This window comes from Stenotrophomonas sp. STEN083, from assembly GCF_056759195.1.
Genome location: NZ_JBRRCU010000010.1, coordinates 1 through 57,671, shown reverse-complemented (window position 1 = coordinate 57,671; position 57,671 = coordinate 1). Strand labels below are relative to the sequence as shown.

General features: G+C 63.6%; 47 protein-coding genes, 1 pseudogene and 1 riboswitch (1 of these 49 running past the window's edge). Of the genes and pseudogenes, 29 read left to right on the top strand and 19 right to left on the bottom strand.

Annotated elements, in window-relative coordinates; translation table 11 throughout:
- From gdhA to ilvC, 9 genes are all read right to left on the bottom strand, one after another.
- On the bottom strand, positions 1-1,114 hold the 5' portion of the coding sequence (gene gdhA, locus ACVOK8_RS05305; RefSeq protein WP_481565916.1) for an NADP-specific glutamate dehydrogenase. Its footprint begins 236 nt before the window's first position; 1,114 of the gene's 1,350 nt are visible here — the first part of the coding sequence; it begins with the start codon at positions 1,112-1,114; the stop codon falls past the left edge of the window.
- A gap of 115 nt (positions 1,115-1,229) precedes the next feature.
- Positions 1,230-2,291: a 3-isopropylmalate dehydrogenase gene (leuB, locus tag ACVOK8_RS05300; RefSeq protein ID WP_481565915.1), complete on the bottom strand. Its 1,062-nt coding sequence runs from the start codon at positions 2,289-2,291 to the stop codon at positions 1,230-1,232.
- A 176-nt stretch (positions 2,292-2,467) separates the two neighbouring features.
- Entirely contained in the window at positions 2,468-3,046 is a 579-nt protein-coding gene (gene leuD / locus ACVOK8_RS05295) for a 3-isopropylmalate dehydratase small subunit (protein ID WP_481565914.1), read from the bottom strand.
- Entirely contained in the window at positions 3,046-4,464 is a 1,419-nt protein-coding gene (leuC, locus tag ACVOK8_RS05290; protein WP_481565913.1) for a 3-isopropylmalate dehydratase large subunit, read from the bottom strand. Before leuC ends, leuD begins: the two co-directional genes overlap by 1 nt.
- 35 nt (positions 4,465-4,499) lie before the next feature.
- The gene (locus ACVOK8_RS05285) at positions 4,500-6,053 is read right to left on the bottom strand and encodes a 2-isopropylmalate synthase (protein WP_481565912.1); all 1,554 of its coding nucleotides are present in this window, start codon (positions 6,051-6,053) and stop codon (positions 4,500-4,502) included.
- Positions 6,050-7,150: a threonine dehydratase gene (locus ACVOK8_RS05280; RefSeq protein ID WP_481565911.1), complete on the bottom strand. Its 1,101-nt coding sequence runs from the start codon at positions 7,148-7,150 to the stop codon at positions 6,050-6,052. Before ACVOK8_RS05280 ends, ACVOK8_RS05285 begins: the two co-directional genes overlap by 4 nt.
- 111 nt (positions 7,151-7,261) lie before the next feature.
- Positions 7,262-7,513, bottom strand: coding sequence for an ACT domain-containing protein (locus ACVOK8_RS05275; protein WP_057632948.1), 252 nt, complete (start codon positions 7,511-7,513; stop codon positions 7,262-7,264).
- A complete protein-coding gene (ilvG, locus tag ACVOK8_RS05270) occupies positions 7,497-9,224 on the bottom strand; it encodes an acetolactate synthase 2 catalytic subunit (RefSeq protein WP_481536129.1) in 1,728 nt (575 codons plus the stop codon). Before ilvG ends, ACVOK8_RS05275 begins: the two co-directional genes overlap by 17 nt.
- Positions 9,225-9,356: 132 nt before the next feature.
- On the bottom strand, positions 9,357-10,331 hold the full coding sequence (ilvC, locus tag ACVOK8_RS05265) for a ketol-acid reductoisomerase (RefSeq protein ID WP_481565910.1): 975 nt from the start codon (positions 10,329-10,331) through the stop codon (positions 9,357-9,359).
- A 640-nt stretch (positions 10,332-10,971) separates the two neighbouring features.
- Here ilvC and ACVOK8_RS05260 point away from each other — a divergent pair.
- On the top strand, positions 10,972-11,787 hold the full coding sequence (locus ACVOK8_RS05260) for an AfsR/SARP family transcriptional regulator (RefSeq protein ID WP_481565909.1): 816 nt from the start codon (positions 10,972-10,974) through the stop codon (positions 11,785-11,787).
- Positions 11,788-12,058: 271 nt separating this feature from the next.
- Positions 12,059-13,762: a gamma-glutamyltransferase gene (gene ggt, locus ACVOK8_RS05255; protein ID WP_481565908.1), complete on the top strand. Its 1,704-nt coding sequence runs from the start codon at positions 12,059-12,061 to the stop codon at positions 13,760-13,762.
- 273 nt (positions 13,763-14,035) lie between these two features.
- Here ggt and ACVOK8_RS05250 read toward each other — a convergent pair whose 3' ends face one another.
- On the bottom strand, positions 14,036-15,613 hold the full coding sequence (locus ACVOK8_RS05250) for a BCCT family transporter (RefSeq protein WP_481565907.1): 1,578 nt from the start codon (positions 15,611-15,613) through the stop codon (positions 14,036-14,038).
- A 345-nt stretch (positions 15,614-15,958) separates the two neighbouring features.
- Here ACVOK8_RS05250 and ACVOK8_RS05245 point away from each other — a divergent pair.
- From ACVOK8_RS05245 to ACVOK8_RS05205, 9 genes and pseudogenes are all read left to right on the top strand, one after another.
- A pseudogene (locus ACVOK8_RS05245) lies at positions 15,959-16,312 on the top strand (gamma-glutamyltransferase); the annotation flags it as partial.
- Between the two features lie 222 nt (positions 16,313-16,534).
- Positions 16,535-17,677: a YncE family protein gene (locus tag ACVOK8_RS05240; RefSeq protein ID WP_481565906.1), complete on the top strand. Its 1,143-nt coding sequence runs from the start codon at positions 16,535-16,537 to the stop codon at positions 17,675-17,677.
- Entirely contained in the window at positions 17,665-20,043 is a 2,379-nt protein-coding gene (locus tag ACVOK8_RS05235) for an NHL repeat-containing protein (protein ID WP_481565905.1), read from the top strand. The genes ACVOK8_RS05240 and ACVOK8_RS05235 overlap by 13 nt, the downstream gene beginning before the upstream one ends.
- 42 nt (positions 20,044-20,085) lie before the next feature.
- Positions 20,086-20,187, top strand: a riboswitch (TPP riboswitch).
- 115 nt (positions 20,188-20,302) lie between these two features.
- Complete coding sequence (thiC, locus tag ACVOK8_RS05230; protein WP_481565904.1) at positions 20,303-22,177, top strand: phosphomethylpyrimidine synthase ThiC; 1,875 nt, start codon at positions 20,303-20,305, stop codon at positions 22,175-22,177.
- Positions 22,178-22,316: 139 nt separating this feature from the next.
- Complete coding sequence (locus ACVOK8_RS05225) at positions 22,317-22,874, top strand: DUF4136 domain-containing protein (protein ID WP_481565903.1); 558 nt, start codon at positions 22,317-22,319, stop codon at positions 22,872-22,874.
- Between the two features lie 56 nt (positions 22,875-22,930).
- Entirely contained in the window at positions 22,931-23,614 is a 684-nt protein-coding gene (locus tag ACVOK8_RS05220) for an ion channel (RefSeq protein WP_481565902.1), read from the top strand.
- A 241-nt stretch (positions 23,615-23,855) separates the two neighbouring features.
- Positions 23,856-26,129: a winged helix-turn-helix domain-containing protein gene (locus tag ACVOK8_RS05215; protein ID WP_481565901.1), complete on the top strand. Its 2,274-nt coding sequence runs from the start codon at positions 23,856-23,858 to the stop codon at positions 26,127-26,129.
- 133 nt (positions 26,130-26,262) lie between these two features.
- On the top strand, positions 26,263-27,165 hold the full coding sequence (locus ACVOK8_RS05210) for a helix-turn-helix transcriptional regulator (RefSeq protein ID WP_481565900.1): 903 nt from the start codon (positions 26,263-26,265) through the stop codon (positions 27,163-27,165).
- Positions 27,166-27,226: 61 nt separating this feature from the next.
- Positions 27,227-30,175, top strand: a complete 2,949-nt coding sequence (locus ACVOK8_RS05205; protein ID WP_481565899.1) for a TonB-dependent receptor plug domain-containing protein — start codon at positions 27,227-27,229, stop codon at positions 30,173-30,175.
- Positions 30,176-30,404: 229 nt separating this feature from the next.
- On the opposite strand, the gene ACVOK8_RS05200 is transcribed toward ACVOK8_RS05205, so the two are convergent.
- Both ACVOK8_RS05200 and ppa read right to left on the bottom strand, forming a co-directional pair.
- Entirely contained in the window at positions 30,405-31,520 is a 1,116-nt protein-coding gene (locus ACVOK8_RS05200; protein WP_481565898.1) for an HDOD domain-containing protein, read from the bottom strand.
- Positions 31,521-31,681: 161 nt separating this feature from the next.
- A complete protein-coding gene (gene ppa / locus ACVOK8_RS05195) occupies positions 31,682-32,227 on the bottom strand; it encodes an inorganic diphosphatase (protein WP_481511682.1) in 546 nt (181 codons plus the stop codon).
- Positions 32,228-32,443: 216 nt separating this feature from the next.
- Between ppa and ACVOK8_RS05190 the strand changes: the two genes are divergently transcribed.
- From ACVOK8_RS05190 to ACVOK8_RS05140, 11 genes are all read left to right on the top strand, one after another.
- A complete protein-coding gene (locus ACVOK8_RS05190) occupies positions 32,444-32,944 on the top strand; it encodes an RNA polymerase sigma factor (RefSeq protein WP_481553341.1) in 501 nt (166 codons plus the stop codon).
- Positions 32,945-33,032: 88 nt separating this feature from the next.
- On the top strand, positions 33,033-34,004 hold the full coding sequence (locus ACVOK8_RS05185) for a FecR family protein (RefSeq protein WP_481565897.1): 972 nt from the start codon (positions 33,033-33,035) through the stop codon (positions 34,002-34,004).
- A 126-nt stretch (positions 34,005-34,130) separates the two neighbouring features.
- Entirely contained in the window at positions 34,131-37,046 is a 2,916-nt protein-coding gene (locus ACVOK8_RS05180) for a TonB-dependent receptor (protein ID WP_481565896.1), read from the top strand.
- 179 nt (positions 37,047-37,225) lie between these two features.
- A complete protein-coding gene (locus tag ACVOK8_RS05175) occupies positions 37,226-37,816 on the top strand; it encodes a biliverdin-producing heme oxygenase (RefSeq protein ID WP_481565895.1) in 591 nt (196 codons plus the stop codon).
- A 43-nt stretch (positions 37,817-37,859) separates the two neighbouring features.
- Positions 37,860-38,246 (top strand): YbaN family protein, encoded by a 387-nt coding sequence (locus tag ACVOK8_RS05170; protein ID WP_481565933.1) that lies wholly within the window; start codon positions 37,860-37,862, stop codon positions 38,244-38,246.
- Positions 38,243-38,383 carry a hypothetical protein gene (locus tag ACVOK8_RS05165; protein ID WP_481565894.1) on the top strand — a complete coding sequence of 47 codons (141 nt, stop codon included), beginning with the start codon at positions 38,243-38,245 and terminating at the stop codon, positions 38,381-38,383. Before ACVOK8_RS05170 ends, ACVOK8_RS05165 begins: the two co-directional genes overlap by 4 nt.
- Positions 38,373-39,089 carry a tonB-system energizer ExbB gene (gene exbB / locus ACVOK8_RS05160; protein WP_481565893.1) on the top strand — a complete coding sequence of 239 codons (717 nt, stop codon included), beginning with the start codon at positions 38,373-38,375 and terminating at the stop codon, positions 39,087-39,089. The genes ACVOK8_RS05165 and exbB overlap by 11 nt, the downstream gene beginning before the upstream one ends.
- A gap of 9 nt (positions 39,090-39,098) precedes the next feature.
- A complete protein-coding gene (gene exbD / locus ACVOK8_RS05155; protein WP_481565892.1) occupies positions 39,099-39,524 on the top strand; it encodes a TonB system transport protein ExbD in 426 nt (141 codons plus the stop codon).
- Complete coding sequence (locus ACVOK8_RS05150) at positions 39,521-40,261, top strand: energy transducer TonB (RefSeq protein WP_481565891.1); 741 nt, start codon at positions 39,521-39,523, stop codon at positions 40,259-40,261. The genes exbD and ACVOK8_RS05150 overlap by 4 nt, the downstream gene beginning before the upstream one ends.
- 230 nt (positions 40,262-40,491) lie before the next feature.
- Positions 40,492-41,712: a helix-turn-helix domain-containing protein gene (locus tag ACVOK8_RS05145; protein ID WP_481565890.1), complete on the top strand. Its 1,221-nt coding sequence runs from the start codon at positions 40,492-40,494 to the stop codon at positions 41,710-41,712.
- 47 nt (positions 41,713-41,759) lie between these two features.
- On the top strand, positions 41,760-42,428 hold the full coding sequence (locus ACVOK8_RS05140; protein WP_481565889.1) for a glutaminyl-peptide cyclotransferase: 669 nt from the start codon (positions 41,760-41,762) through the stop codon (positions 42,426-42,428).
- A gap of 185 nt (positions 42,429-42,613) precedes the next feature.
- Here the strand turns inward: ACVOK8_RS05140 and ACVOK8_RS05135 are convergent, their stop codons facing one another.
- A complete protein-coding gene (locus tag ACVOK8_RS05135) occupies positions 42,614-44,641 on the bottom strand; it encodes a sodium-translocating pyrophosphatase (protein ID WP_481565888.1) in 2,028 nt (675 codons plus the stop codon).
- 242 nt (positions 44,642-44,883) lie between these two features.
- Between ACVOK8_RS05135 and ACVOK8_RS05130 the strand changes: the two genes are divergently transcribed.
- On the top strand, positions 44,884-45,390 hold the full coding sequence (locus ACVOK8_RS05130; protein ID WP_481565887.1) for a hypothetical protein: 507 nt from the start codon (positions 44,884-44,886) through the stop codon (positions 45,388-45,390).
- Between the two features lie 37 nt (positions 45,391-45,427).
- Here ACVOK8_RS05130 and ACVOK8_RS05125 read toward each other — a convergent pair whose 3' ends face one another.
- From ACVOK8_RS05125 to ACVOK8_RS05110, 4 genes are all read right to left on the bottom strand, one after another.
- Complete coding sequence (locus tag ACVOK8_RS05125) at positions 45,428-46,021, bottom strand: DUF2846 domain-containing protein (RefSeq protein ID WP_481565886.1); 594 nt, start codon at positions 46,019-46,021, stop codon at positions 45,428-45,430.
- 4 nt (positions 46,022-46,025) lie between these two features.
- The gene (locus ACVOK8_RS05120; protein WP_481565885.1) at positions 46,026-46,751 is read right to left on the bottom strand and encodes a hypothetical protein; all 726 of its coding nucleotides are present in this window, start codon (positions 46,749-46,751) and stop codon (positions 46,026-46,028) included.
- Positions 46,752-47,201: 450 nt separating this feature from the next.
- Positions 47,202-47,855 (bottom strand): YiiX family permuted papain-like enzyme, encoded by a 654-nt coding sequence (locus ACVOK8_RS05115; protein WP_481565884.1) that lies wholly within the window; start codon positions 47,853-47,855, stop codon positions 47,202-47,204.
- Entirely contained in the window at positions 47,855-49,111 is a 1,257-nt protein-coding gene (locus ACVOK8_RS05110) for a 6-phosphofructokinase (RefSeq protein WP_481565883.1), read from the bottom strand. Before ACVOK8_RS05110 ends, ACVOK8_RS05115 begins: the two co-directional genes overlap by 1 nt.
- Positions 49,112-49,253: 142 nt before the next feature.
- Here ACVOK8_RS05110 and ACVOK8_RS05105 point away from each other — a divergent pair, with 142 nt between their 5' ends.
- The 3 genes from ACVOK8_RS05105 to ACVOK8_RS05095 all read left to right on the top strand — a co-directional run bounded on the left by ACVOK8_RS05105 (position 49,254) and on the right by ACVOK8_RS05095 (position 52,352).
- Positions 49,254-49,817 (top strand): adenylate kinase, encoded by a 564-nt coding sequence (locus tag ACVOK8_RS05105; protein ID WP_481530185.1) that lies wholly within the window; start codon positions 49,254-49,256, stop codon positions 49,815-49,817.
- Between the two features lie 327 nt (positions 49,818-50,144).
- A complete protein-coding gene (gene mpl / locus ACVOK8_RS05100) occupies positions 50,145-51,614 on the top strand; it encodes a UDP-N-acetylmuramate:L-alanyl-gamma-D-glutamyl-meso-diaminopimelate ligase (protein ID WP_481565882.1) in 1,470 nt (489 codons plus the stop codon).
- A 132-nt stretch (positions 51,615-51,746) separates the two neighbouring features.
- Entirely contained in the window at positions 51,747-52,352 is a 606-nt protein-coding gene (locus ACVOK8_RS05095) for an LON peptidase substrate-binding domain-containing protein (RefSeq protein WP_481565881.1), read from the top strand.
- 82 nt (positions 52,353-52,434) lie between these two features.
- Here the strand turns inward: ACVOK8_RS05095 and ACVOK8_RS05090 are convergent, their stop codons facing one another.
- A complete protein-coding gene (locus tag ACVOK8_RS05090) occupies positions 52,435-54,438 on the bottom strand; it encodes a bifunctional DedA family/phosphatase PAP2 family protein (RefSeq protein WP_481565880.1) in 2,004 nt (667 codons plus the stop codon).
- Between the two features lie 126 nt (positions 54,439-54,564).
- Here ACVOK8_RS05090 and ACVOK8_RS05085 point away from each other — a divergent pair, with 126 nt between their 5' ends.
- Positions 54,565-55,227, top strand: coding sequence for a protein kinase family protein (locus ACVOK8_RS05085; protein ID WP_481565879.1), 663 nt, complete (start codon positions 54,565-54,567; stop codon positions 55,225-55,227).
- A complete protein-coding gene (locus ACVOK8_RS05080; RefSeq protein WP_481565878.1) occupies positions 55,224-55,766 on the top strand; it encodes a DUF2867 domain-containing protein in 543 nt (180 codons plus the stop codon). The genes ACVOK8_RS05085 and ACVOK8_RS05080 overlap by 4 nt, the downstream gene beginning before the upstream one ends.
- Positions 55,767-55,828: 62 nt before the next feature.
- On the opposite strand, the gene ACVOK8_RS05075 is transcribed toward ACVOK8_RS05080, so the two are convergent.
- Positions 55,829-56,503 (bottom strand): hypothetical protein, encoded by a 675-nt coding sequence (locus ACVOK8_RS05075; protein WP_481565877.1) that lies wholly within the window; start codon positions 56,501-56,503, stop codon positions 55,829-55,831.
- A gap of 142 nt (positions 56,504-56,645) precedes the next feature.
- Here ACVOK8_RS05075 and ACVOK8_RS05070 point away from each other — a divergent pair, with 142 nt between their 5' ends.
- Complete coding sequence (locus ACVOK8_RS05070; RefSeq protein WP_481565876.1) at positions 56,646-57,461, top strand: SDR family oxidoreductase; 816 nt, start codon at positions 56,646-56,648, stop codon at positions 57,459-57,461.
- Positions 57,462-57,671 lie beyond the last annotated feature (210 nt).

The window sequence follows — 57,671 nt, the reverse complement described above, 5'->3', positions numbered from 1 at the left end:
CCTTGCCTGGCGCGTACAGCGTGCCGGCCTGCAGGAATACATCCACCGCCTCGAGTGTGGACGGCATGTTGGCGCCTTCGGCCACGCACAGCACGCCGTTGTGGACCAGGGTGCGTGCGTCGGTTTCATCCAGCTCGTTCTGGGTAGCGCAGGGCAGGGCGATGTCGGCCGGGATATGCCAGGGACGACGGTCGGCGAGGAATTCAAAGCGTGCATCGTCGCCGAGCTCGGACAGGCGGCCACGGCGTTCGTTCTTCAACGCCATCACATCCTGTATGGCGGTGTCGTCGAAACCATCGCGTGCGTACAGGGTGCCGCAGGAGTCTGAGAAGGTCAGCACTTTGGCGCCGAGTTCGCTTGCCTTGATTGCCGCGTACTGGGCGACGTTGCCGGAGCCAGAGACCAGCACCTTGGCGCCGTGGGTCTGGCGCTTGGCGTGATGCAGCATCTGCTCGACGAAGTAGACCGTGCCGAAGCCGGTGGCCTCCGGCCGCATCAGGCTGCCGCCAAAGGCCAGGCCCTTGCCGGTGAACACGCTGGAGGCGTCATTGCTGAGCTTCTTCATCATGCCGGCCATGAAGCCGACCTCGCGCGCACCCACGCCGATATCGCCGGCCGGCACGTCGGTATCCGGGCCGAGGTGGCGATACAACTCCAACATCAAGGCCTGGCAGAAGCGCATCACTTCGCCATCGCTCTTGCCCTTGGGATCAAAGTCCGAGCCGCCCTTGCCGCCGCCCATCGGCAGCGTGGTCAGTGCGTTCTTGAAGGTCTGTTCGAAGGCCAGGAACTTGAGGATGGACAGGTTCACCGAGGGGTGGAAACGCATGCCACCCTTGAATGGGCCAATCGCCGAGCTGTGCTGCACGCGCCAGGCACGGTTGACGTGGGTTTGGCCCTTGTCATCGGCCCAGGCGACACGGAACTGGATGACCCGCTCCGGCTCGACCAGACGTTCCAGCAACCCGTACTGCGTGTATTTCGGGTTCTGCTGCAGGAAAGGCCACAGGCTGTGCGCCACCTCCTTTACTGCCTGCAGGAACTCGGATTGGTTGGGGTCGCGCTTGGCCACATAGGCCAGGAAGTCGTCGGGAGTGCGGTAGTTCAAAGTCATTCCTTTGTTGATGCGGGACCTGAAGCGACAGGTCCAATGAAGAAACGGCGTGGTATCCACCCAGCGGGAACGGCCCGCAAAAAAAAGACGCGGCCAAGGGCCGCGTCCGGTTACATCAGTTCAACTGCGCAAGTACGGCTAGCCCGGCTTGCTGGGTAGTGAGCGCCTGTCCCTGCGCGGCGAGGTCGGCGGTGAAGTGACCGCCGTCGAGTGCGGTGCTGACCGCTTGCTCAATGGCCGCAGCTTCGGCTTCCAGCCCCAGCGAATGACGCAGCAGCATCGCCGCGCTCAAGATGGTGGCATAGGGGTTGGCGATACCCTTGCCGGCGATATCCGGTGCCGAACCGTGGATCGGCTCGTAGATGCCGACCTTGCCCTGTTCGCCCAGCGAGGCCGACGGCAGCAGGCCCAGTGAGCCAGCCAGCATCGAGGCCTCATCGGTGAGGATGTCGCCGAACATGTTCTCGGTGACGATCACGTCGTAGACGCGCGGCTTGGCGATCAGGTGCATGGCCATGGAGTCGACCAGCTGGTGTTCCAGCTCAACGTCCGGGAATTCCTCGCGGCCGATGCGTGCGGCGATGTCACGCCACAGGCGTGAGGTTTCCAGCACATTGGCCTTGTCCACCGAGGTGAGCTTGCCACGGCGCTGCTGGGCCAGGCGGAAGGCGCTGCGCAGTACGCGTTCGATCTCGACCACGGTGTAGCGGCACAGGTCGCTGGCGCTGTCGGCATCGCGACTCTTGTCGCCGAAGTAGATGCCGCCAGTCAGCTCGCGTACCACCACGAAGTCCACGTCCTTGAGCAACTCGGGCTTGATCGGCGAGGCGTTGAGCGCGGCCGGGTGGGTGCGCACCGGGCGCAGGTTGGCATACAGGCCCAATGCCTTGCGGATGGCCAGCAGGCCTTGCTCCGGGCGCACCTTGGCATTCGGATCGGACCACTTCGGACCACCGACGGCGCCGAGCAGGACCGCATCGGCCTTGCTGCAGGCTTCCAGCGTGGCTGCCGGTAGCGGCTCGCCGTGATTGTCGATGGCGATGCCGCCGATGTCGTGTTCGCTGAAGCTGAAGCTGTGACCGAACCGGGTTGCGATGGCCTTGAGCACGTCGACGGCGACGGCAGTGATTTCAGGGCCGATGCCGTCACCCGGCAGTACGACGATGTTGGCTTGCATGTATGGGTTCCGGTTGCTGTTGTTGAGAACTCCCTCCCTTGCGCCGAAGGCGCAGGGGAGGGCTGGGGAGGGGTAGCTCTTGCTGTTGCTGTTGCCGTTTGAGCCTTGCAAGCCAAAAGCCAACCCCCTCCCGACCTCCCCCTGCCGGCTACGCCGGCAAGGGGAGGGGTGTTTCGTCAGGCTGCTTTCGCCGCCTCATACCGCTCGATCTCATCGACCCGGCCCAGCAACCAGCCCAGCTGATCAACGCCTTCCAGCAGACAGGTCTGCGAGAAACCATCCAGCGGGAAGCTGTACGCCTTGCCGCTGGAGGTGCGCAGCTCACGCGCCGCCACATCCACGGTCAGCTCATCGTCCGGATTCTGCATCAGCGCCTGCACATCGGCTTCGTCCAGCACGATCGGCAACAGACCGTTCTTCAACGAGTTGTTGCGGAAGATGTCGGCGATCTCGCTGCTGACGATTGCCTGCAGGCCCAGATCGGTCAGCGCCCACGGCGCATGTTCGCGCGAGGAGCCACAGCCGAAATTGCGCCCGGCCAACAGAATCGCGCGGCCCTGGTTGTGCGGCTGGTTGAAGGCGAAGTCGGCATTCGGCGAACCATCGGCCTGCCAGCGCCAGTCATTGAAGGCGTTCTTGCCCAGACCGGCACGCTCGGTGGTGGAAAGGAACCGCGCCGGGATGATCTGGTCGGTGTCGATATTGGTCTGGCGCAGCACGACGCTGCGCGAGGTGATCGTGGTCAGTGCGGCCATCACGCCATCTCCTTGGCAAACAGGTCTCGGGTATCGGCAACGCGGCCGTTCACCGCTGCCCATGCCGCGCTCATCGGCGAGGCCAGCAAGGTGCGCGAGCCCGGCCCTTGGCGGCCTTCAAAATTACGATTGCTGGTGCTTACCGCCAACTGGCCCGGTGCAACCAGGTCGCCGTTCATGGCGATGCACATCGAGCAACCCGGCTCACGCCATTCGGCACCGGCGGCACGCACGATCTCGTGGATGCCTTCGGCCTCGGCGTCGCGCTTGACGATCTCCGAGCCCGGCACCACCAGCATGCGCACACCATCGGCAACGCGACGACCGCGCAGTACCTGCGCGACTTCGCGCATGTCGCTCAGGCGGCCATTGGTGCAGGAGCCGACGAACACCACATCCACCGGCGTGCCGATCAAGCTGTGGCCGGCTTCGAACTTCATATAATCCAGGCCCTTCTGCGCGGCGGCGTCATTGGCGGCCGGGATCGGCGCATCGACGGCAATCGCGGTGCCCGGGTGCGTGCCCCAGGTCAGGGTCGGGCGGATGTCGGCGGCATCGATCTGCACTTCGACATCGAAGCGTGCGCCTTCGTCGCTGTTCAACGAGGACCAGTACGCCACGGCCTTGTCGAAGTCGGCGCCCTTGGGGCCGCGCGGGGTGTTGGCGACCCAGTCGAAGGTGACCTGGTCCGGCGCCACCATGCCGGCGCGGGCACCGGCTTCGATCGACATGTTGCACAGGGTCATGCGCTGTTCCATGTCCATCGCGCGGATCGCCGAACCACGGAACTCCAGCACGTGGCCGGTGCCACCATTGACGCCGATCACACCGATGATGTGCAGGACTACGTCCTTGGCACCCACGCCCGGCGCAACGGCGCCATCGACGGTGATGGACATGGTCTTGGCCTTGCGCTGCAGCAGGCATTGCGTGGCCAGCACGTGGCCGACTTCGCTGGTGCCGATGCCGAAGGCCAGCGAGCCGAATGCGCCATGCGTGGACGTGTGGCTGTCACCGCAGACGATGGTCATGCCGGGCTGGGTAAAACCCTGCTCCGGGGCGATGACGTGAACGATGCCGCGGTTGGCCGAGGACAGATCGAACAGCTCGATGCCGTACTCGGCGCAATTCTTGGCGAGGGTTTCAACCTGCGCTTCGGAGGCCTTGCTTGCGTAGGGCAGCTTGCCGTCCGGGCCGGCCGGCAGGGTCGGCGTGGAGTGGTCCATCGTCGCCTTGGTGCGGTCGGTGCGGCGCGGCTTCAGGCCGCGCTCGCGCAGCTCGGTGAAGGCCTGCGGCGAGGTGACTTCATGGATCAGGTGCAGGTCGATGTACAGCACGGCCGGCGCGTTGTCGGATTCGGGAACGACAACGTGGGCGTCCCACAGTTTGTCGTACAGGGTTTTGGGTGCGGAGCTCATTGGTTCGTTCCGTTGCCTATGTTCTGCCGTCGCGCTCAGGCGCTGACGGCTTCCTCGGTGGTGCTGCTTTCACGCTGGCGCAGCAGGCGGTTGGTGACATCCAGCCAGGCAAGCGCGCTGGCTTCGATGATGTCACGGCTGGTGCCGGTGCCTTCGAGGATTTCGCCTTCGTGACGCACGCTCAGGTTGGCCTCGCCGCGCGCATCGGCGCCGATGCCGACGCTGTGCACGTGGTAGCTGTCCAGGGTCAGCTGCACGCCGGTGGCGGCGGACAGTGCCGAGAACAAGGCATCAACGGGGCCGTCACCCTGCGCGGTTTCAGCCACGCGGTTGCCTTCCGGATCAGACAGCTCGACCAGCGCATTGGCGCGGCTGCCGACATCGCTGATGGTCATCGAGGCCAGGCGGTAGCCGTCGCTGCTGGAGGTGCCCTGCATCAGGGTCTGCAGGTCGGCGTCGGTGACCACGCGCTGCTGTTCGCACAGTGCCTTGAACTGCTCGAAGATCAGCTTCAGCTCTTCCTCTTCCAGCCAATAGCCCAGCGCACGCAGGCGTGCTTCGACCGCGGCGCGACCGCTGTGGCGGCCCAGCACCATCTGCGAGGACTCCCAGCCCACGTCTTCCGGGCGCATGATTTCGTAGGTGTTGCGGTTGCGCAGCATGCCGTGCTGATGGATGCCGGACTCATGCGCGAACGCATTGGCCCCGACGATAGCCTTGTTGCGCTGGACCGGCATGCCGACCAGACGTTGCAGCAGCTGGGAGGTGGGCACGATGCGCTGGGTGTCGAAGCCGGTATCGAAGTTGTAGAAGGCGTTGCGCACCTTCAGCACCATCGCGATTTCTTCCAGCGCGCAGTTGCCGGCACGCTCGCCGATGCCATTGATCGAACCTTCCACCTGGCGCGCGCCGCCTTCGATGGCGGCCAGCGAATTGGCAACGGCCAAGCCCAGGTCGTTATGGCAGTGGGTACTGAAGATGACCTTGTCGGCACCGGCGGCATTGCCGATCACGTGCTGGAACATCGCGCGGATTTCTTCCGGCGTGGTGAAGCCAACGGTGTCGGGCAGGTTGATGGTGCGGGCACCGGCGGCGATGGCGACCTGGGTGACTTCGGTCAGGAAGTCCAGCTCGGTACGGGTGGCGTCTTCGGCGGAGAACTCGATGTCATCCAGGTAGCCGCGCGCCATGCTCACATGCTTGTGCACCGATTCCAGCACCTGCTCCTTGCTCATGCGCAGCTTGTGCTCGCGATGCAGGGGGCTGGTCGACAGGAATACGTGCAGGCGCGGGCGCGCTGCGGCTTCCAGGGCCTTGACCGAGGTTTCAATATCGCCGGCCAGGCAGCGCGAAAGCACGGCCAGGACCGGCTGTCGTACCTCGCGGCCGATCAAGGCCATGGCTTCGCGGTCGGACTGCGAACTTGCGGGGAAACCGGTTTCGATCACGTCCACGCCCAGTTCCGCCAGCGCCCTTGCCATCACCAGCTTCTGTGGTGGGGTCATGCTGCAGCCGGGTGATTGCTCACCGTCGCGCAGGGTCGTGTCGAAGATGGTAATTCGCGGGGTGTTGTTGGTTGGAGTATTCACCAGAGGGTCTCCTCGACTGCGGCGGTAACGGAAAATTTGGGGGATTCGGATTTGGAGCTGCGCTGTGTCGATGCAACGACACGGCTTCTAAGTCGTTCGGCGTTACGCCGTCGAGGTTTGCGTGGTGGGCTGGGGCGTACTTCAGACAACAACGTCGACAATACCGTGGCGTCGATGTTGCCGCCGGAAACCACCGCACATTTGCGCTTGCCGGATACGCGGCGGCCAGCGGCCAACGCCAGTGCTCCTGCACCTTCGGCGATGACGTGTTCTTCCAGCGCCAGCCGCACCAGGGTTTCGCGCAGCTCGGCCTCTCGGACTATGACCACATCGTCGAGCAGGCTGGCGCACAGGCGGCGGGTGATGAAGCCCGGGATTTTCACTTTGACGCCATCGGCCAGGGTCGGCACCGGATCAACTTCGCGTACATCGCCCTTGATCGCGCGTGCCATCGAGTCCACACCTTCAACCTGCGCGCCGATGATGCGCACACCCTGCGACTTCAAGGCCAGCGCGACGCCGGAGGCCAGGCCACCGCCGCCGATCGGCACGATCACCACGTCCGGTGCATGCGGTGCCAGTTCGATGCCCAGCGTGCCCTGGCCGGCGATCACGTCGGGGTCGTCGAAGGCGGACAGGAAACGGTAGCCGTTCTGTTCTGCCAGCTCACGCGCGAAGGCGAAGGCCTCGTCGTAGCTGTTGCCGTGCTGACGGACGGTGGCGCCCCAATGCTGGACGCCGGCAATCTTGGTGGCGGGTGCGCCGTGCGGCATCACCGTGATGGCCTGCACACCCAGCCGATGCGAGGCCCAGGCCACGCCCTGGGCGTGGTTGCCTGCGGATGCGCAGATCACCGGGCGTTCGTCGCCGCGTTCCAGTGCAGCCAGCATCGCGTTCAAGGCGCCACGCACCTTGTAGGAGCCGGTGCGCTGCAGGTTTTCGAGCTTGAGCCAAGTGCCAAAACGCTCGGCGTAGTGCAGCGGGGTAGGCGGCAGAAAACGGCGCAGGCGTGCCTGCGCGGCCAATACGTCGGCAACGCTGACGTTCAACGCGTCAGCGGGTGTTGCAATTGCGACGGCGCGGCCACGGTCAGGCATGTACGTGGCCGTCACCGGATACGAGCGAACCAGCTGTCGACTGTTCGCGTCGAAGAAGACGCCTCCGTGGTTTGCGGCGGCGTACTACCGGTACGCCACTTACATCGCTGCTCATACGCTGGCACCTGCTACCGGCACCAGCCGCACGGATTCGCAGTCGTAGACCTTCTGCAGCTGATGGCACAAGGTTTCCGGCGGGCGCGTCCCATGGATATCCATCTGCACGTGCCAGCGGCCGGCATCGTCGGCATTGCGGTTGCCGGCGATGTTGCTGGGGGCGAAGCCGCGTCGTTCGACCATGCCGATCACGCGCACCAGCGCGCCTTCGGCAGGCTTCAGCACCAGGTCAAGCCGGTATTGCATTGGAACTCTCCTGCGCTGCCTTGGCATGGGCTGGGTTGCTGTCCAGCATGGTGCTGTTGGCGTTGTTGGGTGGCACCAGTGGCCACACGTTGGCGCGTGCATCGATGGAAACGTGCAGGAACGCCGGGCCGGGTGTATCCAGCATGGCGGCCAGTGCATCTTCAACCTGCGCACGCTGGGTGATGCGGGTTGCGGGGATGCCGAACACCTGCACCAGCGCGGCGAAGTCCGGGTTGTCGGACAGGTCGATCTCGCTGTAGCGCTCGGCGAAGAACAGCTCCTGCCACTGCCGGACCATGCCCAGCGAGGAGTTGTCCAGCAGCACGATCTTCACCGGCAGGCGGCAGCGGGCGATGGTGGCCAGCTCCTGCACGTTCATCATGAAGCTGCCATCACCGGAGACCAGCACCACGGTGCGATCGGGGCAGGCGAACTGCGCGCCCATCGCTGCGGGCAGGCCGAAGCCCATCGTGCCCAGCGCGCCGGAGGTCAGGTGATTGCGCGGGTGATTGAAGCGGCAATGCTGTGCCACCCACATCTGGTGCTGGCCGACATCGCATGCGATCACGGTATCCGGCGGTGCCACTTCGCTCAGCCGCTTCAACAGCGCCGGGGCATAGATGTCATGGCCGGGCGCGTCATAACGTGCGGCGAACTTTTCACGGTTGGCGGCACAGCGTGCACGCCAGCTGTTGCAGCTGCTGCGGATGCTGGTCAGTGCCTGCAGGCCGGTTTTGACGTTGCCGGGAATGGCGATGTCGACTGCGCGCAGCTTGGAGATCTCGTAGGCATCGGCGTCCAGATGGATGACGCGGGCGAACGGCGCGAACTCGGCCAACTTGCCGGTGGCACGGTCATCGAAGCGGGCACCGACCACGATCAGCAGATCGGACTCCTGCACCGCCATGTTGGCGGCACGGGTGCCGTGCATGCCCAGCATGCCCAGGTACTGCGGATGATTGGCCGGCAGTGCACCCAGGCCGCGCAGGGTCAACACGGTCGGGATGCCCGAGCTTTCGACGAAGTGACGGAACTCGCCAACCGCATCGGCCAGGCCGATGCCGCCGCCGCCGTAGATCACGGGCTTTTCGGCAGCTGCAATCATCTCCACCGCAGCAGCCAGACGTTCGGCTGAAGGTGCCGGCACCGGATCCACCGAGGCCGGCACGTGCTCGGGCAGATGCGAGGCATCACCCAACTGCACGTCCTTGGGCAGGTCGATCAGCACCGGACCGGGCCGCCCTTCGCGGGCGACACGGAAGGCCTCGGCAACCACGTGTGGCAGCTCATCAACGCTGCGCACCAGCCAGCTGTGCTTGACGATCGGCAGGGTCATGCCGAACACATCCAGTTCCTGGAACGCATCGGTACCCAGCAGCGGGGTAGCGACCTGACCGGTCAGGCACACCATCGGTACCGAATCGAGCATGGCGTCGGCAATGCCGGTGACCAGGTTGGACGCACCCGGGCCGGAAGTGGCCACGCATACGCCTACCTTGCCGCTTGCGCGGGCATAGCCATTGGCAGCCAATGCGGCGCCCTGCTCGTGTCGTACCAGGATGTGCTTGAGGCTGGAGTCCACCAATGCGTCGTAGAACGGCATGATGGTGCCGCCCGGGTAGCCGAACAGCGTTTGCACGCCTTCGGCTTCCAGAGCCTGCGTCAGCCAGCGTGCGCCGTTACGGGGCGCAGCGGGGGTGGAAGTGTTCATGCAGCGACCTTTGCCTGTTGCGGGTGGGGGACCGCGGGATGGAACCTGGCTGCGACCGTGGAGCGCATGCCCCGGGCCCCGCGCTTGGCGCGGGACACGGGATGCTGCGCTGGACGATTCGCCGGCACGTTCTTACGCCGTCTGACCTTGCAGCCAAACCATCTTGGCGCGCAGTTCCTTGCCAACCTTTTCGATCGGGTGTTCCTTGTCGGCCTGCTGGAACTTCTTGTAGTTCGGCAGGCCGGCTTCGTACTCGGCTTCCCAGTTCTTGGTGAAGGTGCCGTTCTGGATGTCGGTCAGCACGTCCTTCATGCGTGCCTTCACCGAGGCATCGATGACGCGCGGGCCGCTGACGAAATCGCCGTACTGCGCGGTCTCGGAGATGAACTCCAGCATGCGGGTGATGCCGCCTTCGTAGAACAGGTCGACGATCAGCTTCAGTTCGTGCAGCACTTCGTAGTAAGCGATTTCCGGCTGGTAGCCGGCTTCGACCAGCGTTTCAAAGCCGGCCTGGACCAGCGAGGAGGCACCGCCGCACAGCACGGCCTGCTCACCGAACAGATCGGTTTCGGTCTCTTCCTTGAAGGTGGTCTTGATGATGTTGGCGCGGGCGCCGCCCAGGCCAGCCGCATAGGCCAGTGCCAGCTGCTCGGCCTTGCCGCTCTTGTCTTGGTAGACCGCGTAGATGCACGGCACGCCGCGACCGATTTCATATTCGCGACGCACCAGTGCGCCCGGGCCCTTCGGCGCGACCAGCACCACGTCCAGGTCGGCGCGCGGCTCGATCATGCCGAAGTGCACGTTCAGGCCGTGCGCGAACAGCAGGCAGGCGCCCTGCTTCATGTTCGGCGCCAGCACCTCGTTGTACAGCTTCTTCTGCACCATGTCCGGGGTCAGCACGGCGACCAGGTCGGCGTCCTTGACAGCTTCGGCCGGGCTCTTGACGGTGAAGCCATCGGCCTGGGCCTTGACCTCGGTGGGGCCGCCGGCGCGCAGGCCGACAACCACGTCGAAGCCGGATTCACGCAGGTTCATGGCATGGGCGCGGCCCTGGCTGCCGTAACCGACAACGGCGATTTTGATCTGGGGCAGTTCGTTGGTGCTCATGGTGCTTGGTTTCCTTGCAATGAAGAGAGTCAGGCAGAAATAAAAACGGCCGTTGCGTCAGGACGCAGCGGCCGGGGCGGGCGGGGCAGACACCATGCAGGTCGCAGCGCTGCGGCAGGCGGCGTTGGCGGTGTGTTTGGTCATGGTGTATGGGGTCGGATACATGGTTTCAGATGAAATAGAAGCTGGAAACGAAAAACCCCGCGCCGGGGCCGGTGCGGGGTCTTTGTTCGAATCTGGCATTTTCTGCTACGCGCCAGCTCGTCCCGCCCCTGTAGGTTCGGTAATAAGTACGAGTACAAGCAGCGACGCCGCGGCGCGAGCCGGGGTCGAAGTCGTGTTGGCGGTGGTGTTGTGGCGTTGCAGCATTAGTCGAGATAACCACCGCGGGTAGGTGCGTGTCAACGCTTGCAGGTGTGATTTTCTGGATTCGGTGCTTAAGCCCCGTCGTGGCGGCATGGTTGCGGCTGAAACCTACAGGTTCAATCGATGGCTGAGGCTGGATTGCGCGGATTCAGGCCAATCCGGCAGCCTGGATCGGCGCGGGGGAAATATTGCCCGGTGGTGATTGGATTACGCCGCTTTTGCCGGTTTAGGAAGTAAGAGGCTCTTTATCTGGGCCTGCCGGAGGAAGGAAGCCATGATGCAGTTAACAGGAAAGGACATCACGTGTGCAGGCGCGCACCGCTGTGACGGACCCAGCGGCGAGCCGACGACAGGTCTGGTGCAGCTGATGGGCCAGGGGATTGGGTTGCCGGCACCGCTGATCTATCGGAAGGGTTGGACCCTGCTCGGCTACCTGGCGGTCGAGTCCAATCGCATGCATTCGCGGGCAGCGCTGGCGGCCTTGTTGTGGCCAAACCTGGGTGAGACCAGCGCCCTGACCAATCTGCGCCAGGTGCTGAGCAACCTCAATCGCTTCTGCACCTTGGCTTTGGGGGAGGGCATCCTGCGCATCGAGCGCTCTGCGGTTGGTCTGATGCGCGGCAATGAGCCACTGTTCGATGTTGATCTGTTGCAGCAGACGCCGTGTGAGTCGGTCCAGCTGATGGCCGAGCAGCGGGTGTTCCTGGATGGAATGGAGGATATTGCCGATTCCAACTTCCAGAGCTGGCTGGCGAGCACCCGGCAATTGCTGGACGCGCTACTGCTCGACGCGGCGGCGCGCTGCTGCGATGAAATGCTGGAGGCCGCGCGTTGGGAGCCCGCTGTACAGTTGGCCAATGCCTTGACTCAGCGTGATCCCTGGAATGAGGCACATACCCGGAGGGTGATGCGCGCGCATGCCGGCACCGGCATGCGTGCTGCGGCGCTCACTGTCTACCAGCGATTCGAATCGGTACTGAGGCAGGAGCTAGGCCTGGATCCCGGCCAGGAGACGCGCGGTCTGCTGGAGCAGATCAGAGGCGGGCACGAGGCAGCCGGCTTGGTTGGAATGGCGTCTGCGCGGATGTAGGGCTGGGTTGCCAGTGGTGATCTGCGAGCTTGCTGTTTTACTGTGGGAGTGGCGTGAGCAGCGAAGCTGAGCTTGCTCGAACCTCATCATCTGAAGATATCCCTGCTTCGCGGCTGAGCCCGCTCCCACAAGGACAGCACGGTGCCCGCGGTCCAGTTCGACTGACTTGAACGCTTGGGTGACGGGAGTGCAGTACGAGTCGCATGCGCAAGACGTGCGTCGGTGCGGTGGCTGGTCTATCGTCCAGCCATTCCCTTGTTGGTTGCCCGCCATGCTGCGTACCGCGTTGTTGCTTGCTCTATCCACTGCGCCGGTAACGGCGTTTGCCGCAGACCGTATCACCGGCAATGAATTTGCCACCCGCTCGGAAGTGATCGCGCCGCACGCAATGGCGGCCACGTCGCAGCCGCTGGCCACGCAGATTGCGCTCGACGTGATGAAGGGCGGAGGTTCTGCGATGGACGCGGCTATTGCCGCAAATGCCGCCCTGGGCTTGATGGAGCCTACCGGCAATGGAATTGGCGGCGACCTGTTCGCGATTGTCTGGGACCCGAAGACGCAAAAGCTCCATGGCTACAACGGCTCAGGGCGTTCGCCGCGCTCGCTGACGCTGGCGGAGCTGCAGCGGCGTGGCTTGAAGGAAATTCCCGCGACGGGGCCGCTGCCCGTGTCTGTACCCGGGGCGGTGGACGGCTGGTTCGCCCTGCACCAACGCTTCGGTCGCAGGCCGATGGCGGAGAATCTGGCGCCGGCAATTGCCTATGCGCGCGCAGGGCATCCGGTATCAGAGGTCATCGCCTACTACTGGGATCGCTCGGTGCCCAAGCTGTCGCAGTATCCGGGCTTCAAGGAGCAATTCACCATCAATGGGCACGCGCCGCGCAAGGGGCAGATGTGGCGCAATCCAAACCTTGCAAACACCTTGCAGCAGATTGCCGACGGCGGCCGCGATGCGTTCTACAAAGGCGACATCGCTCGCGGCATTGGCGACTACTTCAAGGCCAATGGCGGCTACCTGAGCTACGAGGACCTGGCTGCGCACCAAGGTGAGTGGGTCGAGCCGGTCAGCAGCAACTACCGCGGCTACGACGTGTGGGAGCTGCCCCCGAACAGCCAAGGTATCGCCGCATTGCAGATTCTCAATGTGCTGGAGGGCTACGATTTCTCGAAGATTCCATTTGGCTCGGCCGAACATATCCATCTGTTTGTTGAAGCCAAGAAGCTGGCGTTCGCCGATCGTGCACGCTTCTACGCGGACCCGGCATTCTCGCCGGCGCCGGTGCAGCGGCTGATTTCCAAAGAGTACGCCGCACAGCGGCGTGCGCTGATTTCGATGGACAAGGCCTTGAAGGAAGTGCAGCCGGGCACGCCCAAGCAGTTGGAGGAGGGCGATACCATCTACATGACCGTGGCCGATGCCGACGGCATGATGGTGTCATTGATCCAATCCAACTATCGCGGCATGGGCAGCGGCATGGCGCCGCCGGGGTTGGGCTTCATCCTGCAGGACCGCGGCGAGATGTTCGTGCTGCAGAAGGATCACCCAAACGGTTATGCACCGGGCAAGCGGCCGTTCCAGACCATCATCCCGGCCTTCATCACCAAGGACGGCAAGCCGTTCGCCAGCTTTGGTGTGATGGGCGGCGCGATGCAGCCGCAAGGGCATGCGCAGATCGTGATGAACCTGGTTGATTTCGGCATGAACCTGCAGGAGGCCGGCGACGCGCCGCGCATCCAGCATGAAGGCTCCACCGAGCCGACCGGGCAGGCCGCGGCGATGAGTGACGGCGGCGAGGTCAATCTTGAAACCGGCTTTCCCTATGAGGCCGTGCGCGAGCTGATGCGCAAAGGCCACCGCGTTGTGTTTGCCGACGGTCCTTATGGCGGCTATCAGGCGATCATGCGTGATCCGGAAAGCGGCGTTTACTACGGCGCTTCTGAGAGCCGCAAGGATGGGCAGGCCGCCGGGTACTGATCTTCGCTTCTTGTGGCAGGGCCAAAGCCAAAGCCAAAGCACCTCTCCCAAACCCTCCGCTGCGCGAAAGGGAGGGCCGTTCTTGGCGATCTACAAGATGGCGACGGAGCCGCTTCTACCCCCTCCCTTTCGCGCAGCGAAGGGGAGGGTTGGGGAGGGGTAGCTCTTCGCTGCCGTCCTTACCACCCAATTGTTCAGCCACATTGCGCAGCTGGATGCCAAGTCAGCCACATACACCGCGGCAATTCACAGCCCCCCTTCCGGAGCTCCCGTCTACTTTTCCCCTGACGAACGCTCAGTGACTGCCCGAGCTTCTTCCTGCGCAGCCTGTTCGCGCTCGATCCACGCCTCCATCATGTGCCGTGCGCGCTGCGCGAGCCGGCGCTGGCGGTTGTGCTCGGCGTCCAGCACGCGGTACAGCGATACCATCACCAACACCATCAGCAATGCGAATGGCAGTGCTGCAATGGTGATCATGCCCTGCAATGCTTCCAGCCCGCCTGCGAGCAGCAGCGCCGCAGCGATCAGGGCAACGGCAATGCCCCATACCAGTTTGCGTGACAGCGGTGGATCGCCGGCCTCGTCGGTGGACATGCTGGCAAGCACCAGTACCGCAGAGTCGGCGGAAGTTACGAAGAAAATGACCAGCAGTACCAAGGCCAGGCCCGACAGCAACAACGAGGCCGGCATGCCGTCGAACAGCGTGAACAGCACCGTTTCATAGCCATTGCCCAGCGCCTGGACCAGATCTGCCTGGCCGAACAACTGTGCCCACAACGCGGTGCCGCCGAAGACCGAGAACCACAGGAAGCCGAGCAGGGTTGGCGCCAGCACCACCCCGACCACGAACTCGCGCACGCTGCGTCCTCGGGATACCCGCGCAATGAAAGAACCCACGAACGGCGCCCAGGCAATCCACCAGGCCCAGTAGAAGATGGTCCAATCTGCGACCCAGGTACTGCCGGAGAACGGCGACATGCGCAGGCTCATCGTCACCAGCTGGTTGAGGTAGGCGCCCAAGGTGGTGGTAAAGGTATCGAAGATGAAGCCGGTGGGGCCAATCACCAGTACTGCAGCCAGCAACAATGCCGCCAGCGCCAGATTGAAGTTGGACAACCACTTGATGCCACGGTCCACACCGCTGGTGGTGGAGATCATGTAAAGCACGAAGGCAACGGCAATGACGGTCATCTGCAACGGCACGCCTGCGGTAACACCGAACACACGTTGCAGGCCGGCAGCGATCTGTATGGTGCCGAATCCCAGCGTGGTGGCGACACCGATTGCAGTGGCGACCACGGCGGCGATGTTCACCATCTTGCCGATCCAACCGCGATGATGGCGGCCGATGACCGGTTGCAGCATGTCGCTGATCAGGCCGCGGCCATTGCGGTTGTATTGAAACCAGGCCATTGCCAGCCCGATCAGCGCATAGATCGCCCAAGGATGCAGGCCCCAATGGAAGAACGAGTAACGCATAGCGGCACGGGCGGCGTCCATGCTTTGCGGCGGCAGGCCTTCGGGAGGGGTGACGAAATGTGATATCGGCTCGGCCGCGCCCCAGAACACCAGGCCGATACCCATGCCGGCGGCGAACAGCATCGACAGCCAACTGGCGCGGGAGAAGTCCGGTTCGGCATCTTCACCGCCGATACGCAGGCTGCCGAAGCGCCCAAACGCCAGGTACAGCAGGAAGATCAGGGTCAGGAATACGATCAGCAGGTACATCCAGCCGGCGCCACGCACAACCTGGGCCAGCGCGGCCTGCACCACGTCGTTGAAGGGGCCGGGCGCGAGGCCGGCAATGAGCACCAGTACTGCGACCAGTGCAATGGAAATACGAAACACCATGAAGGAGCTTCTCCGATCAAAAGAGTGATTGAGGGGAGTGGGCCTGAGCTTGCAGGACAACCGGCTGGCACCATTGCACCAGGCCGGGAAAGGAGGGGCGGCAAGCGCCGCAAGGCAGTCATTCGGAACGAGCCTGCGCGGGATGTTACTTAATGGCGCGTCACGATTGCGTTAGTGGGTCGTGACGGTGCGCATGGCGATGCCACCCAGCAGTAGCTGCAGCCCGTTGACCGGTGTTGGGCTGCTTTCTTGTCGATTGCAGGCCCCATGACGCCCGAAGCCGGGGTGCCAGTGGCCACTGGGCCGCGCTTGAGACATACCCTTCGAACCTGATCCGGCTCATGCCAACCGTTCGCCAGCTTCGGCGTGATGGGCGGCGTGATGCAGTCGCAAGGACATGTGCAGATGGTGATGAACCTGGTCGACTTCGGCATGAACCTGCAGGAAGCCGGCGATGCGCCGCGCATCCAGCATGAAGGTTCCACCGAGCCCACCGCGCAGGCCTCGGCGATGCGTGATGACGGCGAGGTCGATCTGGAAATCGGCTTTGCCTATGAGACGGTACGCAGCTTGATTCGCAAGGGCCAACGCGTGGTGTTTGCTGACGGTCCCTACGGTGGCCGTCAGGCAATCATGCGTGAGCCGGAGAGCGGTGCTTACTACGGTGCATCCGATAGCCGCAAGGATGGGCAGGCGGCGGTATTGACGTTGCCTCGTACGCGTTGGCGTTCGCTCGGCATGGTCAGGTTTGGGTTTGGGATGGCTTTGCGGGGTGTTTCTGGTGAGGGGCCGCCAGGTCGGAGCGGCTTTTCTCGCCGCGCGGGAGGTTGCGGCTAGAATGGCGTAGCCATGGACGGTAGACGATACGCGGGAACGATGCGTATCGGCCGGACTTGCACCATTCCCTTCCGGAGTCGCGCGATGTCCCACATAGTTTCAATGCCACGGATTGTGGTGTTTTCGGTATCTCTGATTGCCAGCCTTGCAGCTGTCGCGAGTGAAGCATCACCTGAACTGGCGACGGGTGCGCGGGTCGCGGTCCGGGCGGGCCCGGCCGATATGGTGTTTTCCGCCGATGGGCAACAGCTTTATGTCACCGAGAACGAAGACAATACTGTCGCCGTAATCGATGTTGGCCGCAGAAGTGTTGTGCGCAGATTTGGTGAAGGCGGCTGGAAAGCGCCGGAGGGGGACGGCTGCTCGCACAACTTCTGTCGTGGCAGCGGTGCGGCGGGTATTGCCGTCGATGCAAAGCGTCAGCAGGCTTATGTCAGCTCCTGGAACATCAATGCACTGACTGCCTTCGATCTGGGTAGCGGACAGGCGCTGTGGAGCACAGCGCTACAGCGCTTCCCGCAGCCGCTGTTGTTGACCCCGGATGGCGCGCAGGCGTGGGTGTTCAACGGCGTTGCCAATTCCCTGTCCGTTGTTGATGCCGCCAACGGGAAGGTGGTTGCTGACACGATCCCGTTGGAAGGTGGTGATGCACGCAACCTGTCGTTCGGTCGGCAGCTGGCGCTGGCGATGGCTGCTGATGGGCGTCACGTCTACGTAAACAGTGTCTTCGGTGATGGTATCGAGGTATTCGATACCACGACGCGCTCGCGCAGTGGGCAGATCCAGAGTGGTGCGTCGCCGTACGATCTGGCCGTCGATGGGAGTACCGGCGATCTCGTGGCGCTGTACGAGGATGGCGTTGTCGACTATGCGGCCGCTACGCTATCGCCGGTGCGTGCTTATCGATTCTGCAGTGCGGTCACTGCGTGGAACATCGCCTTGAGTGGCGATGGGCGCTTGCTGGCGCTGACTTTCCCAAAAAATGCGGTGGCGATGGTAGTGGCACGTGACAGCGGCTTGCTGACACATGTATTTCGAACCGATGCCTGGCCGATGAAGGCCGCGTTCTCGCCAGACTCGCGCTTGCTTGCGGTGCTCAATGCGGGAGAGACGGCGTCCGTGTCACTGCTGGATGTGCATGCGCCGATGGACCTTGAACCGCTGCGTTCGCAATTGAGTGAATTGTTCTGCCAGCCAAACACGGAGGCTATGCAATGGATGCGTTGAGGAGCGGTGCATTGGCTGGTTCGATGCGGTTGGTGCTGGTCGTGCCGTTGATGTTGGCAACAGCAGCGGCCGCCAGTGAGCGTTCGTTCCTGCAATGGGAAATGGGTCAGGCGGGCTCGTATGGAAATTTGGACGGACCAGCGTTGGACGCCCGCTTCATGGGAACGTTGACGCCGTACCGCGACAAGGATGGCACGCTGCTGGTAGCTGATGCCGGGGCCAACGCGCTGCGCAGGATCGGCCAGGACGGGGCTGTCACCACGATCATCGGAAGGCCAGGGAATGGAAGTCAGATAGCGACGGGTAGTGATGCGCAGCCGCTGGTTCGCCCGTCTGAACTGGCGCGCCTGGCAGACGGGCGCCTGCTGGTGGTCGAACAACGCGTCAAGGGCTTGCGCGCGGTAGATGCCATGGGCAGGATCACCGCGCTACAGGTTCGCAAGGGCGAGCCGATGGTGGAGGCACCTCCCTTGGGCGCGGCCGAGTCTGCGGACGTTGTGGTCGCCCCCGCGCCGCCGTCGCTTCCACCATCACTTCATGCTGAAAGCCGCCAGGCCGTCCCCGTGGCGCCAGACCAGCCGTTGTTACCTGATCCCTCGGGCATTGCAGTCGACGCCAAGGGGCGGATCTGGGTCGCCGACAGCGGCAGTTACCGCGAGCGCACCGTGGTGATCGATACGCAGGGCAAGGCGCGTTTGTGGGAGCCTGGGCAGATGATCATGCTGCGCAGGATCGCAGCGGGAGCCGACGGAAAGCTGTGGGGCATCAACGACAAGCGGGTGTTCCGGCTGCATGACGACCGTGCCGAGATGATGGGTAGCTTGGACGCACCGGAATGGATGCCGCCGGCCGACTACCTTGTACAGCAGCCGACCGGCGGCCCGGTAGCTGCGCTGATCGGGCAGGTGCCATTTGCTGGGCGCGGCAGCTTGCCGCCGATGCCGCCGCGGCCCAGGGAAGCGGCCCCGGTGGATTTCAGTGGTTTGACGATTGATCCGCAAGGGCGGCCGCTGCTGGTTGATCGCCACCGGCTGCTGCGTTTTGACCCACGCTCAGGGGAGTTCACGACGCTGCTGGCGTTACCACCGCCAGTGGATGATCGCGGCTATGGCGACAGCCGGATTGACGGGCTGGCTGTCGATGGCAAGGGACGCATCGTGCTGACGATCGACGGTGGCAGCGCGCTGTTTGCGCTGGGGGGCGACGGCCGGCTGGTACTGGTTGCCGGACATGCGCCGCCTTCGGCATGGTGGCAAGGTGACGACATCGACAAACGTAGGTCGGCCAAACTGCCGGCCTCGCTTGACGACAGCATTGTCATGCTGCCCGACGGCGGCGCACTCTATGTCGCCAGACTGGACAACGCCTTGTTCCAGGTCGATCGCGATGGCAACGCAGCGCTGTGGGCGGGAAACGACAAGAAAGGCCGCAGCGATGGCCCGCGGCTTGAAGCGCGCTTCACCTATCCCACTGATCTGGCAAGGGCGCGCGACGGAACGGTATACATCGCCGATAGCGGTAGTGCGCGGATCCGCAAAGTACGGCCTGACGGGGTGGTCGAGACATTGACCGGCAACTATTCGGAATCGTTTCGCGGCGATGGCGACTTTGCCAGAGCCAGCTTCTACGAGCCGAAGTACATCGCGCTGGATGAAGCGCGCAACGTGCTTTACGTGCTGGACGACACGCCCTACGTCGGCAGCGGTGACGTGCGTTTGCGGCGTCTGGATCTGCGTTCAGGCCAGGTCACCACATTGGCCTCCGATGAGCACCGGCCGATGTATGTGATTGCCGAGTCCGGGGAGCTGGAACTGGTCAAGCGCGCAGCCGTGACCGTGATCTACAAGGACATCGCGGTCGGTCCTGATGGGTATGTGTATGCATTGGACGAGAATGCGGTCTGGCGGATCGACCCGGTAAGTGGTTTGCACCGCACGCTGTTCTACGTTGCGGAGCGGCCGTTGGAGAAAGCATATGAGCTCGCTTACGTACAAGCCAAGAACAGCGCTGAGCGGGAGGCGCTATCGGCAGCGAACTGCACCTGGGTATGGTGTCGCCCCGAGCGCATCGAAGTCGATGCGCTCGGCAACGTCTATCTGAGTGATGTGGGTAACAACACGGTCCTGCGGATCGGTCCAGATGGAAAGGCGGGCGTGATCGCTGGTGCGCTGGATCAGTTCGGCAACAAGGCTGGCGCACTGCCAGGCGGTCTGCACAAACCGGGCGGGCTGGCGTTCTCGGCGGAAGGTGATTTGATGATCAACGTCGATGAAAAAGGTGTCATGCGTTTGCGTAATCCCGCGCAGGCACCCTTCAGCATCGCCGTGCCCGGTGTCGGTGATGGACCAGAGACGGCGGCCCATTGACGACCGGTGGCTTGGATTTGCTTGGTTTTGCAGGTCTAATGGCATCCGAAGCGGGGGTACCGCGGCCACTGGGTCGCGGTTGAGACATACCCTTCGAACCTGATCCGGCTCATACCGGCGTAGGGAAGCTTCGTGTGCCGCCAGTCGATGTGCCCGTGATGGGCCAGGGCCGGCTGGCGTACGCCTTCGCTTCGTTCCGTCATGCGAATCCCTCGCGTGGCCTTCGCACCCCGCGTGTGGATAGACAGGACGAATGCCAATGAACGCACAGCCCAGCCTGCAGCAACAGGCCCAGCAACTCTCCGAGTCGGTGACCCGGCCGATTCCCGGTTCGCGCAAGATCTTCGTCGGCGGCTCGCGCCCGGACCTGCAGGTGCCGATGCGTGAGATCGCGTTGACCCGCACGCCAACCTTGTTTGGCGGCGAAGAGAATCATCCGGTCACCGTGTATGACACCTCCGGCCCATATACGGATCCGCAGGCCACTATCGATCTGGCAGCGGGGCTGGCAGCGGTGCGCACAGCCTGGATCGAGGAGCGCGGCGATACCGAGCAGTTGGCCGGGCTCAGTTCCGAGTTCGGCCGTGGCCGTCAGCACGATGCCAGACTCGATGCCGTACGTTTCCCCGCCCGCACGCTGCCGCGACGTGCCATCGGCACCGCCAATGTCACCCAGATGCACTACGCGCGCCGTGGCATCGTTACCCCTGAGATGGAATACGTCGCCATCCGCGAGAACCAGCGGCTGGACGCGGTGCGTGATGCCGGTCTGCTCGCGCAGCATCCGGGGCAGAGCTTCGGCGCCAACATCCAGCAGATCATCACGCCAGAATTTGTACGCGATGAAATCGCGCGCGGCCGTGCGGTGCTGCCGAACAACATCAACCATCCCGAGTGCGAGCCGATGATCATCGGCCGCAACTTCCTTACCAAGATCAACGCCAACATCGGCAACAGCGCGGTGTCATCCGGTATCGCCGAGGAAGTGGAGAAGCTGGTATGGGCGATTCGCTGGGGTGGTGACACGGTGATGGATCTGTCTACCGGCAAGCATATCCATGAGACGCGCGAGTGGATCGTGCGCAACTCGCCGGTGCCGATTGGCACTGTGCCGATCTACCAGGCGCTGGAAAAAGTCGATGGCCGCGCCGAAGCGCTGACTTGGGAGATCTTCCGCGACACCTTGATCGAGCAGGCCGAGCAGGGCGTGGACTACTTCACCATCCATGCCGGTGTGCTGCTGCGGCATGTGCCGCTGACGGCCAAACGCGTCACCGGCATCGTCTCGCGCGGTGGCTCGATCATGGCCAAGTGGTGCCTGGCACATCACAAGGAGAACTTCCTTTACACGCACTTTGAGGACATCTGCCAGATCATGAAGGCGTATGACGTCTCCTTCAGTCTCGGTGACGGCCTGCGCCCGGGTTGCATTGCCGATGCCAATGACGCGGCGCAGTTCGGCGAATTGGAAGCGTTGGGCGAGCTGACCAAGATTGCATGGAAGCACGATGTGCAGACCATCATCGAAGGTCCCGGCCATGTGCCGATGCAGCTGATCAAGCAGAACATGGACAAGCAGCTGCAGGAGTGCGGTGAAGCACCGTTCTACACGCTGGGGCCCCTGACCACCGATATCGCGCCTGGCTACGACCACATCACCAGCGCGATTGGTGCGGCGATGATTGGCTGGTACGGCACCGCGATGCTCTGTTACGTAACGCCGAAGGAGCACCTGGGTCTGCCCAACCGGCAGGATGTGCGCGACGGCATCATGGCGTACAAGATCGCCGCGCACGCCGCCGATCTTGCCAAGGGCCATCCGGGCGCACAGGTCCGTGACAACGCCTTGAGCAAGGCGCGCTTCGAGTTCCGCTGGGAAGATCAGTTCAACCTCGGCCTGGATCCGGAGAAGGCCAAGGAATTCCATGATGAGACGCTGCCGAAGGATGCGCACAAGCTGGCCCACTTCTGCTCGATGTGCGGCCCACATTTCTGCTCGATGAAGATCACCCAGGATGTGCGTGAGTACGCCGCCGAGCAGGGGCTGGATGAGGCGCAGGCGCTGGCGACCGGGATGGCCGAGAAATCGGCGCAGTTCCGCGAGCAGGGGGCGCAGGTCTACCGGGTCGAATAAGCCGGTGCGTCGGGGCCGGGCATCCACGCGGGTGCCCCGGCCATCGCTTGACGCCAGCGTGGCTACGGACGTGGTAGCGTGCAGCCGTCCACACCAGGGGTAGACCATGAAACTTCGTTTTGTTTCTCTGCTTTTCGTCTTGTCCACGCTGCTCCTGCTGGGCGCCTGCGCCAGCACCCCGCGCGTCGCCAGCCAGGCAGATCCTACTGCCGATTTTTCGAGCTACCGCAGCTTCGCGTTCTTCAGCCCGCTGGCGCTTGAGCAGCACGGCTATACCACCATCACCAGCAACCGTATCCGCGCCGCGGTGCGCGCGCAGATGGAGTCACGCGGTTACCGCTTCGATGAAGCCAATCCGGACCTGTGGGTGAACCTCAACGCCTATCTGCAGGACAAGACGCAGGTCACCACGATGCCGGAAGTGGATTACGACTATTACTACAGCTATCGCGCCCGCGGCTATGTCGCCGTGCCGTACTGGCGCGACCGTACCGACGTGCGCCAGTACACCGAGGGCACCTTGAACGTGGATGTGGTGGATGTACGGAAGAAGCAACTGGTTTGGGAAGGCGTTGCGGTCGGCACGGTCGGGCGGCTGAAGCCGGAACAGCGTGGTGAGCGCATCGATGCGGCGGTGGCGGCGATCTTTGCCACCTATCCGTACCGCGCCGGGATGGCAGCCAGCCCGACCCCCTGAGATCCGCGCCTGCGGGCCTTGGTTCAACTACACCGCTCGGCACTGGCACTGAAGGGATGCATATGCACTCGCGCTTGAGGTGGATCGTGATGGCGCGCAGGCACCCGTCGGCGTGGTTGCTGGCGGTGCAGCTGCTTGGCGTGCTGCTTTATCCGGCGATGGAGCATATGCCGGCCGGACGCGCGCTGTTCGGCGCGTTCGGCATGCTGGTGCTGGGTTTGGCGGTATGGGTGGTGCGGCGTAGCCCGCTGCTGTTGTGGCTGGCGTTGACGCTGGCGATCCCGGCGGTGGTGTTCTCGATCGCCGGCGCATTGTTGGGGCGCCATTCGCTGATCGCGGTAGCGCAGGCGTTTGAGAGCCTGCTGTATTTCTATACTTCCTGCAGCCTGATTGCCTACATGCTGCAGGACCACAAGGTGACGCGAGACGAGCTGTTTGCAGCCGGCGCCACCTTTACATTGCTGGCTTGGGCATTCGCGTTTGCCTATTCAGTATGCCAGCACGTCTATCCGGGCAGCTTTGTAGCCACCAGCGAAGGCGATTTCAGGAGCTGGGTCGAGCTGCTTTATCTCAGCTTCAGCTTGTTGTCAGGGGTAGGCCTGAGCGACGTGGTTCCTGTGCATCCACAGGCACGTGCGTTGGTGATGTTGGAGCAGTTTGCAGGCGTTATGTACGTTGCGTTGGTGGTTTCGCGGCTGGTTGGGCTGACCATCTACAAGGCGGAAAAAACTGAACGCTAGATAAAAAAATCGCGCCAGAAGGCGCGAATCATGTAACTGATTATGTAATTTCGTCGGCGAGAGAGAGCCTGATGTCGTCCACGTTTGGCACGTGGGGAACTTCATTAGAGTAATATCTGTTCCAGATAAAACATTTGCTCTGTGCGTTGATGCCTTTTGCGGAATTTGGCGGCTTGTAAGGGTTTGGACCCGGAAAGCTGGACACAGGATTCGTGTCCGCCAGCGATTTTGAAAGACCGCGATGGCAACGAACCCCAACGAAAAACCTAGCTCTGACCGACTGCGCGTCGGTGAGTGTCTTGTGGTGCTTTCCTCTCGTGAGGTGCATCTGCCAGGGACACGCAAGATCCAGCGGCTCACGCCCAAGTCGGTGGGGGTGTTGCTGGCGCTTGCGCGTAAGCCAGGCCAGGTCGTGACCCGCGACGAGCTGTTTGCCGAGGTCTGGCCGGACACCATGCCGACCAATGACGTACTGACCCAGGCGGTAACCCAGTTGCGCAAGGCGTTTGCTGCAAGCGGGGCAGGCGAGGGTGCGCCTTATATAGAAACCATCGCCAAGACCGGATATCGCCTGCTTGCCACGGTGGTTTGGGAGTCGGGCCCGGATGTCGCGGCTGTTGATGTGCTTGAGAGTACCGATGCGCCAGTTGCTGATTCATCGCCTGCAGACGCACGCGGAGCAACGCGCTACAAGCGTCGCAAGGTGCGTCGCTATGGTCTGTTGGTAATCGGCATTGCCTTGTTGCTCAGCACGCTGGTGATGGCATGGTTGTTGTGGGAGCGTGATGCGCCTTCGCAGATGGACGCAACGGTTGCCGAGGGCAACCGGGTGGTAGGCAGTCCTGCGCGCCCTTATCGGTTGATTACCGCTACCGAAGACGTTGAGGTCAATCCTTCACTCTCACCTGATGGTGCGTTGGTTGTGTTCGCGCGCGAGAAGGACAACAGTTCCAGCTTGTGGATACAGAGCGTAAGCAACGCGACCGCCACGCCCCTGCTGGTTACGCCCGCCGGGGCCTCGGATCGCTTCCCGGTGTGGTCGCCAAATGGCCGCAATATCGCCTTTGCGCGCTTCCTCGCGCAGGGCGACTGCGAGGTGTTGGTAGTCTCGGCGACCGGTAACGGCTTGCGCCGTGCCACGCGTTGCGATGGTGCCGACATGCTCAGCTTTGACTGGGCACCGGACGGTGCGAGTCTGCTATTCGGCTCCATGACCGGCCGGTATGCCAGCCGCGGCATCCGCAGTCTGGACCTCGCATCGGGGCGCTGGTCATCGTTGCAGTACGAGATGGGGGCCGACGATTTCGACTATGCGCCGCGCTACTCGGCGGACGGGAAAAAGATTGGTTTCGTTCGCAATCCCCAGGTAGGGGACATGTGGGTGATGGAGGCCGACGGCGGCAATGCGCAGCGCTTGACCGACGAGGCCGCCGAAATCAGAGGTTGGAGTTGGTTGGGCTCGGATGAAATGGTGTTCGGCCGCCGCATCGACAGCGAAGCACGCCTGTATCGTTTGGATGTGGCGACGCGCGCCCTGCGCGATATGGGCATTGACAACGCACAGAGCCCCGCGGTGTCGCGTGGCGGAGGCAACCTCGCGTTCATGCGCAGCCAGCCGCAGTACGGCCTGTTTCGCATTCCGCTGGGTTCCAATCCAGGCGCGCCGCAGCGGCTGTTTGCATCTTCGGCGCGGGATGGCCAGCCAATGGTCTCGCCTGATGGCGCGCAGTTGGCGTTCACCTCCGACCGTTCCGGTGCGTTTGCACTGTGGTGGGCGCGCCTGGGTGAACCTGCGTCTCTGCAGATGATCGAAGGAGTGCGTCCTGAGGCCCGGCAGCCCATGGACTGGTCTGGCGATGGACGGCGCCTGCTGGTGACCGGACGTGATGCTGACGGTTCACCGGGCATTTATGAGGTGGCGCCTGAGGAGGGGCACTGGGTGAAACTGGCGGTGCCTGTACGTGAGCCGCTGCAGGCGGTCTATGGGCCTGCCGCCGATACATTGCTGGTGGTGGAGCGCGGTGATGATGAGCGGATGGCATTGACCTTGTTTGATCGCAGTCAGCAGCCTTGGAAGCGCTTGGCATCATTGGAAGGTGTGTCGCAGGTGCGCTACGACAATGCAGGGCAGCGCGTGTTGTTCACGCGGTTGGCCAGTGGCGGGCTTTGGCAGGCGGCACCGAATTTGAGCCAGGACAGTGTGAAGGTCGTGCACGCTGAGCTGCCAAGTCGCTGGCGTTACCGCGCTTGGGCCGTGGCTGCCAGCGGTGCCGTGGAATACCTGGACATCAGCCGGGATTGCAGTAGCCGTCTCACTGCCTTCGTCGGTGATGGCAGCAGTCAGTGTTTGGATACCAGTCGCTTCAGTGCGAGCAATGGTCTGAGCCTGGCGCCGGATGGGAAGGCTGTTTTCATCGCCTTGGCTGCCGCTGACAACGCTGATATCGGAATGATGCGCATTCCGCAACGTGCGCCGCGACGGGTAATGGGCCTGGCTAAGTGGTTGTCGCCGTAGGAATTTGTGGCTTCGGAAATTTTTCGTAGGCTTTATCGGGAAGATTTCGCAGCATTCTCGCCAGACTTTCCTGACCCTCGTCGCCAAAGTTGGCAAAACGTTCGCTCAATAAGAGCAAACGATGGTGTGCGACATGCGACAGGTTTCCTGGGTGGATCGTGGTCAGTCGGTATCGTTCGAGAAGCCTGCGGAAGATGGTCCGCGGCCAGCCTGTGTGGGCGTGGCGCGACTGGGCAGCCTGCAGACCTCGGGCACCGTGTTCACTGTTTGGCTGCAGTTGCGTGGCACTGCCTGGGTCGAATCCAAGGAAGGCAAGTTCCGCCTGCGCCAGCGCGAGTGGATCGCCTTTGAGAAGGAATCACGCCCGCTGATCCAGGCCGGCCGTGATGGCATGTGCATCGGGATCAGTCTGGATACCGATGCGCTGCGCATGCTCGGTACCCTGGCCGACTGCAGCGTCTATACCGGTCGTGGCCGCATGAGTCTGAGCGAAGCACGTCTGGCGCTGCGCCTGTGGCGCGAGGCGCAGGCACCGGGCGCGACCATTCATCAATTGCGTCCGCTGCTGCTGCATCTTGCCTCCCTGCAGCGCGACCTCGCCGGCACCGTGCAGCGTTGCCCGGGCCGTTCGCGCATCCGCAAGCGTCAGGTGTTCGGCCGCATGCAGCGTGCGCGCATGTATCTGGAAGGCAACAGCCACCGCGTTGTGCGTATTGGTGAGCTGGCCGAGCTGACCAACTTCTCCAGTTGGTACCTGTCCAAGACCTTCCAGAGTCTGTATGAAGAGAGTCCGCAATCCTTGTCGGCACGGCTGCGGCTGGAGCGTGCGGCGATGCTGTTGCGTGATACCGACATGATGATCGGCGAAGTGGCCTCTGCCAGCGGTTTTGACAACTGCTGCAGTTTTGCACGGGCGTTTCGCGCACGTTTTGGAGCATCGGCCACGCAGTACCGGGAGCTGCCGGAAGCGTTGAAGCCAGACTCGGCAAAGATTAAGGATGGCTCACGCAAAACCAAGGTGGCAGTACGAACGTAACGTTCAGGGGTGTTTAACACACCGCTAACTTTGTCGTTTGTTTAGCTCTTTGGAGAGATTGATGAAGCTTCGTAATTCTGCAGTGCGGTTGGGCTTGCTCCCGGCCGGCATTGCTATTGCCTTGACCCCCTCTTTTGCTTCGGCGCAGGAAGCTGCTGCCGGTGCGACCACCCTGGATCGCCTGGAAGTCACTGGTTCGCGTATCCGCTCGGTAGACGTTGAGACCGCCCAGCCGATCTTCACTGTGTCCTCCGAGGACATCAAGCGTTCGGGCCTGGTCAGCGTTGGCGACATCCTGCAGAACCTGACCGTGTCGGGCACCCAGACCTTCTCCAAGGCTGCCGTGCTGGCATCCAACCCGGAGCAGGGTGGCCAGTACGCCAACCTGTACAACCTGGGTGAAATGCGCACTCTGGTGCTGGTCAACGGTAAGCGTTGGAGCTCCAGCCTGGCTGGCTTCACCGATATGTCGACCATCCCGAGCTCGCTGATCGAGCGCATCGAAGTGCTGAAGGATGGCGCCTCCGCCATCTACGGCTCCGACGCAATCGCCGGCGTGATCAACATCATCCTGCGCAAGGATTTCGAAGGCGCTGAAGCATCGGTCTACTACGGCCAGAACAGCGGCGGCGATGGTGCCAAGACCCAGTACAACCTGACCTTGGGCGCGGTTGGCGAGCGTTCGTCGATCATGCTGGGCGCTTCCTACACCAAGGAAGATCCGGTGTGGGCGAAGGACCGTGCGCTGACCCGTTACACCTATGGTCCGGGCCACGCTGAAGACGGCCTGAGCCCGGCTGGCCCGTGGGGTCGCTTCACCGATCCGCGTGCCGCTGGCACCGCCGGTGCAGGCGTTTACAAGAACAATGCTGACGGCACCCAGACCTGGGTTCCGAACACCTGGGCAATCAACCACACCGGTTCGTGGAACACCGCCATCGGCCAGGGCGCTGACTCCAGCGACTTCAACAACTATCACCTGATCAACGGCGACGATTACTACAACGCCACGCAGCAGATGATGTTGAACCAGGGTTCGGAGAACAAGTCGGTCTTCGCCGCTGGTACCTACGACATCAACGACAACATGCGTTTGAAGTCGACGGTGATGTACTCGGAGCGTGACTCCAAGCGTCAGATCGCCGGCTACCCGCTGACCGGTACTTCGCAGAAGAACTTCCCGGTTGTCATCAGCAAGGACAGTGTCTACAACCCGATGGGTATGGACATCGCCAACTGGGGCCGTCGCATTTTTGAAATGCCGCGCATCAGTGAGAACAACGTCAAGTCGTTCCACTTCGACGCCGCCATTGAAGGCACGTTCGATTTCAACGACCGTCCGTTCGACTGGGATGTGGGCCTGAACTACAACCAGTACGACGTCACCGAAACCAGCAGCGGCAACATCAACCTGCTGGCGCTGCAGAAGGCCCTGGGCCCGTCGTTCATCAACAGCGCCGGCGTCGCGCAGTGCGGTACCGCTGCCAATCCGATCGCGCTGGGCACCAGCGCCGCGCTGGGCCAGTGCACCCCGTTCGACGTGCTGGGTGGCGCTTCGGCAGCCACGCCGGAAGCACTGAAGTACATCAGCACCCTGCTCAACGCGACCTCGCAGAGCAAGAGCAAGCAGTACTTCGCCAATATCACCGGTGGTTTGTTCGACATGCCGGGCGACGCAGGCGAACTGGCGTTTGCAGCTGGTTATGAGCACCGCGAAGTCAGCGGCTACGACCACCCGGATGCGCTGTCCTCGTCGGGTTACACCACCGACCTGGCTGCTGGCGCTGCTTCGGGCAAGTACAAGGCCAATGAGTTCTATCTGGAATTCATGATCCCGCTGCTCAAGGATCTGCCGGGTGCGCAGGAACTGTCGCTGGATATCGCCAGCCGTTACTCGGACTTCGACAAGTTCGGCGACACCATCAACAGCAAGTTCAGCCTGACCTGGCGTCCGATCAACGACCTGCTGGTGCGTGGTACCTATGGTGAAGGCTTCCGTGCCCCGACCATGGACGACACCTTCGGTGGCGGTTCGCAGACCTTTGATCGCTTCACCGATCCGTGCGATGCACAGTTCGGCATGCTGGGCGATGCCCGCGTTGCCGCCCGTTGCCAGGCCGAAGGCCTGAGCTCGACCTACCGTCAGACCGATGCTGCAGGCAAGCCGATCACCGCGCGTGACACGCAGGCCAATGCTGCATTCCAGTCGGGCGTGGGTAATGACCAGCTGCAGCCGGAAACCAGCAAGACCCGCACCGTGGGTCTGGTGTACAGCCCGAGCTATGTCCCGGGTCTGGACGTCTCGCTGGACTGGTACAAGATCACCGTTGATAACGTGATCACCGCCGTCTCCGCCAACTACGTGCTGGGCCAGTGCTACCAGAACGGCGTTGCGCAGTTCTGCGACCAGTACGGTCGTGATGCCACCACCGGTCAGGTCACCAGCCTGAGCCGCGGCAACGCCAATCTGGGCTCGCTGGAAACCGAAGGCTACAACTTCGGCGTCCGTTACCGCCTGCCGGAAACCGAGATCGGCACCTTCGGCGTCAACCTTGATGCCAACTACCTGAGCGCCTACCGCCAGCAGTCGACCAAGGGTGCCGAGTGGGACAACTACGCCGGTTACTGGAACTACCCGCGCGTGCGTGCAACCCTGGGCCTGAACTGGGCCAAGGACACGCTGTCGGCTAACTGGGGCATGCGCTACTACGGCGGCTTCCGTGATTACTGCTACGACGAAGGCGTGGAGTGCAACGAGCCGAACTACAAGACGCCGAACGGCGGCTGGGGTGGTGGCGAAGGTGCGAACAAGAAGGGTGCCATCGTGTACCACGACGTGTCCGTCACCTGGCAGGCTCCGTGGGATGGCAGCGTGACTGTCGGCGCCCGCAACGTGTTCGACAAGCAGCCGCCGATCACCTATTCGGTGAGCAACAGCAGCGCCTCGCAGATCGATCCGATGCTCGACTACGACCGCTTCCTGTTCATCCAGTACAACCAGCGCTTCTGATCCATCGAAGCACTGTGATGCATGACGAAGGGTGGGCCGCGAGGCCCACCCTTTTTCTTTGGGCAGCGATTGGTCCCGTAGTGCGGGCAAGCGTAGCCAGCTACGTACGAGCGGAGTAAGCGCAGGCAAATGCCAACACGCAGTCCACGTTCAACGCGCGAAAACACCAACGGCCGCTATGCGGCCGTTGTCATTCAATCCTGGTCCAGCAGCGCAATGAACCGCAGTCTCACGCCTCGAGGCTGACGCCCATAAGCTCATCGGCCATTGCCCGCCACTGCTCCAGCTTGGGTAGTACGCCGACGTTGGCCAGATACTGCTCATCAACAGCGGTACCGGCGGCCAGTGCAGTGGCAACGTGGACGGCACCGGCCACCCAGAAGCTGCGCACATTGGAGCGTCCCGGCTGCAGTTGGAAGGCGACCGCTTCGATGATCGGCATCGGCAGGCCCCACAGGCCCATCAGATAGGCGCCGGCCTCGGCATGGCCGGGGCGCGAGTCATCGGCATCGGCGGGCTGGCGCTCGTCGCGTACGCCGGGCAACAGCAGGCCGATGTCAGCCAGCAGTGCAGCCGTGGAGCCCAGCTCGGCGCTGGATGCAGGCAGCATCTTGGCGGCCAGGCGTGAGGCTATCAGTGCGCGTGATTGCAGTGCGTTGCGGTCTGGCCCGGACATGCCGGGCAGGGCGAATACTTCACTGGCCAGGACCAGATCGCGCAGGGTGGCCATGCCCAGGCGGGTGACCGCGCCACGCAGATCGGAAATGGCGCGGCCGCTGTTGAAGAACGCTGAGTTGGACAGCTGCAGTACCTTGGCAGCAATGGCCGGATCGGCTGCGATCAGCTTGGCAATCTCCGCAGAGTCGCTTTCCTCGTCTTCTTCCAGCGCGTGGGTCAGGCTGAGGTACAGGTGCGGCGGTGACGGCAGCTTTTCGATGCGGCCGATGGTCTGGCGCAGGTGCGGGCTGTCCAGCAGTTCGCGCAGCTCCTCCAGGCTGGTGAGTGCTTCAAGCAGCACTTCCGGGGCCAGTGGCAGCGGCAGGAAACGATGGGCCACGCCAATGATGCGGGCAGATGGCACGCGCTGGTTGTTGTCGCCGTCGATCAGTGCGATGCGGATGGTTTCCGGGCGCAGCGTGCGGATCTGGCCGAGCAGGGTGGCCGGGGCCAGGTCGGGCAGTACCGGCGCAACGATGATCGCGTCGATGGTGGCCGAGGACACCGCGACGATGGCGGCACTGCCATCCGGGACCGACTGTACTTCCCACTCATCGCCCAGATCGGCGACGTATTCAAGCAGCTCGGCCGACAGGTTGGCTTCGCCGCCGACTAACAGGATTCGCAAGACACTTCCCCTTGGACAAAACGCAAAAGCCGCACAAAAAACAGGCCGGAAACCGGCCTGTCAATGTAGCTGCTTGCTGGCAAAGGGTCATGCCCTCTACCAGGAAAACGTGATGGTTGTCGCTACGCAGGGCCTAGGATCACGGCCGCACGCAGCGCCAATCAGACGTCCTGTTCCTGGGTGGCAAGGTAGCTCTTGTGCGCTTCGACCAGGATGCGCTTGGCTTCGGCGGCATCGCCCCAGCCTTCGATCTTGACCCACTTGCCCTTTTCCAGATCTTTGTAGTGCTCGAAGAAGTGGCCGATGCGCTCCAGCCAGTGGCTGGACACCTGAGCGATGTCTTCGACGTGGGCGTAGCCGCTGAAGATCTTGGCGACCGGCACGGCGAGGATCTTCTCGTCGCTGCCAGCTTCGTCGCTCATCTTCAGCACGCCGACCGGGCGGCAGCGCACAACCGAGCCCGGGACCAGCGGCAGCGGCAGCACCACCAGCACGTCGGCCGGGTCGCCATCGCCACACAGGGTCTGCGGCACGAAGCCGTAGTTGCAGGGGTAGCGCATCGGCGTGGACAGGATGCGATCGACGAACATCGCGCCGCTTTCCTTGTCCATTTCGTACTTCACCGGCTCCGAATCCTTCGGGATCTCGACGATGACGTTGATTTCTTCCGGCGGGTTCTTGCCCGGCGAGACCAATTTCAGGCTCATTGCGCTGACTCCGAATCGTTGTTGGTTGAAAAAGAGCTCCATTCTACGCGCACCACTATTGCGGCGCACCAAACCCCAGCTGGCTGGAGAGCCACGGGTGGGCGCGGGGAACACACTGTCGCGCAATACATATGAGAACCATTATCATTATGCGGATATCCTTATCCGCCCAAGGCCGCCTGACGCAGGCGGCCTGCCTTGCCTTCACAGCCCCTCATGTCCAGCAACGCCACCACTTTGACCGAACTGCTGATCCGCGAACGCCCGGCCTTGCTGCGCCTGGTGCGCCAGATCCTCGGCAGCGATGGCGGCGCCGACGACGTCATCCAGGGCGTCTGGTTCAAGGTCCGCGGGGTCGGCAATGAGCCGGTGATCGGCAATCCGCGAGCCTACCTGTACCGGCTGGCCAGCAACCTGGCCACCGACCACGGCCGTGAACGCACCCGCCGGCTGCGCCTGCAGGCCGAGAATTACCTGTGGGGGCCGGACGAGGTACTGTCCACCGAGGAGCAGGTGATGGCGCAGGACGAGCTGGCGAGGGTGCTGGAAGCCGCCGAGCACCTGCCCGAGCCCACCCGCAGCATGTTCCGCCTCAACCGCCTGCAGGGGCTGACCCAGCCGGAAGTGGCGCGACGGATGGGGGTGTCGGTGACCACCGTCGAGAATCACCTGCGGCTGGCCCTGCAGCGCCTGGCCTGGGCGCGCAGCGGCGACTAGCGTTGCAGTTTCCCTTGGGGATGCGACGCTGCCAGTCGTCTTGTATTCCGTCCGTAGCCATTACCACCGTAATCACCTGAGCCAGCCCATGCGCCCGCCGTCATCCTCCGTCCCGCCCGAGAATCCCGTTGCGCAGCAGGCGCGCGACTGGCTGCTGCGGTTGGCATCGGGAACCATGGGCGTGCCCGACATGCAGGCGTTCGAGCAGTGGTTGTTGCAGCCCGGGCACCGCCATGCGTTTGAACATGAACGTGTGCTCTGGCGCAGCCTCGCTGCCCGCCCGCAGACCACGGTGCTGGTGCAGCGCCCGGTGCGGCGCACGCAGCGCCGCTGGTTGGGTGCGGTGGCGGTGCTGGCGTTGTTCTGCGGGGTGATGTCCGCGCCCGAACTGGCCCTGCGCATGCGTGCGGATTACCGCTCGGATGTGGCCATCCGCCATGTCAGTCTGCCGGACGGCTCAACCGCGGTGCTGGATGCCGGCGCGGCCATTGCCGTGCATTACGGCGAGGCCACGCGGCGTATCGAGCTGCTGCGCGGGCGCGCCTGGTTCGAGGTTGTACCGCAGGCCGACGCGCCATTCCGGATTACCGTCGGCGACGGCGTGGTGGAGGATATTTCCACGGCATTCGTGGTCAGTCGTGACGGTGATGATGTCGATACCGCGGTCGAACAGGGGCGCGTGCGGGTTGCGGCGCGCCCGGATCAAGGTTGGATGTACCTGCAGGCCGGGCAGACAGCTGGCTGGAGCAAAGGCGGGGTTGCCGAGCTGGGCGCGGGACTGGCACCAGATCACGTCGCAGCATGGCGACGCGGCGAGCTGCTGTTGGAAAACGTGCCGGTGACGCAGGTGTTGGCCGAACTGGGGCGCTATCGCCCTGGCCACGTCTTTGTACGTGGTGATCTGTCGGCGTTGCCGCCGATCAATGCCGCGTTGCGTCTGGATAAGCCCGAGCAGGCGCTGGATGCGCTGGCTGCAGGCAGTGGCTTGAGCGTGACGCGCCTGCCGTTTGGCATCGCCATCGTGCAGGCACAGGAAAACGAGCTGCCAGCGCGTCGCTAGCTGAGCTGGGCGATTGATCTTGGGGGTTTGCCCGGTTCATTCGTCTTAACCCCGACCGTACCTCAGCCGCCGCCACGTACGTCGAACCTCCGCCGCCTCATTGCGGCTTCGACAACAGGATTTTCAATGCCCAGTTCTTTCCGCGCCGGCCCACGCCTGCGCCTGTCCCGTCTGCACGTCGCGATGCTGGCCGCCGGCCTGGCAGTGATGACGCCAGCCGTTCCCGCAATGGCGCAGGCCACCGTGGCCACCGCCAGCGCACAGTTTGATATCCCAGCGCAGCCGCTTGCTGCAGCACTGGGTGAGTACATGCGTCAGTCTGGCGTACAGGTGGCCTATGCGGCAGCCCTGGCTGACGGTGCGACCTCGGCGGCGGTATCCGGCCAGCTGGCACCATCAACGGCGCTGCAGCAGCTACTGCGCGGCACCGGCCTCGCTGCCCGCCGCAGCGGCAATGGTGCGGTGACGCTCGAAAAGCTGCCGGCCGGTGCCAACGCGGACGACCTGGTCGTGACCGGCACGCTGAGCGTGGCCGGTGATCAGCGCGGTGGCGAAGGCAGCGGCAGCGATGCCGCGCGCCTGCTCGATACCTACCGCACCACCGGTTCGACCGCCTACATCCCGCAGCAGACCATCGAACGCTTCCGTGGCACCTCCACCGCCGACATCATCAAGGGTGTGGCTGGCGTCACCGCCGGTGATCCACGCGTGGGCAATGCCCTTGATGTGAATATCCGCGGTATCCAAGGCCAAAGCCGCATCCCGGTGATCATCGATGGTGGCCAGTCCACGATGGATACCTATCGCGGTTACGCCGGCCAGTCGCAGCGTACCTACCTCGACCCGGACCTGATCTCCAACATCACCATCACCAAGGGCCCGAGCCTGCAGGCAAACGCGTCCGGCGGCATCGGTGGCGTGGTCGAGATGGAGACCTTGAAGGTGGATGACGTGCTGCGCGAAGGCCGTGATAGCGGCATCCGCGTGCGCACCGGTCTGGCCAACAACAGCGCCAACAACGTGCCCGATTACAGCGCAGCACCGCGCACCGATCGCAACGCCACTGGCAACCAGTTCGCCAACGTGGCGGTGGCCCAGCGCTGGGACCGCTTCGATCTGGTGGCGGCGTATGCCTGGCGCGATACCGGCAACTACTTTGGCGGCAAGCACGGCTATGACGACTTCCCGCAGACGCGACGCACGCTGGCGCCGCTGAACCCGCCGCGCACCGAAGTGTTCAATACCTCATCGCGTTCGGAATCGGCGCTGCTCAAGGGCACCTGGCGCATCGACGATGCGCAGACGCTGGAACTGGGCTACCGCCGCTATGAAGGCACTGCCGGCGAAATCATGGCCTCGCAGATCATCCGTGTGGACCGCGACCGCGTGCCACAGTGGGAACCGGGCCATGTCGACATGGACAGCTACAGCCTGCGTTACCGCTTCAATCCGGACAGCGCCTTGGTCGACCTGCGCGCAAACGCTTGGTACACCGACGCCGAAAGCCTGATGTACAACAGCCTGACCGGCATCACCCCGTGGTACTTCGATCGCCGCACCGAGTGGTATGACGCGCCGAGCTTCAGCGGCAACCCCGGCTACAAGGATGCCTACGCGAATCCGCTGAAGCAGCAGCGCTTCGGCTTGGACGTGAGCAATACCTCGCTGCTGGAAACCAGTGCCGGTCTGTTCACCTTCGACTACGGCCTGTCGCTCAGCGACGAGGATATCCGCCCGAACTCGCCGATCATGCATGACGATCTGGTCAACAACCGCTTCCTGCGCAATGCCGAGCGCAAGGAATACAGCGCGGTAGCATCGATCAAGTGGGAGCCCAATGAGCATTGGGAATTCATGGCTGGTGGCCGCTGGAACCGGGTCAATGTGCATGACCGCAATCGCTTGGCGACCGAGGACAAGTTCGAGGCTCAAGGTCAGTACCGCTACACCCAACTGCTAGACGGTGACCCGAGCCTGCCGTCATGGCGCGCCAAGCGCATCGCGATGCTGAACTGGTACCCGGATGCCAATGGCAACTTCACCGAAGCATCGCTGCTGGCCTCACCGTACAAGAAGGGCACGGTGGCCGATATCGGTGGCTGGAACTTCTACGACGCCGATGCCGCAGAGGATCTGATGGTGCCGGTGAGCTGGACCTGGTCCAAGCCGATCAAGCGCCGCGACAGTGCGTTCTCGCCGACTGCAAGCGTTACCTACCACTTCGACGACGACAGCATGGTTTACCTCAAGTACGCCGAGGGCACCAAGCTGCCGAGCCTGTTCGAGACCACGCTGGGCCTGTTCACCGCCGCCAAGCCGGTGGGCGAGCTGAAGCCCGAGCGCTCCGGCAGCTGGGAAATCGGTGCAAGCACGATCAAGCGCGATCTGTTCGCAAATGGTGACCAGCTGGCACTGAAGCTGGCCTACTTCGATACCCGCGTGGATGACCTGATCACCCGCGACTACCGCACGCTGTCGGCCGGCCTGATCCGCAATGTCGATCGTTTCAAAGTGTCGGGCATGGAGTTCCAGTCCAACTACGATGCCGGCAAGGTGTTCGCGGATCTGTCCGCGCATTACTACTTCAAGGCCAAGACCTGCGCGCCGGACATCGCCGCAGAGCGCCGTGCGTATGGGCAGGCGCGCAACATCGAGGAGTTGAAGAACACCCCGAACTGCGTGGACGGTGGTTTTGAAGGCTCCTACAGCAATACCCAGAACCCGCCGCGTTACACGGTGAACGTGACCCTGGGTTCGCGCCTGTTCGACGAGCGGCTGACCTTCGGCACCCGCGTGGTGCACAACGCCGGCCCGATCAGCAAGCTGGACAAGGAATGGAACGTCGGCCTGTCAGCAATCCAGCAGCTGTACCGCCCGGCGACCATCGTCGACCTGTTCGCAAGCTGGTCATTCAATGACCAGTGGAACCTGGACGTCAACCTGGACAACGCCACCGACCGCTATTACCTGGACCCGCTGGCGCTAGGCATCCTGCCGGCACCGGGGCGTACCGCGCGGATGGCACTGACCTTCCGCTACTGATGGATAGGGTGTGATCGATGCAGCAGGTGATCCCGGCGCGGCAGCGCCGGGATCGCCGGTTGCAGCACACCATGCAGGCCACTTGGGGGAAGGCCCCCGGCAGACGTCTCAATCAGGACGACCGGCCCTTCCATCAAAAGAGGCAGCCGGTTTCCCCCTCCGCTTCGTTGTTGCAGACCATGACCACGACCGAAACCATTGCAGCTCCCACCCGTAGCCAGCGCCTGAAAGCGGCTACCAGCACCACCCACGATTCGCTGGACAAGCGGATCATGTCCGAGGACATCTTTGCCAGCCGCGAGCGCTTCGCCAAGTTCGTACGCGTGCAATACCGTTTCCACCGCGACATCCAGGCGCTGTATGCAACGCCGTTGCTGCGCGCACTGTTGCCGGATCTGGAACAGCGCCAGCGCCTGCAGCAGATCGTTGCTGATCTGGGTGACCTGCAACAGGACGTTCCCGCCGACAGCGCCGCCGTCATTCCCGACGATATCGAGCTGCCGCAGGCGCTGGGTTGGCTGTACGTGGCTGAAGGCTCCAACCTCGGGGGCACCATTCTGTTCAAGCTCGCAGGCAAGCTGGGTCTTGGCGCGGACTTCGGCGCCAGCCACTTGGCCGCGCATCCTGATGGCGCTGCGCGCCACTGGCGCGAGTTCACTGCATCCATGGATTCCATCAGCATGAGCGAGGCGCAGGAAGCGGCCGCCATCGAAGGTGCCAACGCGGCGTTCCGTACCGTGCGTGGCTACGTCGAGCAGGAATTCGCCTGATGCAGGCGGACGCACCAGCAGCCACCATGAAGGCAGCGGCGTGATCCGTTGGCTGTGGTTCTGCCTGGGCTGGTTGATGGTGGCCTTGGGTGTGATCGGTGCATTGCTGCCGGTGATGCCGACCACCATCTTCCTGATCCTGGCGGTATGGTGCTTCTCGAAATCCTCGCCGCGCTTTGAAGCGTGGCTGCTGCAGCATCCGCGCTACGGCCGGCCGCTGCGGCAGTGGCGTGAGCAGGGTGCGGTGAGCCGCAAGGGCAAGTGTTTTGCCGCTGGCGGCATGGCGCTGGGTTATGTGCTGTTCTTCATCGGTGCGCATCCGAGCTGGAAGCTGGCCGTACCTGTGGCCATTTTCTTCCTGGCCAGTGCTGCCTATGTTCTGTCGCGGCCAAGCCCGCGCGAGCCGGTGGCCAGTGAGGAACAGACATGACGCAATCAGCCGTTGCCGATACACAGCAAGCCGCGTCGTGCCAACGCGACGCTATTTCGTACTACGTTCAACGCACCAGCCAGATCGCCAGTGCGACTTTCTTCCACGACGATCCGGAACCTTTCCATGCACGCTGATATTTCCTCGCACGTCGCCACACAGGCACTTACGCCCTGGGCCATGTACCAGTCCGCCGACTGGGTGGTGCAGGCGGTAATGATCTGTCTGGCATTGGCCTCGCTGGCTACCTGGACGGTGTTGATCGCCAAGACCCTGGAGCTGGGCCGTATCGGCCGTGAACTTCAGGCTGCGCGCGAGGTACTGGATGTCAGCGGTAGTCTTGATGGCGCCGATGCGCAGTCGGTGCTGCAGCAATCAGACCTGGCGCGCAGCATGCTGGGCGCGGCCCGCACCGAGCTGGCGTTGTCGGTTGATGCGCAGGGGCACGATGGGGTCAAGGAGCGTCTTGGCTCGCGGCTTGAGCGCATCGAGCTGGGCAACAGCCGACGCCTGCGCAGCGGCGTCGGCCTGTTGGCCAGCATCGGCGCGGTGGCACCGTTCGTTGGTCTGTTCGGCACAGTGTGGGGCATCATGAACAGCTTCGTCGGCATCGCCGCGTCCAACACCACCAATCTTGCCGTGGTTGCACCGGGCATCGCCGAAGCACTGCTGGCCACCGCGATGGGCCTGGTCGCTGCAATCCCTGCGGTCGTCATCTACAACCATTTCAGTCGCCGCTTGCAGAGCCTGCGCGCACTGGGCGGTGATATCTCCGCCAGCGTGCAGCAGATCGTCTCGCGTGATCTGGATTGCGGCCGCGCGCTGTCGCGCGACACGCGCTGAGGGGGGGCGATGGCAATCCGTACCTCCCGTGAGTCCGACGACGAAGCGCTGGACGAAGCGCACGAGATCAATGTCACGCCCTTCATCGACGTGATGCTGGTGCTGCTGATCATCTTCATGGTGGCAGCACCGCTGGCTACCGTTGATGTGCCGGTGGACCTTCCGGCCAGCAGTGCCAAGCCGCAGCCGCGCGATGCCGAGCCGCTATTCCTCACCGTGCAGGCGGATCTGTCGCTGCGTCTGGGCGAGGCCACAGTATCGGCTGATGCGTTGGCAGCAGAACTTGAGAAGCGCACACAAGGCGATCATTCGCAGCGCATTTTCCTGCGCGCGGACCGTTCGGTCAGCTATGGCGACCTGATGGAAGCCATGAACCTGCTGCGTCGCGCGGGTTACCTGAAAGTGGCGTTGGTCGGGGTAGAGCAGTCGCCGTGAGCGTGGTTACTGCATCCTCCCGCCTGCGTTGGGGTGGCAGCTTTGCGCTGGCGCTGTTGCTGCACGCCGTGGTGATAGGTGCGGCGCTGTGGTGGAGTCTGCGCACACCGCCCTTGCTGGCCGACCAGCAGCCGCTGGAAGCTGTGATGGTGGATCTGGCCGAGATGCCTGAAGCGCCGCCAACGCCGCCAACCGAGATCCCGCAGGGGCCGCCGCAGCAGGAGCAGCAACGCAGCGAACCGACCCCGGCGCCACGCGTGGAACGCGAGCCACCGCCGCAGGAGCCGGAGGTGGCTGACGCTTACGTGCCGCCGCAACCACGCGAACAAGTACCAGCCTCCGACGCCCATACCGTGGACCAGACCCTGGCGCCGCCAGATGTCAGCGCCAAGCCCAGTGAGCGCTACGCCGCCCGCCAGACTACGGCCGGGCAACAGGCGCAGGCCTCGGTTACCTGGCAAGGGCAGCTGTTGGGGCATCTGGAAAAATACCGCCGTTATCCACGCCTGGCCGAGCGCCTGCGCCAGCAAGGCGTGGCCTATGTGCGCTTCAGCGTGGACAGGCAGGGCAGGGTCAGCAATGCCCGGATCGGTCGCAGCAGCGGTCATGACAGCCTGGATGAGGCTACGCTGGAGACGCTGGCGCGGGCAACACCGGTGCCGGCACCGCCAGCGGACGTCGCTGGCGACCCCGTGGAAGTGATGGTGCCGGTGGAGTTCTTCATCAATCGCAGGTAAGCGGCAAGCCCCCAGACAACCCATCGACGAGGGCTGTCCCCTCTCCCGCTTAGCGGGAGAGCGGTAGGGGTGAGGGTGCTCTTTGCCGTTCTCGTGCAGCGCAACGGTTTTTTGGCAGCGACGTTCGTGGTCATCCGATGCATTGAGCAGGCCGGGGTGCTGCATGCTCTTCGCGAACGGTTCCAGCACAGAAAAGTGCATCTACGGCCGCCCGCAGTTAGCCTGCCACCATGGATTCCCTCATTGCAGCTTCCGCACGCGCCCTGGCTACCGGTGACGTACTCACCGCGCTCAAGCACGTCGCATTGCGTGACGACCCTCCTGCACTGGCGCTACGCGGAATCGCGATGGCCCAGTTGGGCGACTTGACCCGTGCACGCGAGCTGCTGCGACGCGCACAACGTGGTTTCGGCACCCACGAAGTACTGGCGCGCGCACGTTGCGGGCTGGCCGAAGCCGAAGTGGCGCTGGCGCTGCGGGAACTTGGTGGCAACTCCGAACCGCTGTCATCCATCGCGACCGTGCTTGATGCGCAGGGTGATGTGGCCAATGCACTGCAGGCCTGGTTGATCCTGGCGCGGCGAGTGTTGCTGCTGGGCAAGCTGGATGAAGCAGCGTATGCGCTCGCCAGGTTGGAGGGAAGGCAGCTGCCGCCCGCGCTGAGCGCCATGGCTGATCTGACTGCTGCGACCTTGGCACTGCGCAGGATGCGGATTGCGCAGGCACGCGTCCTGCTGGAACGTGCACGGATGGCTGCGACGCAAGCAGGTGTCGGGGCGTTGCAGGCGGAAGTGGAGGCAGCCCGCATCAAGTTGGACCAGCCGGCTGCGCGTTGCCTTGGCGCAGGTGCGGATCAGCTGCTGCGTATCGACCAGGTACAGCAGTTGTTGGATTCCGGCGCACTGATCGTTGACGGGTGCCAGCGCGGCATCAGGTCTGGTGCAGGCTGGCAATCGCTGGCAAGGCGTCCGGTGCTGTTCGCGCTTGCCCGTGCGCTGGCCGAGGCCTGGCCGGGCGAGGTTGACCGCGATGTGCTGATAAGCCGCGCATTTTCAATGCATCACTACGACGAGACGCTGCGCGCCCGGCTGCGTGTGGAGATCGGTCGACTGCGTGGGCTCATCGCAGCACAGGCGCAGATTGAAGCGACAGCAGCTGGCTTCCGCCTGTCCCCTTGTCGTGCGACCTCGGTGAAGGTATTGCTCCCGCCCATCGAGGGTGAACAAGGCGCACTGCTTGCATTGCTTGCCGACGGCGCGGCCTGGTCGACCTCGGCACTGGGTTTGGCCTTGGACCAGAGCCAGCGCAACGCGCAGCGGGCGCTGCTGGACCTGGAGGCAGCAGGGCGTGTATACGCGATTGGACGCGGACGAGCGCAGCGTTGGCGCGCGGTGCCGCTGAGTGGATTCACGACGATCTTGTTACTCCCTGCTGCGCTGCCGATTGACTAGGGTCGCTGGCAGGCAGCCAATCGCGGACATGCCAGGAGATCGCAGCGATGAATACGGAAACTCTGAATCCCAAGGTTGCGGCGGCCAAGGTCCGCCCTGCCGAGGTAACACGCAAGTACGGTCCGTTTGCCGGCTCGGACACCATCAATGGCGTCAGCTTCGACGGAAATAACGTCTGGGCCGCCACCGGTGCGGCGCTGGTGGCCTTCGATCCGCGCGATGGTGGAACGGTGCGCAGCTTGGCCGTGCCTTGTGACGCCGGTACTGCGTTCGATGGAACCTATCTCTGGCAGATCGCCGAAGCGCGCATCGACAAGATCGATCCCGAGAGCGGGGAAGTGTTGGCTTCGATTCCCGCGCCGGGTGGTGGAACGGATTCGGGCATGGCGTGGGCGGAAGGCAGCCTGTGGGTTGGGCAGTATCGGCAGCGCAAGATTCACCAGATTGATCCGGCCAACGGCAAGATCCTGCGCACTATTGAATCTGACCGTTTCGTCACCGGCGTGACCTGGGTGGATGGAGAGCTTTGGCATGCCACGGGCGAGGCCGGGCAGAGTGACATCCGTCGCCTGCAAGCCGATACCGGCGCGGTGCTTGAGCGCCTGCAGATGCCGGAAGGCATCAGCGTCAGCGGGCTGGAAGCGGATGGCGGTGAGTTGTTCTATTGCGGTGGTGGCAATGATGGTCGGGTGTATGCGGTGAAGCGGCCCCGCTGAGCGTTATGTAGGTTTCAAGTTTTACCAAGGCCTGATGCTGAATCAGCTTCGCGGCTTACGCCGCTCCTACAAGTGCTACAACGCTTCGTGCATTTGCCGATCCTCCCGCTGCCAGATACAAGAGCCCCTCTCCCGCATGCGGGAGAGGGGTTGGGGTGAGGGCAGCTTTTCGCTGGTAGCTTCAACTACAGCAATGGCACCAGCAGCAGCGCGACAATATTGATGATTTTTATGAGGGGATTGATCGCCGGCCCCGCCGTGTCCTTGTACGGATCGCCCACCGTATCGCCCGTCACCGCAGCTTTGTGCGCTTCACTGCCCTTGCCGCCGAAATGGCCGTCCTCGATGTACTTCTTGGCGTTGTCCCAGGCACCACCACCGGTGGTCATCGAGATCGCCACGAACAGGCCGGTCACGATGGTGCCGATCAACAAGCCGCCAAGCGCCTTCGGCCCGAGCAGCAGGCCAACCACCACCGGAACGGCAACCGGCAATAGCGAAGGCACGATCATTTCCTTGATCGCCGAGCGGGTCAGCATGTCCACTGCCTTGTGGTACTGCGGTTTGGCGGTGCCCTGCATGATGCCGGGGATCTCGCGGAACTGACGGCGAACTTCTTCCACCACCGCGCCCGCTGCACGACCGACTGCTTCCATCGCCATCGCGCCGAACAGGTAGGGAATCAGGCCGCCAATCAACAGGCCGATGATTACCGTGTGGTCGGACAGGTCGAAGGCGAATACTTCGCCCGGATGCGCCATCTGCAGGTTGTGCGTGTAGTCGGCGAACAGCACCAATGCCGCCAATGCCGCCGAACCAATCGCATAACCCTTGGTCACCGCCTTGGTGGTATTGCCGACCGCATCCAACGGGTCGGTGATGTTGCGGATTTCCGGCGGCAGATCGGCCATCTCGGCGATACCACCGGCGTTGTCGGTGATCGGGCCATAGGCATCAAGCGCGACGATCATGCCGGCCATCGACAGCATCGCGGTTGCGGCGATGGCGATGCCGTACAGGCCACCGAAGTGGAACGCCGACCAGATCGCCACGCAGACTGCGATCACCGGCAGCGCAGTGGACTTCATCGATACACCGAGGCCGGCGATGATGTTGGTGCCGTGGCCGGTGGTCGATGCCTGCGCCACGTGCTGCACCGGCTTGTACTGGGTGCCGGTGTAGTACTCGGTGATCCAGACGATCAGGCCGGTCAATACCAGTCCGATCAAGGCGCAGATGTACAGGTTGGTGGCGCCGTGGCTGGAGTCGGCCATCAGCTGGGTGGTCACCGGCCAGAAGGCGATGGCGGCCAGTACACCGGAGACGATCACACCCTTGTACAACGCGCCCATGATCGAGCCGCCTGCTTTCACCTTGACGAAGAAGGCACCGATGATCGAGGCGATGATCGACACGCCGCCGAGCACCAGCGGGTAGAGCACCGCGTTGCGGCCGACTTCGGCCATCATCATGCCGCCGAGCAACATGGTGGCGATCACCGTCACCGCATAGGTTTCGAACAGATCCGCGGCCATGCCTGCGCAGTCGCCAACGTTGTCACCGACGTTGTCGGCGATTACCGCCGGGTTGCGCGGGTCGTCTTCGGGAATGCCGGCTTCGACCTTGCCGACCAGGTCGGCACCGACGTCCGCACCCTTGGTGAAGATGCCGCCGCCCAGTCGCGCGAAGATCGAGATCAACGAGCTGCCGAATGCCAAACCGACCAGCGCATGCAGGTTGTCGGCCTGGCTCAGGCCCATGCGCTGCAGTATCAAGTAATAACCGGCCACGCCCAGCAGGCCCAGCCCGACCACCAACATGCCTGTGATAGCGCCGCCACGGAACGCGACATCCATGGCTGCACTCATGCCGTTGCGGGCTGCTTCGGCAGTGCGCACGTTGGCGCGTACCGATACGTTCATGCCGATGTAGCCGGCGGCACCGGACAGCACCGCGCCGATCGCAAAACCAATCGCTGTGTACCAGCTGAGAAAGAAACCGACCAGTACGAACAACACCACGCCGACGATGGCGATGGTCAGGTATTGGCGGTTGAGATAGGCCCGCGCGCCTTCCTGGATGGCGGCGGCGATTTCCTGCATGCGGGCATTGCCGGCAGGTTGGCGTAGGACCCATTGGGCCGAGATGATGCCGTAGACGATGGCGACAGCGGCGCAGACAAGCGAAAGCACAAGACCGTACTGTTCGAGCATGACCCCTCCAGCGTTGGTGGATGCCATACAGCTGTGGATGAAGCGGGGACACGCCGGGTAGATCGAAGCACTGGAACAGACCCGGGCCGCGCGCGGCTGTGGTACGTGTCGCTGTGTTCAAACACTCTGAGGCGGCCTGAGTATGACTGGCAGCTGTCTCCACCGCCAGCTGCCGCGTCTTGCTGCTCGGTTCAGTCGGATGCTGGCAACGTCGCTTATCTGTCCCTGTGGAATTGCTGCCGATGAAAGCCCTGCTAGTCCTTGCCGTGACGGCCTTGTCGCCGCTGCCATTGTTGGCGGCCAACGCCAAGCCCGAGATCGAACGCCCGGCAGCCAGTGCGCAGGCCACTGGTACGGTGCATACCGTGCGGCAGATTCCCGAAGCCTGTACCCGCATCGAAGGCCGCTTCACTGGTACACCGGCGCAGCCTTATGACATGCAGCTGTTGCGCACCAATCCGCAGTGCCAGCCGCGCGCGGTGTTCCTGGATGCGGGCAAGGTCAATCCCAGCGAGGCGGCTGGGTGGAAGCTCAACGAAGTGGCGCGCATTCCCTCGGCGTCCTGCAGCTCGCAGCAAGCGGTGATCGAGGTGTGGCGCAAGCCGGCCGGGCAGCAGGTCGCCCTGGATGGGCAGGGCCAGAACCGGGTTTATCTGGGCGATGCCAAGGCGCAGGCCGCGGCCGGGCGGTTGGCGGCGTTGCCGGCGTATTCGGCGCGCCTGCAGATGGAGGGCAGACCCTGCCGCTGAGTGCGGCAGGATCTAGCCTGCTCTTCCGCTGCGCTGCTTATTCGCGCAGCTTCAGCTTGTCGGCCATGCCGTTGAAGGTGGCTTCGTCGGAAGGTGACAGGTTGGGGCGGCCAGCGAACACGCCCATGGTGATCGTTCCCTGCACGAAGTAGGTTTCGCCTTCTTCCACTTCCATGCTCAGTACGTCTTTGGCTTCCGAGTGGACGGTGTATTCGTGGGTACCCGGCTCAGCGAGGTGGATGAAATAGTTGCCGCTGCGCAGCTTGCCCAGTTCCTGCTCACCTTCGCGGACCTTGAAGCCGATTGCGCCGCCAGTGAACTTTGACGGGCGGAAGAAGACGATCTGGGCCTTGTCGGCGGGGGCAGGGGCGATCAGCCCGCTGTGGGCAGCGGTTTCTCCTGCGACAGGGCTGTCGGCGACGGCAGCATCGGCAGCCTGCGTTGGCGTGGCCGAGGTGTCGGCTGCTTCAGCTTCTTCAGGCGCGGTGCTGGACTGTGCATCGACCGAAGACGCTTCCTGCGCGGCGATGGCAGCATCGGTGGCCGGCGGTGCCTGCACTTGTTGCGCGAAAGCACCAAGCGGGATCAGCAGACTGGCAGAAAGGACCACGGCACACGAACGTAGACGCATCGAACTACTCCTTGGGTTGAACCGGGGTTTCCGGTTGGGATGTAACGAGAGGTCCTGCAGTTGCATCGACGCTGTCCCGGGATTCGACAACCGGATCGACCGTGCTTTCGACGTCTGCATGGGTCTGGGCCTCGATGCTGGCTCCGGGCATCGCAACGGGCATGGTGCTTGTAGTGGGGGCGGGCGCGGCCTTCGTTTTGGCGGCGCCACGCGTACCGGCGGGTATCACGATCTCCCGGCCTCTGATGAACATGGCAAACGGGCCAGCAGCGAGCGATACACCGATCGCCATGCCACTGTTGTCATCGCCGGTGGCGCCGAGCTTGAAGCCACGTAACAACAGCGGGCCTTGCGCCGTTTCCAGCGTGCGTGCGGCAATCAACAGTTCGCCGGGGGCACCACCACCGCGTGCGGCAGCTGCGTGCACGATTTCGCCAGTCCCACGGGTTCCACGGGGCAGTCGCTCGATGCCGTCGAGAACCAGTGGTTCGGCCAGGGTGATAGCGAAAATGTCGCCGCGCTTGTGTGTGGATGATGCCAGCGGTTCGGCGATCTCAATGAAAACCGGCGTGCCTGCAGGAATCGCGGGAGCGGATTCAGTCAGCCCTGTCAGGTTTGTCTGCCCAGTTGCCCGGGGCGTTGGCGCGACTTGTTCCTGGACGGCTGCGCTGCTGCATGTGGCGTGCAGGACCAACGCCATCGTGGCGTAGCGAAACATGGTTAACGACATGCTGATAGGCCCCCTGCCTGAATGGCTGATCGTAGCGGGAGCGGAGCAAATTTGAAATGTGTCAGTCAGCCTTCCGGGGGCAGCGTCCGGGGGGCTGCGAAGGGCCGGAGCCGGAGTGCATCAGCCAGCGGCGGCGGTCCTGTCCTGCTGCGCCAGTTGCTGGCCAACGCGGTAGCCTGCCGCGGCCAACACGCAGACGATGAGAAAGCCGAGCATACCGATCAAAATCTTGCGGAACATGCTGCATCGCCGGTGTGGAGAGCTTGAGCTGAGGATGCGCTGCCGATCGGAGCGCTACACCTGCCTGAAGTAATGCCGGTGATGAGTCCCCACCTGTAACGCCTGAGCCATGCTCGGCTGGGCGTTATCGGGAAAGCTTCTGCCGAGCATGGCTCGGCACTACAGGAAGAGCCTTTGCCGAGCATGGCTCGGCACTACGCAGTAGTTCCGTCAGCGCTGATCAACCGTCATCAGCAAGGGTGAGGCAAAGATGGCTGCTGGCGAAATCACCGGCTCGGCCATGGGGACGTGGCTGCCGTAACGTTCGCGCAGTTTGCTGCGTACCACCGGTGCCTGCAGATTGAAGCTGTCCAGGCGTGCCAGTGGTGCCAGCTCGATGCCAGCGGCGTCGCGGTACAGCTTCCACACCAGTTCCGAGCAATAGATGCGCTGGTCAGACCATTCGAAGCTCAGGTCGTAGGGGCGTCCAAGATAGCGCGGGGCAGCGGCGTGCATCCGGGCCTTGTTCGCCGGTGTCAGCGGCGTTGATGGACGCTTGATCACATAGCGGCGTTGCGCGCCGCGATCCAGCCAGGCCTGCAACGGCGTGTACCGCACCGGTTGCACCGCTTCCATTACGTACGCCTCGCCGCCACGCAGCAGAACAACCCCCATATGGCTGTAGCGTGAGCCCGTAGCGGCCTGCACCGCTGCACTTTGGCTTGAGGTGGAGGTATGGAAGACGATGTCGCCATCCTGCGGTGAGTACGCGCTGACCGCTTGCGCGGCGGCCATGGACAGCAACAAGGCGATGCCTTGCATCGCCTTCAAGCCTGCGGTGAAGCGACGCGGAGGCCGCACGCAGCACCGGCGAAGGCGCGACATCAGCCCTCCCAATCTGCCAACTTCCTGGTCACGGCGACGTTCTTCAAGGTCACGTACTTGGGCAGGCCATCGCGGCCATACGGCAGCGGTGCTTCACCGCGGATCAGCGGCTGCAGGTAGCGGCGCGCCTTCTCGGTGATGCCGAAGCCATCCTTGCGGATGAAGCCGGCCGGCATCTTCTTTTCATGGTTGGCGACCTTGGACAGCGGCGCGGCCTCGATCTTCCAGCGGTACGGCACATCCGAGCTGCGCACGATCACCGGCATTACCGAGTTGTGTCCTTTCAGTGCGAACTGCACCGCTGCCTTGCCCACCGCCTGTGCTTGTTCCCAGTCGGTCTTGGAAGCGATATGGCGGGCCGAGCGTTGCAGGTAGTCGGGCAGGGTCCAATGCACCTTGTAGCCGAGCTCGGCCTTGACCTTGCCGGCGAGGTACGAGGCGACACCGCCGAGTTGGGTGTGGCCGAAGGAATCCTTGACCCCGCCGGCATCGGCGACGAACTGGCCATCGGCGGTGTGGATGCCTTCGCTGGCCACCACCACGCAGAAGCCGACTTTCTCGACCACCTGCTTGACCTTGGCCAGGAACACCGGCTCGTCATAGGCACGCTCCGGCAAGAGGATGATCTGCGGTGCGTCATCTGGGTTCTCGCCAGCCAGGCCGGCAGCTGCAGCCAGCCAACCGGCGTGGCGGCCCATTGCCTCGTAGATGAAGACGCGGGTCGAGGTCTCAGCCATCGCTGCCACGTCCAGCGCCGCCTCGCGCACCGAGATCGCGGTGTACTTGGCTGCTGAGCCGAAGCCCGGGCAGGTGTCGGTGACCGCCAGGTCGTTGTCGATGGTCTTGGGTACGCCCACGCAGGTCAGCGGGTAGCCGTATTCCTTGGCCAGTTGGGAGACCTTCAAGGCGGTGTCGGCCGAGTCATTGCCGCCGTTGTAGAGGAACCAGCGCACGTCATGCGCCTTGAAAACCTCCAGCAGACGCTCGTACTTGGCGCGGTCCGCGTCCAGCGACTTGAGCTTGTAGCGGCAGGAGCCGAACGCGCCGCCCGGCGTGTGGGCCAGCGCGGCGATGTTGGCGGCCGATTCCTTCGAGGTGTCGATCAACTCCTCGCGCAGCGCGCCGAGGATGCCGTTGCGTGCTGCCAACACCTTGATTTTCTTGGCTCTTGCTTCGGCGATGACGGCCGAGGCGGTGGCGTTGATGACGGCGGTGACGCCGCCGGACTGGGCATACAGCAAGGTGCCTTTGGACATGGGCAATACTCTCCAGAGCGGGGGACATTCCGGGACATTGGCCGGATGCGGTAAGCTGCACATATTGCGGTGCAGCGTGAATCGGCCCATGAGTCTAACGCCGCTGTCCGTCCCGTTTCCTCAAAACATATGGGAGTCAGGAATGCGATTGGTTCTGTTGGGACCGCCCGGTTCGGGCAAGGGCACACAGGCGACGAGCCTGAAGGAACATCTGCAGGTTCCGCACATTTCCACCGGTGACCTGCTGCGCGCCGAAGTGGCTGCCGGCACCGAGCTGGGCAAGCAGGCCAAGGCGGTGATGGATGCCGGCAACCTGGTGTCCGACGACATCCTGCTGGGCATGCTGGAATCGCGCCTGTCGCAGGCCGATACCGCCAAGGGCTTCATCCTCGACGGTTACCCGCGCAACGTGGCCCAAGCCAACGCGCTGGGCGAACTGCTAGCCAAGCTGAACCAGCCGCTGGACGCCATCGTGCAGTTGGAAGTACCGACCGAACTGCTGGTCGAGCGCATCGCTGGCCGCGCCCAGGAACAGGGCCGTGCCGATGACAACCCGGAATCGGTGCGTCAGCGTCTGCAGGTCTACAACGATTCCACCGCACCGGTGATCGACTTCTATGCCGCCAAGGGCACCCTGGCACGTGTGGATGGCGTAGGCGCGCTGGACGAAGTGCTGACCCGCATCCTGGCGGCGATCAAGCGCTGATGATGGTGGGCGCCGGCGGCACCGCCGCGCCCATCTGCGTGCTCGCCGCGGCGGCCGCGCATACAGAAACGCCCGGATCCATGAGCTGGATCCGGGCGTTTCGTTTGTAAAAAGCCAGCTAAGGGCGTGCTCACGGCCCCATCAGCATGAGCTCCCTGGGGATGGCCTCTTGGGGAGTAGGACCTGAGGGATACTGAGGCTGGCGTCACGTATTTTCATTGTGAATGTCTCGTGACGGTATCGGGGAATCCCCTACAGGGGGTTGGGGATACAGCTTGGGTTGGCCCTGGATACCCCTAATCCCGGCGCATCGGCGACAATCTAGGGATGAGCAAGATCCATATTCTCGGCATTGCCGGTACTTTCATGGGCGGCGTGGCCGCTCTGGCCCGCGAACTCGGTCATCAGGTCGAAGGCAGCGATCAGGCGGTGTATCCGCCCATGTCCACCCAGCTGGAAACGCTGGGGATCAGCCTGTCGCAGGGCTATCTGGCGGGCAATATCAGCCAGGACTGCGACGAAGTAGTGGTTGGTAACGCGCTCTCGCGTGGCAACCCTGCGGTGGAGGCGGTGCTGGATTCGGGCCGTCGTTACACCTCGGGTGCGCAGTGGCTGTCCGAACAGGTACTGCCGGGCCGCGACACGCTGGCCGTAGCCGGCACCCACGGCAAGACCACTACGACCACGATCCTGTCGTTCCTGCTGCAGGCGGCCGGGCGCGAGCCGGGTTTCCTGATTGGTGGCGTTGCGGAGGATTTCGGGGTGTCGGCGCGGTTGGGTAGGTCGCTGGCTGGGGTTGCTGATGCAGGTGCAGCCCGACCCCCATCCGCCCCTTCGGGGCACCTTCCCCCGGAGGGAGAAGGGGAGGATGCGTCGATCCTTTCGGATCGACCGCTTTTTGTGGTGGAAGCCGACGAATACGACACCGCCTTCTTCGACAAGCGCAGCAAGTTCGTCCATTACCGCCCGTTGGTCGCCATACTCAACAATCTGGAATTCGACCATGCCGACATCTTCCCGGATGTGGCCGCGATCCAGCGCCAGTTCCATCATCTGGTGCGCACCGTGCCCGGCCGTGGTCGCCTGATCGTCAATGGCGAGGACAAGTACCTGGCCGAAGTGCTGGCGATGGGCTGCTGGACGCCGGTGGAGCGCTTTGGTTTTGAGCCGTCGCTGGAGTGGAGCGCGCGCCTGATCAACCAGGATGGCAGTGCGTTCGCCGTGCTGCACCGGGGCAGGGAAGTGGCGACCGTGGAATGGTCGCTGCTGGGCCGGCACAACGTGCTCAATGGCCTGGCGGCGTTGGCTGCAGCGCATGCGGTAGGCGTCGAGGTTGCCAGCGTGGCGCCGGCCTTGGCTGGCTTCCACAGCGTCAAGCGGCGCATGGAAGTGATCGGGCAGGCCCAGGACATCACCATCTACGACGATTTTGCTCATCACCCAACCGCCATCCACACCACGCTGGAAGGGCTGCGGGCCAAGGTTGGCGATGCGCGTATCGTGGTGGCGATGGAACCGCGCAGCAATTCAATGCGTCTGGGCGCGCATTCGGATGCATTGGCGCCGTCCTTGGCGCTTGCCGATGCAGTGGTGTTTCTCGCGCGGCCGGAACTGCCGTGGGACGCGGCCAAGGTGATCGACGCAGTGCGCGGCGAAGCGCAGGCAGTCGCCGATACCGATGCATTGCTGACCAAGCTTGGTGATGTCGCGCGCGCTGGCGACCACGTGGTGTTCATGTCCAACGGTGGTTTCGACGGCGCGCCGCGGCGTTTCCTGGCGCAGCTGCAAGGCGTTTGATCCTGCGGTTTTCAGGCCGGGTTGCATGCAACCCGGCGCTGCGTTGATTGCGCTGGCGCACGATGAATTGTCGTGGTGGTGTGGTGGAGTACCATCCGGCTTGTCTGCCGAACACCTGCCACTACCTGGATCATGCAATTGCTCAGCCTTGCCCTGTTTCCCCTGCACGCGGTGTTGTTACCCGGTGCGATGTTGAACCTGCGCGTATTCGAGCCGCGCTATCTGGACCTGGTGCGCGAATGTGGGCGTAACGGCAGCACCTTTGGTGTCTGTCTGATCCTCGATGGTGAAGAAGTCGGTGCGCCGGCAATCCCCGCTGCATGGGGCGTGGAAGCGCTGGTCGAGGATTTCGACGTTGGCCCGGATGGTGTGCTGGTATTGCGTCTGCGCGGTGCGCGGCGTTTCCACGCAACGGCGACCCATGTGCGCGACAACGGTCTGGTGATGGCCGATGTGGAGTGGTGTGAGCGCGACAGCGACGACGAGCTGCAGCCCGAGCACAGCTTGCTCGGCACCTTGCTGGAAAACATCATCGAGCAGATAGGCGGCGAGTATGCAGCTGCTGGCCCGGCGCAATTGGATCAGGCAGCGTGGGTGGGCTGGCGCTTGGCCGAACTATTGCCGTTGCATGAGACCCAGCGTTTGCAGCTGCTGCAGGAAAACGACCCGCGCCGGCGCCTGGATCGATTGCTGGAGTGGATCCCGGAGCTGGACGTGCCGATCGAGGAAGATCTGTAACCCGCTCCCACAGTGCAGGCCGGTAACGCGTTGGTAGTGCCGAGCATGGCTCGGCACTACCCATCGGCACTACCCATCGGCCCTACGGCGTTGGCTCCGCGCGGATCATCAACAGCGGCAAGCCCGTTTCCGGTTGAACCTGCTGCTGGGTTTGCAGGCCATCCAACGATTGCTTGAGCGTGTCCAGTGCCGGATCAACGCCGCGCAGCGGCCGCCACATGCCGAACAGCTTCAGGTGCCGCTGGTAACGCAGGGTCTGCGCGCTGCCCAACCATACCGGTGCTTGCCCAGGTTGCAGTTGGACGGTGGAAGGCCACAGCCGCAGTGCATGGATCTCATCCGGACGCGCTCCCGGATGCAGCATCAACAGCGCTTCGACGTTGGTATCCAGCGTTGCCGGCAGTACCGGCACCTGCTGCGGCGTGGCCTTCATGTCCAGCATCATCAATGCCTGCTGCCAGCCGGCCTGGGTCTGCCGGGTCCAGCCATTGCGCTCGAGCTGTGTCTGCAATGCCGGCAACGGCCCGGCGACCTGTACATCCAGCGGCCAGCGCTGATCGTCGTCGAAATCATTGCGGCGGGCGGGCAGCTCGTGCCAACCGTCCTGCCACCAATGTGAGGCATCCATCTGCACGATGCTGGCCGGCGCGGGTTCGAACTTGGCCAGCTTGGCCGGCACATTGCGCGGTGCATACCAAAGCCCGGCGATCACGAACACGCCGTAGAACAGCCATGCCACCGGCTTGACCCAGAACGAGCGGTTGAAGCGGCGGCGATAGGCAACGCCCAGCACCAGCAGCCAGAACACGCCGAACAACATGCCGCCGATCACGTCGCTGAGCCAGTGCGCACCCAGATAGATGCGGGCAAAGCCAATCACCGTGACCACCGCGCCGGACAACAGGTACGGCCAGACGCGGGTGCGTCCCGGCAGCTCGCGGCCGATCAGCACCGCAAAGAAGCCGAAGGTGATGGTGGCCATGGTCACCGCCACCGACGGGAAGCCGAAGCCGCTGCTGGCGGCCGGCGGCCGCACCACATCGACGGTGGCACCCAGCAGCTTGGTCAGGGCCAGGCCGAAGGCCAGCGCCGCCAGCCAATGGAAGACCGCCATCCAGCGTCTGCGCCAGGCCAGGTAGCCCATGCCTGCGGCAATCGCCGGCAACAGCACCTGCCAGTCGCCCAGCGAGGCCAGAGCAGCCATCGGGTAGTCGGCCAGCGGGTTGCGCAGGGCCAGCATCAAGCGGTGCACGGCCAAGTCCAAGGCCAGCGGTTCGCCGTGGCCGACCACCACCATCAATAGCGCGAACCAGCCCCAGCCCAGCACCAGCAGCATCAGTGCCAGCATGGCCAAGGGCACCGATTCGCGCCGTTTGGGATCGAACAGGTCGCTCAGTGAGTGGCCGATGAAGCGCGGGTGACGGTGTGACCAGGCCAGCAGGCGGGCCAGCCAGCCGTCCATGCGTGTCGCCGACCAGCGGTAGCTGTACAGCACGATCGCCCACACCAGGCCCAGCAAGGTGCCGAGCAGGGCAACGACCAGGAACAGGCGCCCGGCCACCGCAGCTACGGCGTCATAGGCTTGACCCAGCGCCCAACCGGGCAACAGGAACAGGATCGCCCAAGACAGGCAGGCCAAGCCGCTGGCCTTGAGGTAGCTGGTGAAGCGCATGTTGGCCATGCCGGCGATGGCCGGTACAAATGGCCGGATCGCACCCACGTAGCGGGCGATCAGGATGCTCTTGAAGGCATTGCGGCGGAACATGACCTCGCCACGGTCCAGCAGCTGTGGATAACGGCTGAACGGCCATACGCCACGCAGGCGGTCACCCCAACGGCGGCCCACCCAATAGCTCAAGCCGTCGCCGGCAAAGGCGCCCAAAGTGGCACATATCACCGCATAGGGGCCGGACAACTCGCCCATGCCGATCAATACACCTACCGCGATCATCAGCGGCAAAGCCGGCACGATGGCACCAAGGATGATCACGGCATCGCAGAAGGCGATGGCGAAGATCGCCACGCCAGCAAGGACGGGATTGGCGGCGATCCACGCAAGCGTGGCGTCGATCCAGGAAGAATTCATCGGCGGATTATAAAGGGAAGCCCGAGTCAGACCGATGGCAACGGTAGAGGTTCAGTGGATTGCAGGTGTGCTCGTTCACCTGCGATGGCGCTCAGTGAAAGGCGCGCGGGCGGCTAGAATGTCGCGATGACTGACTCTGCGCCCGCACCTGTCACTGCGCTGAAGGCTGACAGCTTCGGACAAATCCTGTTGATGGAAAGCCCGCAAGGGCGCTTCGTGCGCCGCGACCTCGGGGCGACGCCCTTGTGGCTGCGGTTGCCGGCCTGGTGGCTGGCGCGGCGCGAAGCCCGCGCACTGGCCAAGCTCGATGGCATGGAGGCGACGCCGCGGCTGCTGGCGTGGGATGGGCACTGGTTGGACCGCAGCTATATGGAAGGTGCGGCCATGTACCAACGCCCGCCGCATGGCGACCTGGCCTATTTCCGCGCAGCGCGGCGTTTGCTGCAGCGCGTGCACCGCCATGGCATTGCCCACAACGACCTGGCCAAGGAAGCGAACTGGCTGGTGCGCGAGGACGGTTCCCCGGCGCTGATCGACTTCCAGCTGGCGGTATGTGGCAACCCGCGCTCGCGCTGGATGCGGTTGTTGGCGCGCGAGGACCTGCGCCACCTGCTCAAGCACAAGCGCATGTACTGCCGGCAGGCGCTGACCCCGGTTGAGCTGCGCCTGCTCAAGCGGCACTCGTGGGTCCGCGAGCTGTGGTTTGCCACCGGCAAGCCGGTTTATCGCTTCGTGACCCGACGCATCCTGCATTGGGAAGACAACGAAGGGCAGGGGCCGAAGCCTTGAGTAGAGGTGCGCCGGCGCGTGAGGTAGGGATTTCTGCAGGCGCGTTGCTGCACCCGCTGCTGCCAGGCAGTCATTTCGCACATGCATCGCGGATCAATCTGGTTCGCCGGCCGGACAGTGCCGTACAGGCCTATCTGGATATCGCCCGGCAGGTGCCGGCCTGGTTTGATGGCCTGATGCGGCTGCGAAATGCCGGCATGCGCCTGCTGGGTATGAAGCACCTTGGCGCGATCCGCAGCGTGCCAGCGCGTGCTCCGGAAGGGCTGACGGTCGGCGACAGGCTCGGGATATTCACAGTGCGGGCGCTGACAGCCGATGGCATCGTGCTGGGCGACAGCGACCGTCATCTGCGGGTGGAACTGGCAGTGGAGCTTGGCCCCGGCCACGACAGCTGCGCGCTGCAGGTGAGCACCGTGGTTCACCTGCACCGGCCGTTCGGGCGTCTGTACATGTTGCCGGTAGCGCCCTTGCACCGGGTCATCGTGCCGCGCCTGCTTGAGAGCTATGCGCGGCGCATGGTGGTGCCCGGAGCGGGTTGAGCTGCATGTTCCAGCGCTGGGTGGATTGTCTGGCCAGCACTACACCGGCAATCTGTGCAGGCTCAGCGCAGTTCGATCAGCTGCTTGCCTTTGAAGCTGCGCTTGCTGTCGAAGTCATAACCGATGGTTACCTGCCCATCATCGGCACAGGCATGGCAGCTGCGCAGTGGCGTGGTGTACCGCAGGCGCACACCGCCATCAGGCAGGGCTTCAGTGCCGGCGGCCAGCGCGGGTGCGAACGGACCGGAGTCGGGATGCTTGCGGGCGAACGCTTTGTAGGCATCCGAGCCGCGCGCCGCGTCATCGAGCACTTCTTCGTCCACGTCGACGGCGTGGCCATTGGCGTCCACCAGCCAGGTGCCCTCGTTGGTATTGGCGCGGAATGGGAATTCCAGCGTAGCCACGCCGACCCCTTCGACGTTCTGCCATGCGGTGACATAGCCGGGCTTGCCCTGCGCGGACAAGGTGCTGGCAGCCGTCAAAGCGGCCGGAGATGCGCCACCGGCGCGCATGACCTCCAGCAGGCAGTTGTCGGCTGCGGTGTCGGTACGACAGGACTCGATCGAGCCTGTCCATACTGCGTTGGGACCGATTCGGGCGGCTTCTTCGCTCAGCCCCGTGGTCTGCGTGGTGACATCCTTGGCCGCCGCAGGTACTTCGGCAGCGGGGTGTGGCTTCTGGCAGGCCACAAGCCCAAGGGCAAGCAGCAGCGGGGCAGTCAGGTGCAGTGTCTTCATCGGGAGTCCTTGCGCGATATCGCACCAGTATCGGCAAGCCATATGAACCCTGAGTGTCGAGCCTTCAGCAAACCGCAGGACTGTGCGTGGGTGCTGGTATCGGCATAATGCGGATTGCTTTCTTACCGGTTCCGGAGTGTGCATGAGCAGCTTGCAAGGCAAGACCCTTTTCATCACCGGTGCCTCGCGTGGCATCGGTCTGGCCATCGCCCTGCGTGCCGCACGTGACGGTGCCAACGTCGCCATTGCCGCCAAGTCGGCGGTCGCCAACCCCAAGCTGCCGGGCACCATCCACACCGCCGCAGAGGCCGTGAATGCCGCTGGTGGGCAGGGGTTGGCGTTGAAGTGCGACATCCGCGAAGAAGACCAGGTCAATGCGGCGGTGGCTGCAACCGTGGACACCTTTGGCGGCATCGACATCCTGGTCAACAACGCCTCGGCGATCTGGCTGCGCGGCACCCTGGATACGCCGATGAAGCGCTTCGATCTGATGCAGCAGGTCAATTCGCGCGGCAGTTTCCTGTGCGCGCAGGCCTGCCTGCCACACCTGCTGCAGGCGCCGAACCCGCACATCCTCACCCTGGCACCGCCGCCCAGCCTCGACCCGAAATGGTGGGGCCCACATACCGGCTACACCCTGGCCAAGATGGGCATGAGCTTCGTCACCCTGGGGCTGGCAGCCGAGTTCGGCCGTCAGGGTGTTGCAGTCAATGCGCTGTGGCCGCGTACGGTGATCGCTACCGACGCGATCAACATGATTCCGGGCGTGGATGTGGGCGGTTGCCGCAAGCCGGAGATCATGGCTGACGCTGCGCACGCGGTGCTGACCCGAACCGCGGCTGGCTTCAGCGGACAGTTCCTGCTGGATGACGAGGTTCTGGCTGAAGCGGGCATCACCGATCTGTCGGGCTATGCGATGGACCCGACGCGTCCGCTGATGCCGGATCTGTTTCTCTGATTGCTTGCCTCCCCTTGCGCCGAAGGCGCAAGGGGCATGGTAGTGCCGAGTCATGCTCGGCATGGGGCTTTGCCGGTAAAGCCCCACCTGTAGTGGGGGGGGCGGGGGGGCGGGGGGGGGGACGCATATGGGTCGGGCGGCCCGCGCACCGCGCGTGGCGGCGGCGCGGCCGAGCCCCCCCGCCCGGCCAGAGCCGAGTCCTGGTGCGCC

What these genes read in the sequence shown, in the direction of transcription:
- leuD (WP_481565914.1), bottom strand. Translation starts at nt 3,046, where the DNA reads ATGGCCGCACTGACCACGATCACCTCGCGCAGCGTCGTGCTGCGCCAG.
- ACVOK8_RS05125 (WP_481565886.1), bottom strand. Translation starts at nt 46,021, where the DNA reads ATGCGTCTACGTTCGTGTGCCGTGGTCCTTTCTGCCAGTCTGCTGATC.
- ACVOK8_RS05115 (WP_481565884.1), bottom strand. Translation starts at nt 47,855, where the DNA reads ATGTCGCGCCTTCGCCGGTGCTGCGTGCGGCCTCCGCGTCGCTTCACC.
- thiC (WP_481565904.1), top strand. Translation starts at nt 20,303, where the DNA reads ATGAACGCACAGCCCAGCCTGCAGCAACAGGCCCAGCAACTCTCCGAG.
- ACVOK8_RS05130 (WP_481565887.1), top strand. Translation starts at nt 44,884, where the DNA reads ATGAAAGCCCTGCTAGTCCTTGCCGTGACGGCCTTGTCGCCGCTGCCA.
- ggt (WP_481565908.1), top strand. Translation starts at nt 12,059, where the DNA reads ATGCTGCGTACCGCGTTGTTGCTTGCTCTATCCACTGCGCCGGTAACG.
- ilvG (WP_481536129.1), bottom strand. Translation starts at nt 9,224, where the DNA reads ATGAACACTTCCACCCCCGCTGCGCCCCGTAACGGCGCACGCTGGCTG.
- ACVOK8_RS05275 (WP_057632948.1), bottom strand. Translation starts at nt 7,513, where the DNA reads ATGCAATACCGGCTTGACCTGGTGCTGAAGCCTGCCGAAGGCGCGCTG.
- ACVOK8_RS05235 (WP_481565905.1), top strand. Translation starts at nt 17,665, where the DNA reads ATGGATGCGTTGAGGAGCGGTGCATTGGCTGGTTCGATGCGGTTGGTG.
- ACVOK8_RS05210 (WP_481565900.1), top strand. Translation starts at nt 26,263, where the DNA reads ATGCGACAGGTTTCCTGGGTGGATCGTGGTCAGTCGGTATCGTTCGAG.
- ACVOK8_RS05250 (WP_481565907.1), bottom strand. Translation starts at nt 15,613, where the DNA reads ATGGTGTTTCGTATTTCCATTGCACTGGTCGCAGTACTGGTGCTCATT.
- ACVOK8_RS05180 (WP_481565896.1), top strand. Translation starts at nt 34,131, where the DNA reads ATGCCCAGTTCTTTCCGCGCCGGCCCACGCCTGCGCCTGTCCCGTCTG.
- exbB (WP_481565893.1), top strand. Translation starts at nt 38,373, where the DNA reads ATGCACGCTGATATTTCCTCGCACGTCGCCACACAGGCACTTACGCCC.
- ppa (WP_481511682.1), bottom strand. Translation starts at nt 32,227, where the DNA reads ATGAGCCTGAAATTGGTCTCGCCGGGCAAGAACCCGCCGGAAGAAATC.
- ACVOK8_RS05240 (WP_481565906.1), top strand. Translation starts at nt 16,535, where the DNA reads ATGTCCCACATAGTTTCAATGCCACGGATTGTGGTGTTTTCGGTATCT.
- ACVOK8_RS05175 (WP_481565895.1), top strand. Translation starts at nt 37,226, where the DNA reads ATGACCACGACCGAAACCATTGCAGCTCCCACCCGTAGCCAGCGCCTG.
- leuC (WP_481565913.1), bottom strand. Translation starts at nt 4,464, where the DNA reads ATGAGCTCCGCACCCAAAACCCTGTACGACAAACTGTGGGACGCCCAC.
- ACVOK8_RS05220 (WP_481565902.1), top strand. Translation starts at nt 22,931, where the DNA reads ATGCATATGCACTCGCGCTTGAGGTGGATCGTGATGGCGCGCAGGCAC.
- ACVOK8_RS05280 (WP_481565911.1), bottom strand. Translation starts at nt 7,150, where the DNA reads ATGCCTGACCGTGGCCGCGCCGTCGCAATTGCAACACCCGCTGACGCG.
- ACVOK8_RS05145 (WP_481565890.1), top strand. Translation starts at nt 40,492, where the DNA reads ATGGATTCCCTCATTGCAGCTTCCGCACGCGCCCTGGCTACCGGTGAC.
- ilvC (WP_481565910.1), bottom strand. Translation starts at nt 10,331, where the DNA reads ATGAGCACCAACGAACTGCCCCAGATCAAAATCGCCGTTGTCGGTTAC.
- ACVOK8_RS05095 (WP_481565881.1), top strand. Translation starts at nt 51,747, where the DNA reads ATGCAATTGCTCAGCCTTGCCCTGTTTCCCCTGCACGCGGTGTTGTTA.
- exbD (WP_481565892.1), top strand. Translation starts at nt 39,099, where the DNA reads ATGGCAATCCGTACCTCCCGTGAGTCCGACGACGAAGCGCTGGACGAA.
- ACVOK8_RS05190 (WP_481553341.1), top strand. Translation starts at nt 32,444, where the DNA reads ATGTCCAGCAACGCCACCACTTTGACCGAACTGCTGATCCGCGAACGC.
- ACVOK8_RS05205 (WP_481565899.1), top strand. Translation starts at nt 27,227, where the DNA reads ATGAAGCTTCGTAATTCTGCAGTGCGGTTGGGCTTGCTCCCGGCCGGC.
- ACVOK8_RS05260 (WP_481565909.1), top strand. Translation starts at nt 10,972, where the DNA reads ATGATGCAGTTAACAGGAAAGGACATCACGTGTGCAGGCGCGCACCGC.
- ACVOK8_RS05140 (WP_481565889.1), top strand. Translation starts at nt 41,760, where the DNA reads ATGAATACGGAAACTCTGAATCCCAAGGTTGCGGCGGCCAAGGTCCGC.
- ACVOK8_RS05165 (WP_481565894.1), top strand. Translation starts at nt 38,243, where the DNA reads ATGACGCAATCAGCCGTTGCCGATACACAGCAAGCCGCGTCGTGCCAA.
- leuB (WP_481565915.1), bottom strand. Translation starts at nt 2,291, where the DNA reads ATGCAAGCCAACATCGTCGTACTGCCGGGTGACGGCATCGGCCCTGAA.
- ACVOK8_RS05085 (WP_481565879.1), top strand. Translation starts at nt 54,565, where the DNA reads ATGACTGACTCTGCGCCCGCACCTGTCACTGCGCTGAAGGCTGACAGC.
- ACVOK8_RS05215 (WP_481565901.1), top strand. Translation starts at nt 23,856, where the DNA reads ATGGCAACGAACCCCAACGAAAAACCTAGCTCTGACCGACTGCGCGTC.
- ACVOK8_RS05075 (WP_481565877.1), bottom strand. Translation starts at nt 56,503, where the DNA reads ATGAAGACACTGCACCTGACTGCCCCGCTGCTGCTTGCCCTTGGGCTT.
- ACVOK8_RS05105 (WP_481530185.1), top strand. Translation starts at nt 49,254, where the DNA reads ATGCGATTGGTTCTGTTGGGACCGCCCGGTTCGGGCAAGGGCACACAG.
- ACVOK8_RS05120 (WP_481565885.1), bottom strand. Translation starts at nt 46,751, where the DNA reads ATGTCGTTAACCATGTTTCGCTACGCCACGATGGCGTTGGTCCTGCAC.
- ACVOK8_RS05135 (WP_481565888.1), bottom strand. Translation starts at nt 44,641, where the DNA reads ATGCTCGAACAGTACGGTCTTGTGCTTTCGCTTGTCTGCGCCGCTGTC.
- ACVOK8_RS05090 (WP_481565880.1), bottom strand. Translation starts at nt 54,438, where the DNA reads ATGAATTCTTCCTGGATCGACGCCACGCTTGCGTGGATCGCCGCCAAT.
- ACVOK8_RS05070 (WP_481565876.1), top strand. Translation starts at nt 56,646, where the DNA reads ATGAGCAGCTTGCAAGGCAAGACCCTTTTCATCACCGGTGCCTCGCGT.
- mpl (WP_481565882.1), top strand. Translation starts at nt 50,145, where the DNA reads ATGAGCAAGATCCATATTCTCGGCATTGCCGGTACTTTCATGGGCGGC.
- ACVOK8_RS05185 (WP_481565897.1), top strand. Translation starts at nt 33,033, where the DNA reads ATGCGCCCGCCGTCATCCTCCGTCCCGCCCGAGAATCCCGTTGCGCAG.
- ACVOK8_RS05110 (WP_481565883.1), bottom strand. Translation starts at nt 49,111, where the DNA reads ATGTCCAAAGGCACCTTGCTGTATGCCCAGTCCGGCGGCGTCACCGCC.